The sequence below is a fragment of the Arthrobacter sp. 92 genome, from assembly GCF_050260325.1.
Taxonomy (GTDB): domain Bacteria; phylum Actinomycetota; class Actinomycetes; order Actinomycetales; family Micrococcaceae; genus Arthrobacter.
In genome coordinates this window covers 1,134,321-1,190,822 of record NZ_CP189863.1, presented here as the reverse complement: position 1 = coordinate 1,190,822, position 56,502 = coordinate 1,134,321, and the positions used below count along the sequence as shown (strand labels likewise).

Below are 56,502 nucleotides of genomic sequence, written 5' to 3'. Positions count from 1 at the left end.
TCCCCCCTCAACGGCCAGAGCCTGGCCGACGTCGTGGGTTCCTCAGGCGTGCAGTTCAACGCCGCCCGCGGCCTCACCTACACCTCTTACGGCTATCCGGCCGCCGCTCCCTTCGATGGACAGTCGCTGGTCGGCTGCACCGGCCCGGCCAGCGATGATCCATACAACCCGCAGTTCAACAGCCAGGGCATCCCGTGCGACATGACGGGCGGTTCCTCCGGCGGTCCGTGGTTCATCGGCAGCGGCTCCGCCGGCTACCAGAACTCCATCAACAGCTACGGCTACAGCGGCGCACCCTCCAAGGTGATGTACGGCCCGTACTGGGGCTCCGTCATCGAGCAGGCCTACACCAGTGCAGCATCAGCCAGCTGAACCTGAGTCCGCGGATGCTTCCGTGAGCCACAGCGAAGTCACCCAGGCCCCGGAGGAAGTCATCGCATACTGGACACCTCAGCGGATGGCCGAGGCCCAGCCGCGGGAGATCCGGCTGCCTGCGCCCGGGCCTGAGTCTTCTGAGCCTGAGGTTTCCGTGCCTCCTGGATCAGCAGAGGCCGAGAGTGAAGCGGCCCCGGAGCAGGAGTAACTGAAGCAACGCTCGACGGCGGCCGTCCCCACGCGGGGCGGCCGCCGTCGTCCGCTCCGCCCCGCGGGACATGCCCTCCCCACGCGCCCAGGACTGGACATAACGCCAGCCTGCCCGGCCGCGGGCACAAAAAATGGACATGTCCTCCCCCGCCGGCAGACCACCCCCGCCAAACTCACGGGCCCCCGCGGGACATGCCCTCCCCACGCGTCCAGGACTGGACATAACGCCAGCGTGCCCGGTCGCGGGCACAAAAAATGGACATGTCCTCCCCCGCCGGCAGACCACCCCCGCCAAACTCACGGGCCCCCGCGGGACATGCCCTCCCCACGCGTCCAGGACTGGACATAACGCCAGCGTGCCCGGTCGCGGGCACAAAAAATGGACATGTCCTCCGGGTGAAGGGAGGACATGTCCATTCGTGGTGATGCCAGGGACCCTAGTGGAAGAAGTGGCGCGCACCCGTGAAGTACATGGTGATGCCGGCGGCGTTGGCTGCGGCAATGACTTCCTCGTCGCGGACGGAGCCGCCCGGCTGGACCACGGCGCGGACGCCGGCGTCGATCAGGATCTGAAGTCCATCAGCGAACGGGAAGAACGCGTCCGACGCCGCCACGGCACCTCGTGCGCGCTCCGGGGCGCCGCTCGCGTCCCCGCCAGCAGCCCCGCCAGCAGCGTCAACGTCGGACTCGACGGTGACGCCCAGCGTGTTGGCACGCTCAACCGCGAGCTTGCAGGAGTCGAGCCGGTTGACCTGGCCCATCCCGATGCCCACGGCGGCACCGTCGGCCGCGAGCAGGATCGCGTTGGACTTGGCGGCACGGCAGGCGGTCCAGGCGAAGGCGAGGTCCGTCAGGGTCGCGGGGTCGGCGGCCTCGCCGGCGGCGAGGGTCCAGTTGGCGGGGTTGTCGCCCTCGGCGTCGACCTTGTCCGTTGCCTGGACCAGCATGCCGCCGGACACCTGGCGGAACTCCGTGGGATAACGGCCGTAGCCCTCGGGCAGGGCAAGGAGGCGGATATTCTTCTTCTTGGAGAGGATCTCCACTGCTTCGTCCTCGAAGTCCGGCGCGATGACCACTTCGGTGAAGATGCCCGCCACTGTCCGGGCCATCCCGGCCGTGACGGTGCGGTTGGCCGCGATCACGCCGCCGAATGCAGAAACCGGGTCGCACGCGTGGGCCTTGGCGTGGGCGTCCGCGATGGGATCGGCGGCGTCGGCGGATCCGACAGCCACACCGCACGGGTTGGCGTGCTTGATGATGGCCACAGCCGGACCGGCGAAGTCGAACGCCGCACGCAGGGCCGCATCGGCGTCGACGTAGTTGTTGTAGCTCATGGCCTTGCCGTGCAGCTGGTCCGCCTGGGCGATGCCCGCCGGGGCGGCCCTGTCCACGTAGAGCGCCGCCTGCTGGTGCGGGTTTTCGCCATAGCGGAGGACCTCTGAGCGCTCCAGCGCCAGGCCCGCGTAGGAAGGCCAGTCGATCACGCCGTCGCCGTCTTCGTCCAGGAACTGGCTGGCGGTCCAGGTGGCCACGGCAGTGTCGTAGCTCGCGGTGTGCGCGAAGGCCTTGGCGGCCAGCCGACGCCGGGTCTTCAGGTCAAAGCCTCCTTCGGCCGCGGCGGTCACCACGTCCCCATAGGAATCGGGGTCCACCACAATCGCGACGGCGGCGTGGTTCTTCGCGGCGGAGCGCACCATGGCGGGTCCTCCGATGTCGATCTGCTCCACGACGTCGTCCTGCGCGGCGCCGGACTTGACGGTCTCGACGAAGGGGTACAGATTTACCACAACCAGGTCGAACGGCTCGATCTGCATGTCCGCGAGGGTCTGCATGTGCGCCGGCACGCGGCGGTCGGCCAGGATGCCGCCGTGAACGCGCGGGTGGAGGGTCTTGACACGGCCGTCCAGCATTTCGGGCGAGCCGGTGACTTCCTCGACCTCCTGGACCGGGATGCCGGCGGCGGCGATTTTCTTGGCGGTGGAGCCGGTGGACACAATCTTCACGCCTGCTGCGTGCAGGCCCTTCGCGAGCTCCTCCAGACCGGTCTTGTCGTAGACCGAGATCAGGGCTCGGCGGATGGGAACACGGTCTAGCTGCGTAAAGCTCACAAAGGTCTCCGTCTTATATCGCGTTGATGTGCGCGGGTGGTGGGGATGTGGCCAGTTTATCGCGTCGCGCGGCCGGCGTTCCCAGCGCGCCGGAGTGTGAAGATCCGGCATGCCACCGCACTGCATCGTAAGGTTTTAACAGGAGGCCCAAATGAATACTTACACCACTGTGCCCAGCGGCGAACAAGTGGTCCAGGAATTGCCGTGGCGGTGGAAAGTCCAAGGCCGGATCTTCCTGATCGGCGGCCTTGGTTTTATGTTCGACGCATGGGACGTGACGCTTAACGGCATCCTCATTCCCCTCCTGTCCAAGCACTGGTCACTGAACCCCGGCGACGCCGCGTGGATCGGCACGGCCAATCTGATCGGCATGGCGGTGGGGGCGTTCGTTTGGGGCACCATCGCGGACACCATCGGGCGCAAGAGGGCCTTCACCGCCACCCTGCTGATCTTTTCGATCTTCACGGTGCTTGGGGCCTTCTCCCCGGACATCGTCTGGTTCTGCATCTTCCGCTTTATGGCCGGGTTCGGCCTGGGTGGCTGCATCCCGGTGGACTACGCGCTCGTGGGCGAGTTCACCCCCCGCCGCCAGCGAGGGAGGGTGCTCACAGCCATGGACGGCTGGTGGCCGGTGGGCGCAGCGCTGTGTGGCTTCGTCTCCGCGGGGCTGATTGCGGCCTTTGCGGACTGGCGGCTGACCATGCTGGTGATGGTGCTTCCCGCCCTGCTGGTGTTCTGGATCCGCCGTAGCGTGCCCGAGTCCCCGCTCTTCCTCATCCGGAACGGCCGCCGCGAGGAGGCCGCGAAGGTCATTGACGACCTGGTCACGGCAACCGGCGCCGAATCCCGCGCTTACAGCCTCCCTGGCCCGCAGGAGGTCCCGCGGCTCTCCGCCGGCGGCGCCTGGGAACAGCTTGTCCGCATCTGGCGCTTCGACTGGAAAATCACCACCGCGGCCTGGGCCCTGTTCCTGACCATCCTGCTGGTCTACTACCTGTCACTGACATGGATGCCCAGGATCCTGATCGGCGCAGGCTTCGAGGAGTACAAGGCTTTCCTGACGACGGCGGGCATGGCCGCCGTCGGGCTTCTGGGTGTGGTGGTGGCCGCTGTGCTGGTGGAGCGGGTTGGCCGCAAATGGATCCTGGCCATCACGGGTCCGTTGTCCGCGCTGGCGCTGGTGATCGTGGCGTTCGTGGTGGACATTCCGTCCGCCGCCGTATTCTGGCTCCTGGTGTTCGGCTTCGTGGTGCAGGTGGCCATTCCCGTGCTGTACACCTACGTTTCCGAGCTGTACCCCACGGAACTGCGGGGTTCGGGCTTCGGGTGGGCGTCCACATTCTCCCGGCTCGGCGCGGGCTTCGGGCCGCTCATCTTCGCCTCGGTCCTCTGGCCCCAACTGGGCCTGGCCACCTCCTTCACCCTGGCCGGGGGCCTGGTGCTGCTGGCTGTGCTGTGGATGGCGTTCTTCTCGCCCGAGACCAAACAGCACGCCCTGGACTGACCCGCTCCCCCTAACTCCCCCAGCTAGCCCGCTTCCCCCAACTGACTCGCATTAGATGCCGTCATGGGCGCCCATAACGGCATCTAATGCGAGTCAGTTGGGCTGGAGCTAGTTGGGCTGGAGCCAGCTGGGCGCGAGCTAGTGGAGGGGGCTACTTGGGCCGGACAGGGCTGGCCGCCGCAAGTGCGGCCAGGGTCGAGACCAGGAGCCGGCGCTCCACCACCTTGATGCGTTCGTGCAGTGTTTCCTCGGTGTCGTTGTCCTCGATGCTCACCGCTTCCTGGGCAATGATGGGGCCCGTGTCCACACCCGCGTCGGCCCAGTGCACGGTGCAGCCGGTGACCTTCACCCCGTATGCCATGGCGTCCCGCACCCCGTGCGCGCCGGGGAAAGCCGGCAACAGCGCCGGGTGCGTGTTGAGGTACTTGCCATTGAACGCGTCGATGAATTCAGGGCTGACGATGCGCATAAAACCGGAGGAGACCACCACGTCCGGCGCGTAGGCGGCCACGGCCTGGATCAGGGCGGCATTCCAGTCGGCGCGGTCCGGGTAGGCCTTGAAGTCCACCACGAACGTGTCGATCCCGGCCGCCGCGGAGCGTTCGACGCCGTAGGTTCCCGGGCGGTCCGCGCCCACCGCGGCGATCTCCACGTCCAGCTCCCCCGCTTTGACGGCGTCAATGACAGCCTGGAGGTTGGAGCCGGTACCGGAAACGAGGACAACGATGCGCATGGGTCTAGCTTATGGGGCGCCTCGCGTAGGCTGGAAAACATGAACCCCCCGAACCCCGGCTCTCCCCAGCAGACCCGGCAGCCTCTCAGCGACGCCGCGAAGTCCTCGCTGCTGATGACGCACAACCTGTTCCGCACGTTTATCGTGACCGTGCTGGGCGCCTTCTTCGTTTTCCAGCTGGACATCAATTTGCTGTGGCTGGCCGCTCTCCTCACCGTCATCAGCATTGTCTTAGGCATTGCGCTGCTGGTCCGGGCCGTGAAGCTCAAGGAGTCGCGGCTGGTGCTGTTCGGGACGATTTCCGGGTTGGTGGTTTCGGCGGTGATGGTGCTGCTCATTCTGGCCTCGGCAGTGTTCTTCAACCAGGTCAGGGACTTCCAGCAGTGTTCCCGCTATGCACTCACGGACCAAGCCGCCGCCGAGTGCCGCACCCAGCTTGAACGGTCGCTTCCCACGCAGCTGCGCTGAGCCCGCGGGGGGCCAGGACATCTCCGGTGCCTAGCGGCGACCGGCCGCTTCCAGGTCCGCTTCCTGCAGTTTCTGCCGGCGTTCCAGCCACGGCCCCGCCGCATGACCGATTACGACGCCGATGCCCACTTCCGCGGCCACCCACAGTGCCGTACTGATCGGGTCAGGTCCGATGTCCGTCAGGCGCCCGATGCCCGCCGAACCGCGGGCCATCCAGGCAAGCCCGCCGGAGAGGGTCCCGGCCACGGAGCCGATGATCGCGGCGAGGGCCAGTGTGGACACCGTGGCCGTGAACCAGCGGGCACGGATTTTGATGGACAGCCACTCGTCAAAGTGGTTCTCGCCCTCGCGCAGGAACCACCAGCCAGCCAAAGCACCCGCCAGGGCGGGTACCACCAGCGCCACAAAGCCGTAGTCCAGCGGTCCGGAGGGCACTGCCGCGAAGACCGGGATGGACGGAAGCGGCCCGACGGCGGTCCCCAAGGGACCAGCCTGCGAGCCCACACCCAGGGCGAACCCGGACCCCGACGCCCAAGCGAGCGCAAAGACGGCCAGGTTGGGCAGGAAGCCGAGCTGCGCGATAGTGAGCACAGCCCCTCCCAGCGCACCGGCGGCGAGCCCTTCATACACGGCGATCACGCTGTCCCAGTGGATGAAAAGGTCCACGGCGAGCAACGCGGAGGACAACGTGAGCGCGGCCATGAGGGCCACGGAACCGGCCTTGACCGCGGAGCCGAGATAGGAACCTGCCCAGCGTGAATGCTGGCTGGTGCGGGCGAGCCAGTCCACGGCGTCGACGCCGATGAGGCGGCTCCAGGAACCGGCCTCGCGCCGGGCTCCCACCACCATGCCCAGGCCAAACGGGACGAGCGGCATCAGGCCGGCGAACCAGAGATTGATGGCGACGTCGTTGGTGCGGCAGACGAACCCGGTGGCCGCACCGAAGCTGGCATATGCCAACCATGACCCCAACAGTGCCTGCCAGAGCTGGTCCGTGTAGGAGGCCCGCGCCAGCCGTCGGCCGGCACGCCAGGCCAGCAGGAAGGGAATGAGCGTCAGGCCCAGGGGAATGAGCGAAAGGGTGCCTGATTCGGGGTACGCCGCGGCGCCCTGCGAGGCCGTGTTCAGGTGCAGGGGAACACCATGGATCAGCAGCCATGCCTGCCCTGCGAGCCGGGCCAGCGCGTCTGGCTGGGTGTTCTGGAAACCGGCAGTGGCCCACACCCCCACGAGGGGCGCGATCACCACGAGGGCGGAGATCACCGCCGCTTGCGCCGATTCGAGCGCTCCCTGCAGCCACAACGGCATGGGAAGGCCACGTTCTCCGGTCTGATCAGCGCGCAGTTTCATCGTGTTCCATGGTGCCATGCGGCTGGCTGTGGCCCGTTTCCGACAGGCTTGTTGGCCGGAGATCATGCGCCGTGACGCTGCCCACGGCGGCCGGAGCCGCCGTCGTCGTCCATCCGACAGGGGCCACTTGTGCCCCAGCACCCGGCGCTTTTTCCATTACTCAGCCGTAAAATTGGATTGTCCGCAATCAGTGGTTGGAGGCAGAAAATGACTACCGCATCCCCACATGCACACGGCGTTCATTTTGGGCGCACGGACGTCCAGAACGTCGGCATGGGTGTAGGTATCGTAATGATGCTGGTGGGTGTTTTGGGGTTCATCCCGGGCATCACCCAGCAGTACGGCGAACTGAGGTTCCTTGGACCTGATTCGCACGCCATGTTCCTCAACTTGTTCCAGGTGTCCATGCTGCTGAACATCGTGCAGCTGGTCATTGGTGCCGCAGGCTGGGCGATGTCGCGCAGCGGAACTGGCTCCCGGAACTTCCTTATGGGGTTCGGTGCGCTGTACGCCGTCCTCAGCATCTACGGGCTTAGTGTCGGGGCAAACTCGGCGGCCAATTTCCTGTCGCTGAGCATGCTGGACGGCTGGACCCTGTTGGTGTTGGGCATTGTGATGATTGCCGCCGGCTGGATCCTTTCACGGCATCTGGCTGACGAGCGCAGTTAGCCCGGATCTCGTAAGCCGGGATAGAAGGAGCCGCGAATGAGGAAAGATTCCAGTTAATCTGAAGTAATTCGTATCCAACGGTTGGTGCAGTGGCCCGCGTAGGCGCAGGCGGCTGCACCAACTTTTGCCCTTAAGGCTTGCGTTAACGGACCAAAGCCGAACAGCGGATAGAGGTTAAGCGGACCACACCTGCCGGAACTTTCCGCTGCGGTCAGGCCGGGGAAGCTCCTCGGCGAACTGCACGTCGACGGCGTCGCACCCCTGTGTGGCCAAGAAGCCTGCCAGCCGCTCCCGTACCGATGCCCGCACAGCGTCCGGATCCGCGTCCGGCCACGTTTCAAGCCGCACGGTCAACGACGAGGGGCCGGTGCGGATGGCCTGGAACCGGCGGACGCCCGCCGTCTCCTCGACCACGGTGACCAGCGCCAGCGGCAGGACCGTCGCTTCGCGCCCGTCAGCCGTTTGGAAGGCAAGCGCCTCACCGGCCCGGCCTTCGACCCTCACCACGGGAAAGGGACTGCCGCAGGGGCACGGATCCACCGCCATCTCGATCCGGTCTCCGAGGTCGTACCGGATAAACGGCTGGACCCGGTTGGCAAGGTTGGTGACGAGCACCGTGTGGGAGGTGACACCTGCAGGAACCGGCTGATGGTTCTGGTCGACCGGTTCCACGAGGAACCAGTCCGAGTTGACATGGAACGAGCCTTCCCTGCACCGGCTGGTCAGGGCCGGGACTTCCGAGGAGAGGTAGCGTTCGGTCACGCGGCAGCCGAGGACGGCTTCGATCTCCGCGCGCCCGTGATCTGACAAGCTCTCGCCCGAACTGATGGCGAGGACAGGCCGGATCCTCAGGTGTCCTGTCTTTTGCTCCCCGGCCAGCTGGAGCATGGCGCTCGGATATCCGTAGAGCACGGTGGGTTTGAAGCCGTTGAGTTCCGCGACGAGTTCCGGCAGCGGCCTGAGCACGGAGAACACGCGAAGTCGCCGCGCGATCAAGGGGCTCCGCCGCCGCGCGTATTCCGTCATCACCACCCCGGCGAAATGGCCGCCGCCCGCAACAAGGGCCGCGCCCCTGAGCCCGCGGCGGAGTATGGCCACTATTTCACCAGCACGGATCAGTGTCCGGCGTTCACGGATCCGGACCACTACGCTCACCACCATCCAGGACGTGCGGTCGTGGACCAGGACGGCGGGCTCGCCCGTGGTCCCGGAAGTGGTGGCCACCAGGTACTTCCCACGATAGAGAAGCCCCAGCTTGGACGGGTCGGACAGCAGCTCGGATTTCAGCTTCGCCAGTGTGATGTGCGGGTCGGTCACCCATTCGTCGAAGTGTTCCATCAGTTCCCGCTTGGCTGCCGGAGGAAGCTGCCGTGGATCCGTGATGGTGTCCGGAACCTCCCGATACAGCCGTCGGTAATATGGCGATGCCCGCCGGGCAAATTCCACCAATTCTGCCAACCGGGCCTGCTGCAGGCGTCCTATCGCCGCGCCCCCGCCACGCTCGGCCCGCCAGGTGTCCCAAGCGATCCTTATCGGCCCGGATCCGGCATGCATCGCGAATCCCCTCTCCGGGACGGGCGCGCGGCACACACCGCCCCTGCGGCCACCTTGTCATGGGGCTCGGCGCGGCGACAGGGGCCTTTGGCCCCGGCAACCGCCGGCCGGACTCTACCCAAAAGTCATGCCGATGCACTAGACGACGCGGCAGCGACGGGAGTATTCTGATGCTCCATTGTCACTGGGGGGTGAGCTGGATGGGTCTCGCGCTGCACAGGTTTTGCCGCGCTTATGCGCGCCCGCTAGTCCTATCCGTTCTGCTCGCCCTTGGCTGGCTTGTCTTGGGCTCCCTTGCTTGGGGCGCGGGCACAGCCAATGCGGCAGCGTCTGACCCAAATCCGGTGGACGTGCTCGGAAACGCCGGCACCTCCACCGTTGACCAAGTCCCCTCGCTCGCCCAAGCGGTCAATGATTCAGTAACGCCTGTTCCCTCGCGGGTGACCACCGCTACCACCAGCGTCAGCGGGTTGGCTGACTCATCGGCCCTGCCTTCGGTCCAGGACGCTGCAGCCCCCGTTACAGGCGCCGTGAGTGCCGTGGCGGACACTTCAACCGTGGTCTTTAGCGGGGCGACCGACGCCGTGAGCACGGTGGTCGGCACAACGGTCAATACCGCGGTGGGTGCAGCAGCTCCCCTGGTGACGGGAGCCGCGGAGGTTATCGATCCCGTGGTCGGCACAGTGCTCGATCCCGTGGTCGGCACGGTGCTGCCGGGGGTGCCCGCGCCGCCGACCGCACCGCTTCCGCTGGCAGAACCGGCCGCTGAGGTGTCGGGCGGAGATCCCGCCCATTTGCCCGTGGGCCCAACGGATGCGGCTGCACCTCTGTCTGCCGCGAGCGACGTGCAAGCGGCCGTCCGCGCGCCGGCCGCGGCGCCCGATACCGCGGTCCCTTCCCGGGCGGCCGGCTTCACCATGGAGCAGCTCCTGCGGAACGACTTTGCACTACGCGGTCCGGCGGAAGCGGCTGTTTCTGCATCGCCGTCGCCCGTCGCCCCACGCGCGGACGAGCTTCTCCCCCTTGCCGCAGTGCAGGGTCAGTCCCGGTCCGGGTCCGGGTCTTCGGGCCCGGGCGGCGGGGCACAGAGCTCGGCTGATCTGGCGGATTCCTGGTCACCCTTGCGGCCCGGCGACGGCACACGGATGCCCGCCCCCGCACAAACCGTGGCGGCCGGTCCGTCCTTTGATCCGGGGTCTTCCCCCGACTGAACAGGTCAACCCTGCCCTTTAGCGGCAGACGCGACCCCCTGCGCCACCGGCGTATGGAATCAAAATTCAGTCAGGAGAATAGTCATGTCATTCAACGCCCACGTGCTCCATTCCCGCTCCGCCGTCCACACCGCCGCCGGCCCCATCAGGAGCCACTTCGGCACCACCGCACGGATCGGAAACTGGCCCGACCCCATGCGCGCACGGATCGGAAACTGGCCCGACCCCATGCGCGCACGGATCGGGAACTGGCCCGACCCCATGCGCGCACGGATCGGAAACTGGCCCGACCCCATGCGCCCTGCGGCCGCCGAGGCCCGAGGCTGATCCACAAAGGCCGGTCCGGATGTTGTCCCGCGCTCTTCTGGGGTGGTGCGGGGCAGCGTCCGGACCCTTACGCACGCCACCGGGCGCCGCCGTCGGCCCCTCCGCGCCCCGCACCGCCCCGCGCCGCCGGGCACCGTCGTCCGCGGTGGTGCCGGGCGCCGTCGTCCGCGCGTTCAACGAGAGCCGCGTTGTTAACCCAACCTTTCACTTAGCGTCACGCCCATTCCCCCGGCTCGTCAGCGTGCGCCCGCACCGTGGAGGTGTGAGGATCGCAATCGTTGCCGAATCATTCCTGCCGCTGATGAACGGGGTTACGCACTCCATCCTGCGGGTGCTGGAGCATCTGCAGGAAAGGGGCGATGAGGTGATGGTGATCGCCCCGTCCACGCACGACAGCGATGTCTCCGATGTGGTCCACGGCGCGTTTGTGCACCGCCTGCCGTCCGTCCCGCTCGCCGGGTACATGAACGTGCGGGTGGCGATGGGCGGTGTGAACCGGGTCAAGAGAATCCTTGCCGATTATGCGCCGGACGTTGTCCACCTTGCTTCCCCGTTCGTGCTCGGCTGGCGGGCGGCGCAGGCGGCGCACCAGCTGGGGATCCCCACCGTGGCCATTTACCAGACCGAGGTGCCCAGTTATGCTGCGCGCTACGGGGTGCCGTTTATGGAGAACTGGGCCTGGAACCGGGTGGAGAACATCCATCTGTTGGCGTCCCGGACGCTCGTGCCGTCCACTTTCGCGCTGAACCAGTTGCGCGGCCGCGGGATCCTGCGGGTGGACATGTGGCGGCGCGGTGTGGATACCGCGCGGTTTTCGCCGGAAAAGCGTGACGGCGCCTGGCGGGCATCCGTGGCTCCCGGCGGCGAGCGGATTATCGGCTACGTGGGGCGGCTGGCCATCGAGAAGCAGGTGGAGGACCTGGCGGCCCTGGCGGATGTGCCGGACACCAAGCTGGTGATTGTGGGTGACGGACCGCAGCGCGAATCCCTCCAGGAGGTCCTGCCGGATGCGGTGTTTGTGGGGTTCCTCGGCGGCGAGGAACTGGCCCGCGCGGTGGCATCCTTCGATCTTTTTGTGCATCCCGGAGAGTTCGAGACGTTCTGCCAGACCATCCAGGAGGCCATGGCATCGGGCGTGCCGGTGGTGGCCACGGGCCGCGGCGGCCCGCTGGACCTGGTGGAGAATTCCCGCACCGGCTGGCTGTACAGGCCCGGCGATCTTGCCGGGCTTCGCTCCCACGTAATGGACCTGATGGGCGACGACGCCAAACGCCGCGCGTTCTCGGCGGCGGCCCACGCCTCGGTCCAGGGCCGGACGTGGCCGGCACTGAGCGCGGAGCTTGTGCGGCACTACAAGGCGGTGATCGCCGGGGCCCCGGTGGTTGAACCGGACGAAACCAGACGAGGAGCAACCCTGTGAAGATTTCCGTGATCGGCTGCGGCTACCTTGGCGCGGTCCATGCGGCCACGCTGGCGTCAATGGGTCACACCGTGGTGGGCGTCGACGTCGATGCCGACAAGGTGGACCACTTGGGCCGCGGCTCGGCACCGTTTTTTGAACCCGGCCTCGATGAGCTTCTCCATGACGGCCGTGCCACAGGCAGGCTCAGCTTTTCCACCGACTTCGCCGATGCCGCCGACGCGCAGGTGCACTTCCTGTGCGTGGGCACCCCGCAGTCCAAGACGTCCGACGGCGCCGACCTCACCTTCCTCGTCTCCGCCATGAAGGCGCTGCTCCCGCACCTGAGCCGGCGCTCCGCCGTCGTGGGCAAATCCACAGTGCCCGTGGGCACGGTGGACATGCTCAGCCGGATCCTGTCGCCGCGCCCGGACGTACTGCTCGGCTGGAATCCTGAATTTCTGCGGCAGGGCACAGCGGTCAAGGATTCGCTGGTCCCGGACCGGCTGGTCTATGGGGTGCGCGGCGGGCGGGGGTCGGTTGCCGGCCGTGGCGTAACGGCGGCGCTGGATGCCGTTTACGAGCCATTGCTGTGCGCCGGGGTCCCGCGGCTGGTGTGCAACTACGCCACGGCGGAGCTGATTAAGTCGGCGTCGAACGCTTACCTCGCCACGAAGGTGAGTTTCATCAACGCAATGGCCGAGCTGTGCGATGCGTCCGGCGCGGACGTGACCGAGTTGAGCGAGGCCATGGGCCTGGATCCGCGGATCGGCAGCCGCTACCTGCATGCCGGCCTCGGTTTCGGCGGCGGATGCCTGCCCAAGGACATCAGGAGCTTCCGGGCCCAGGCGTCGGCGTTGAAGATCGGCTCGGTGGAGCAGTGGATGGGCGTGGTGGACTCAATCAACCTGGGCCAGCGCGCGCGGACGGTCGGGATCGCGCAGGAGCTGTGCGGCGGGCATCTGTCCGGGCGTACCGTCACGGTGCTGGGCGCGGCGTTCAAGCCTGACACGGACGACATCCGGGATTCCCCCGCGCTGGACGTCGCCCTGCAGTTGGCAACGGCCGGAGCGCACGTGACGGTGACGGATCCGAAGGCCATCAACAACGCCTGGATGCGCTACCCGCAGCTGCGGTTCGAAAAGTCCGCCAGCCGGGCGCTGGAAGGCGCCGAACTGGTCCTGCTGCTGACCGAGTGGGACGAGTACCGCTCGTTGTCACCGGCCGCCGTCGGCGAACTCGTCCGACGCCGGACGGTGCTGGATGCACGCAACGTACTGGACGCCGGAGCATGGCGGGCGGAAGGCTGGACTGTCAGGGGACTCGGGACGAATGCCCTGGTCCCGGCCGAGTCGGTCCGGACCCCTTAGCCCGCCGATGACCTTCGTCTCTGCCCTCGTCCTGACGGCGGAAGTACGGTGAAGGTGACGTCAAGCTGCTCCAGTTCGAAGGCGCGGGTCATGTCGCCGTCTACGGCCTCGGAGACCTCGTCTCCGGCCTTCTGTACAACGGGTACAGCTTCAGGGACCAGGTGATCAGCGAACTGAGTGCCTTCGGCTCTCCCGTGCGCCCGCTGATGGTCGCGGTCATCCTCATTCACGCGCTCCTGGTGGCCGCCTTCGGGGCAGGGGTCTGGCTGTACGCGATCGCGACGCTGCTGGTTGTCGCGGGGTTCGGGCCCGCATCATCGTCCGCCATCCGGGGCATCGCCCAGAACCTGACGCCGTGGGCTGGTGCCTTCGAACGGATCAACGCTTACGCGTACTTCGCGTGGATCGTGGTGCTCGCGGTCATGACAATGCGACGACGACCCTAGCACCGTGAGTCGTCTTGTCCGCGGGACAAGCGGTTCTCCTGGATCGGCCCTATGATGTCCGGAGGGGAGGACATCTAATGGAACAACTTTGGTCTCAAATTGTTGTGCCTTTGGTGATGAGAGTGCCATGACGGCGCCTCATGCCAACGGAGAACAGGGGCAGGAACGGCCGCCCGCCGCATGCCCCGGCGTTGAAGCGGTGATCGATTCGCTGCCGGACGCCGTGTTTGTGATCGATGAACACGGCACCATCAGTTTTATGAACGCCGCTGCCGAGCGCATGTTCGGGTATGAACGGACCCAGCTGCTCGGCCAGGACCACCGCGTGATCCTCGCCGAGGGCTTCCGGGACGGCTTTCAACGGCTGCACGCCAGCCTCCGCCGGGATAGCACCCGCGAGCGTCCGCCGTTTGAGGCTTATGGCCGCCGGCGTGACGGCACCGAGTTCTACGGAGAGGTCGCCTGCGCGCTGCTGGAGTGGGACGCCGGGGTCTTTATCACGGCCTCCGTTCGCGCCACGCTGCACCGGGAAGCCGACGCCGGCCTGCGCGAAGCGATGTCACTGCTGAGCGCCACCCTGGAATCCACGGCGGACGGCATCCTGGTGGTGGATACCGATGGGCAAATAGAAGGCGTCAACGACCAATTCGTGAAGATGTGGGGTATCCCGCGCGATTTGCTTGCGACCCACGACGACGAGGCCGTGATGGGCTTTGTCCTCGCCCAACTCTCGGATCCGGTTCAGTTTGCGGACAAGGTCCACGAGCTCTACGCACACCCGCTCGCCGAAAGTAACGACGTCCTCAAATTCACGGACGGACGCACCTTTGAGCGGTATTCCCGGCCGCAGAAGGTCGCGGACAAGGTTGTGGGCCGCGTCTGGAGCTTCCGCGATGTCACGCCACGGCTGGCGGCGCAGGAGCAGGCCAAACGGGCCATGGCCGATCTCGCCGAGCAGGCCGAGCAGCTCAAGGCTCTCGCGTTTCAGGATCCTCTGACCGGCCTCGCCAACCGCAAGCTCTTCAACGACCAGCTGGCGGAGGCACTCCGCAGCGATTTAGGCCACCCGGTGGACGTTTTGCTGCTGGACCTGGACGATTTCAAGGAAGTCAACGACATCCTGGGGCACCATGCCGGCGACGAAATGCTGACCGAGGTGGCGCGCCGGCTAAGGTCCTGCGTAAGGCCCAACGACACGGTGGCCCGTCTGGGCGGGGACGAGTTCGTTGTCCTGCTCACGGCGGCGGAAAATCCGGAGAGTGTTGCCGCCCGGATTGTGGAATCGCTGAATGTTCCCATGTGGATCGACGGCTCCATGCTGCGGCCCAGCCTCAGCCTGGGCCTGGCGTCGCGCAGCGCCGAGGCTCCGGCGGCCTCGGAACTACTGCGGCGGGCGGATGTGGCCATGTATGCGGCCAAGGCCGCCGGTAAAAACCGGTACATGCGGTTCGCGCCGGACATGATGACGGCACTGGTGCAGCGCACCGATCTGGAGGCAGGCCTGCGGACGGCGGTGGAGAGCGGTCAGATCACCGTTGACTTCCAGCCGGTCATCTCTCCCCGGCTGGGCGAAGTGGTCCAGTTCGAGGCCCTGGCCCGCTGGAAGAAGGACGGCCACCTTGTTTCGCCGGGGCAGTTCATTCCCCTCGCGGAACGCAGCGGTCTGATCTCAGTCATCGGGGAGCAGGTCATGCGGAACAGCTTTATCCAGCTGAAGCCCTGGCTCACCGCCGATGCCACCCGCTCCGTGGCGGTGAACGTCTCCGGGGTCCAGCTGCTGGGATGCACGTTCGCCGCGGATGTGCTCCGCCTGGCGTCCAGCAGCTGCATGGATCTGCGGCAGCTGGTGCTCGAGGTAACGGAGAGCGTCTTCTTCGACCCGGACGTGCACGTGATCAGACAACTCGACCGCCTTCGCGATGCCGGCGTGCGGGTTGCGCTCGATGACTTCGGCACCGGCTATTCATCCCTGGGCCGCCTTCAGGATCTGCCGGTGGACGCCGTCAAGATCGACAGGTCGTTTGTGTCCATGGTCCGGACAGGGGCGGAGAAGCTTCCCATCCTGAACTCCATGATCAACATGGCCCACAGCCTGGGCCTCACCGTCACGGCTGAAGGCATCGAAACCACAGCCCAGGCAGCCTATTTGACCGGCCTGAACTGTGATTCCCTGCAGGGTTATCTGTTCTCCTATCCGGAACCGGAGAGCGGCTTGGAACTGGCGCTGCTCCGGTCCGCTGACGCCATTGACGAACTGAAAGGTGTTCGGCTCACGCCATGACGGGTGGCGCCCCCGGCCATTGGCCGGGGGTGCTGCGGGGCATTGGCCGGGCGCTGCTGCCCGGGGCTACTGTCCGGGGGCGCGGTAGGCCGGCGTCTTCTTGACCGCCTCGTCGATGTCCTCTGGAGTCATAAGCGGCTTCAGCATCAGGTTCACGGCGCCCGTTGAGTTGATCATGAGGGACAATGCAGCGGCGCTGGCCTGGTCCGGGATGTCGAAGACCCCCAGGACATCTGTGTCTCCGAAGGCGTAATAGAAACACTCGAGTGAGCCGCCTACCGATTTGAGCGCCTCGACCACGGCGTCACGGCGCTTGGTGCCGCCTTCCCGCATGAGGCCCTTGATGCCCTCGTCCACGTAGTTCGCCTCGAAAAGGTATTTGGTCATGGCCAGTCCTGTTCTGTGCTGTCCGGACACGGGCCTCCCAGATCGTGCGGTTCCGGAGATGGTCCCCGGCGTGGGGCTGTGCCCACATGCTAGGCCCAGCCCCTGCGCACTTTCAACGGTGCGCAGTGAGTAAGTGCAGGGAACCAGCACGCTCACGCACTGCGTTCAGGCAGCGCACCAGGGCCGCCTGGTTAGGACCTGCGGTCCAGCCTGTCGATTCCAGCCACCATCTCGGCGCTCCGCTCCCACAACTGCCGGGCCAAGCTGGCGTCGTAAGCCTGTTTGTTGGCCTTCGCCAGTGCGCGTTTCGCGTAGTAGGCGCCGGAGATCCAGTCCTCCCCCGGGGTGGTGGTGGCCAGCCACACGAGGGTGTCCGCGCCCTGCTCGGGCGTGAGCATCAGCCGCTTGAGGAATGACTTGTAGACGAAGCGGAACGGGCTTGTGGATTCGGCAGCGAAATTCGTTGCCACCCCGCCCGGGTGGAACGCCGCCGTCGAGATTCCCGCTGCGTGGAAGCGGTGGTGCAATTCCGTGGTGAAAAGGATGTTGGCAAGTTTGGCGGTGCCGTAGGCACGGCTCGTGGAGTACTTGCGGGCAGCGTCGAGGTCGTCGATCTCCAGGTTTCCGAAGCCGTTCGCGGCGCTGGAGGTGTTAATGACGCTGGCCTTGCTCGCAGCAAGCACGTCCATCAACTCGGTGGTCAGCAGGAAGGGGGCCAGGTGATTCACCTGGAAGGTCTTCTCGTGGCCGTCCACGGTGAGTTCGCGGTTGCCCATGATCCCGCCGGCATTGTTGACGAGGACATCGATACGGGGGTACTTCGCCTTTAGCTCCGCGGCCAGGGTGCGCACCTGGGACAGATCAGCGAAGTCGCTGACGAAGAAGTCCGCGTTGATCTCCTCCGCCACCGATTGTGTCTTCGCATCAGACCGTCCGACGACGACGATCCGCTCCCCTGCCTTCGCCAGCGTCCGCGCGGCGGACGCGCCGATGCCGTCGCTGGCTCCCGTAATGACGATAGTGCGTGCGGTCATGGCATGTCCCCTGAACTAAGTCGGTGGCGGATCCGGTGTCGGATCCGGCGGATGAAACCCGGTGATACAACGACGCGGGGCTGGTTTGCGTTCCGCGTCCTGTCTGCCCTGGCCGCGGGCCCTGATACCTACAAGGCGGACCGAAGACGGAAAGGGCCGTTAAATGCGGGAGAGCCTCCAACACGGGTTGGAGGCTCTCGACCTAATTTATGTCCGGCGGTGACCTACTCTCCCACACCCTCCCGGGTGCAGTACCATCGGCGCTGTGGGTCTTAGCTTCCGGGTTCGGAATGGGACCGGGCGTTTCCCCCACGCTATGACCGCCGTAACCCTTGCTCCGCACCCCGTTCTAGGGGGTGGGAAATCTTGTGGTTACAACATGTGTTCCTGCCCGGTGCGGGCAGGTGTGGTGTTGTTATTCAGTTGTTGGTTCGCCAGGCAACGTGCCGCGGGTGCGGGTTTGTTGGTTGGGAACCACATAGTGGACGCAAGCAGTCTTGTTTCTTTGTACCACCCCATGGGTGCAAACGCTTTTGAAGTTCGTTTGCGGGGTGGTGTGTGGTGTAAGTTATCGGCCTATTAGTACCGGTCAGCTTCACGAGTCGTTAGTCCTCGCTTCCACATCCGGCCTATCAACCCAGTGGTCTGGCTGGGGGCCTCTCACACACAAGGTGTATGGAAATCTCATCTCGAAGCGAGCTTCCCGCTTAGATGCTTTCAGCGGTTATCCCATCCGAACGTAGCTAATCAGCGGTGCACTTGGCAGTACAACTGACACACCAGAGGTTCGTCCGTCCCGGTCCTCTCGTACTAAGGACAGCCCTTCTCAAATTTCCTGCGCGCGCAGCGGATAGGGACCGAACTGTCTCACGACGTTCTAAACCCAGCTCGCGTACCGCTTTAATGGGCGAACAGCCCAACCCTTGGGACCTACTCCAGCCCCAGGATGCGACGAGCCGACATCGAGGTGCCAAACCATGCCGTCGATATGGACTCTTGGGCAAGATCAGCCTGTTATCCCCGAGGTACCTTTTATCCGTTGAGCGACGGCCATTCCACAATGTACCGCCGGATCACTAGTCCCGACTTTCGTCCCTGCTCGAGATGTCTCTCTCACAGTCAAGCTCCCTTGTGCACTTACACTCGACACCTGATTGCCAACCAGGCTGAGGGAACCTTTGGGCGCCTCCGTTACTTTTTAGGAGGCAACCGCCCCAGTTAAACTACCCATCAGGCACTGTCCCTGACCCGGATTACGGGCCGAAGTTAGATGTCCAAAGTGACCAGAGTGGTATTTCAACGATGACTCCACCCGAACTGGCGTCCGGGCTTCAACGTCTCCCACCTATCCTACACAAGCCACTCCGAACACCAATACCAAACTATAGTAAAGGTCTCGGGGTCTTTCCGTCCTGCTGCGCGTAACGAGCATCTTTACTCGTACTGCAATTTCGCCGAGTTTATGGTTGAGACAGCGGGGAAGTCGTTACTCCATTCGTGCAGGTCGGAACTTACCCGACAAGGAATTTCGCTACCTTAGGATGGTTATAGTTACCACCGCCGTTTACTGGGGCTTAAATTCTCAGCTTCGCCTTGCGGCTAACCGGTCCTCTTAACCTTCCAGCACCGGGCAGGAGTCAGTCCGTATACATCGTCTTGCGACTTCGCACGGACCTGTGTTTTTAGTAAACAGTCGCTTCCCCCTGGTCTCTGCGGCCCCGCCACGCTCCGGACAGTGAATGTCCATCACGATAGGGGCCCCCCTTCTCCCGAAGTTACGGGGGCATTTTGCCGAGTTCCTTAACCATAATTCTCTCGATCGCCTTAGTATTCTCTACCTGATCACCTGTGTCGGTTTGGGGTACGGGCGGCTAAAACCTCGCGTCGATGCTTTTCTAGGCAGCATAGGATCACCGAATCCCCCCGTGAGGGAGTCCCATCAGATCTCAGGCATCATGAACGGCGGATTTGCCTACCGTTCGCCCTACATCCTTGGACCGGGGCAACCATCGCCCGGCCCGGCTACCTTCCTGCGTCACACCTGTTAATACGCTTACCTCCCAGGATCAGGTCCCGCGCTCGGCCAAAACCCACACACCCCAAAGGGTGATAGGGCAGGCTCCGGGCGGTTAGTATCCCCTGTTCAGCATGGGCGGTTTTTCGCCGGTACGGGAATATCAACCCGTTGTCCATCGACTACGCCTGTCGGCCTCGCCTTAGGTCCCGACTTACCCAGGGCAGATTAGCTTGACCCTGGAACCCTTGATCATTCGGCGGACGGGTTTCTCACCCGTCTTTCGCTACTCATGCCTGCATTCTCACTCGTGTAGGCTCCACCGCTGGTTTACACCGCGACTTCACTGCCCACACGACGCTCCCCTACCCATCCAGACGCCTGAACCACAAGGGCTTAGCAAAAATCTGAATGCCACAACTTCGGCGGTGTACTTGAGCCCCGCTACATTGTCGGCGCGGAATCACTTGACCAGTGAGCTATTACGCACTCTTTTAAGGATGGCTGCTTCTAAGCCAACCTCCTGGTTGTCTTCGCAACTCCACATCCTTTCCCACTTAGCACACGCTTAGGGGCCTTAGTTGGTGGTCTGGGCTGTTTCCCTCTCGACTATGAAGCTTATCCCCCACAGTCTCACTGCTGCGCTCTCACTTACCGGCATTCGGAGTTTGGCTGACGTCAGTAACCTTGTAGGGCCCATTAGCCATCCAGTAGCTCTACCTCCGGTAAGAAACACGCAACGCTGCACCTAAATGCATTTCGGGGAGAACCAGCTATCACGAAGTTTGATTGGCCTTTCACCCCTACCCACAGCTCATCCCCTCCATTTTCAACTGAAGTGGGTTCGGTCCTCCACGACGTCTTACCGTCGCTTCAACCTGGCCATGGGTAGATCACTTCGCTTCGGGTCTAGATCACGCCACTGCAACGCCCTGTTCAGACTCGCTTTCGCTACGGCTTCCCCACACGGGTTAACCTCGCGACGTAACACTAACTCGCAGGCTCATTCTTCAAAAGGCACGCCGTCACCAGAATCAGACTGGCTCCGACGGATTGTAAGCACACGGTTTCAGGTACTGTTTCACTCCCCTCCCGGGGTACTTTTCACCTTTCCCTCACGGTACTGGTCCGCTATCGGTCATTAGGGAGTATTTAGGCTTATCAGGTGGTCCTGACAGATTCACACGGGATTTCTCGGGCCCCGTGCTACTTGGGATACTCTCCAGGCGGTGCCAAACATTTCGGTTACGGGGCTCACACCCTCTCTGGCCGGCCTTTCAAGACCGTTCACCTATGCCCGCACATCACACCTCACCAGCCCGGCAGAGCTGGTATGGAAAGTCCCACAACCCCGACCATGCAACGCCCGCCGGCTATCACACATGGAACGGTTTAGCCTGATCCGCGTTCGCTCGCCACTACTGACGGAATCACTATTGTTTTCTCTTCCTGCGGGTACTGAGATGTTTCACTTCCCCGCGTTCCCTCCACGCACCCTATGTGTTCAGATGCGGGTCACCAGGCAGCTCGCGCCCCTGGCGGGGTTTCCCCATTCGGAGACCCTGGGATCACAGTCCGGTTATCGACTCCCCCAGGCTTATCGCAGATTCCTACGTCCTTCTTCGGCTCCTAATGCCAAGGCATCCACCGTGTGCTCTTAAAAACTTGACCACAAAAGATCAATAAAACGCTATTCTTTCGAGAGAACCACAGAAACCATCACCCCACCCCGAAGGATGACGCAACAGATCCAGGTTCATATATCTTGGAAATTGCTTCTTATAAAAGATGCTCGCGTCCACTATGTAGTTCTCAAACAACAACCCCGTACCACACACCCCACACACACAAACGCGCATGATCGGTGCAGCCAGGAAACCAGAAACACACAAGTCCCGGAGCCAAAACCCCGGCCCTGTTGCCTCAGGACCCAACAGTGTGCCAAACACTAAACCACCCGCAACCCCCCGCACCGTTCCAGGACCACCGCCCCAAAGGGCGTGTATCCGTACTGGGTGCCGGGAAAAAACCGGCGGCCGCTATTCGTTGATATTCCACCCGTGAGCACCCGCCGCAGAACTAGCGTCTGCGCAACGGGCCTACTCCTGACAACCCCTCCACACCCGCATACACGGGGCAAGGTGACTGTAGGCGCTCCTTAGAAAGGAGGTGATCCAGCCGCACCTTCCGGTACGGCTACCTTGTTACGACTTAGTCCCAATCGCCAGTCCCACCTTCGACAGCTCCCTCCCACAAGGGGTTAGGCCACCGGCTTCGGGTGTTACCAACTTTCGTGACTTGACGGGCGGTGTGTACAAGGCCCGGGAACGTATTCACCGCAGCGTTGCTGATCTGCGATTACTAGCGACTCCGACTTCATGGGGTCGAGTTGCAGACCCCAATCCGAACTGAGACCGGCTTTTTGGGATTAGCTCCACCTCACAGTATCGCAACCCTTTGTACCGGCCATTGTAGCATGCGTGAAGCCCAAGACATAAGGGGCATGATGATTTGACGTCGTCCCCACCTTCCTCCGAGTTGACCCCGGCAGTCTCCTATGAGTCCCCGCCATCACGCGCTGGCAACATAGAACGAGGGTTGCGCTCGTTGCGGGACTTAACCCAACATCTCACGACACGAGCTGACGACAACCATGCACCACCTGTGAACCGGCCCCAAAGGGGAAGGACTGTTTCCAGCCCGGTCCGGCCCATGTCAAGCCTTGGTAAGGTTCTTCGCGTTGCATCGAATTAATCCGCATGCTCCGCCGCTTGTGCGGGCCCCCGTCAATTCCTTTGAGTTTTAGCCTTGCGGCCGTACTCCCCAGGCGGGGCACTTAATGCGTTAGCTACGGCGCGGAAAACGTGGAATGTCCCCCACACCTAGTGCCCAACGTTTACGGCATGGACTACCAGGGTATCTAATCCTGTTCGCTCCCCATGCTTTCGCTCCTCAGCGTCAGTTAATGCCCAGAGACCTGCCTTCGCCATCGGTGTTCCTCCTGATATCTGCGCATTTCACCGCTACACCAGGAATTCCAGTCTCCCCTACATCACTCTAGTCTGCCCGTACCCACCGCAGATCCGGAGTTGAGCCCCGGACTTTCACGGCAGACGCGACAAACCGCCTACGAGCTCTTTACGCCCAATAATTCCGGATAACGCTTGCGCCCTACGTATTACCGCGGCTGCTGGCACGTAGTTAGCCGGCGCTTCTTCTGCAGGTACCGTCACTTTCGCTTCTTCCCTACTGAAAGAGGTTTACAACCCGAAGGCCGTCATCCCTCACGCGGCGTCGCTGCATCAGGCTTTCGCCCATTGTGCAATATTCCCCACTGCTGCCTCCCGTAGGAGTCTGGGCCGTGTCTCAGTCCCAGTGTGGCCGGTCACCCTCTCAGGCCGGCTACCCGTCGTCGCCTTGGTGAGCCATTACCTCACCAACAAGCTGATAGGCCGCGAGTCCATCCAAAACCACAAAAAGCTTTCCACCCCCCACCATGCGATGAGGAGTCATATCCGGTATTAGACCCAGTTTCCCAGGCTTATCCCAGAGTTAAGGGCAGGTTACTCACGTGTTACTCACCCGTTCGCCACTAATCCCCCCACAAGTGAGGTTCATCGTTCGACTTGCATGTGTTAAGCACGCCGCCAGCGTTCATCCTGAGCCAGGATCAAACTCTCCGTTGAAGTAAAACAAAAACGAACACAACCACCAACCCCCGGGAAAACGGGAGAAAACGGCTGCAAAATTTGAAACCAGCTGTAAAAACCAGACCACACCACGGGGTGGCGGATCCAGTCAATTCAACCAATCCATATAAATAAATTGGTATCAACAAACTTGGCACACTATTGAGTTCTCAAACAACAGACACACCCGGCACCACCACAACCACACGGTCGCGGATCGCTCCGGAGCAACTTCCCAAACTTACCCGACTCATCCAGCCTTTGCAAACCGGCGTTTCCGTCGATTCCCAACTCAACAAGAGGGCCCCCACCCGGTTTCGGCACACACAAAGTGCGCCGTTTTTCAGGCTGTTCAGCAAGGGGGTCGGTCGCTATCTTTCCGCTTCAGCGGCGGCGACTCGAATTACTTTACACACTCCCAGCACCCCGCGCAAATCGAACCGAACACCCCTCCCCGCAGCCCGCCGTCCCCCTGCCGCAGCCCGCACCCCGCCCTCTCCCCCTCTCTCCCCTCCCCTTCCCATGTAGCTCGCAATAGATGTCGTCATGGCGCCCCATAACGACATCTATTGCGAGCTAGTTGGGGTGGGAGGGGGGCGGGAGGCGGGGTTGGGTTGGAGGCGTCGTCCATTGCGGCCCTCCTGCCATGCTCGCTAGGCTGGATGGTAAGCATGCTTAGCATGCCGTGGAAGCACCAAGTGTTGAGTTCAGAGCAAACCTTCGGAGGAGCAGCATGACCGACCAGTACACGTTCAAAAATCCCGTGACCGCGTATGAGCACATCGAGCCGCCCAAGCAGCATCAGCCCGAGCCCGGTCTGGATGCGAAGCTGACGCCCAAGGCCGACCTCGGCGAGGACACGTACCGCGGCACCGGCCGGCTCGAGGGCCGCAAAGCCATCGTCACCGGCGCGGACTCCGGCATTGGGGCTGCCACGGCCATTGCCTTCGCACGTGAGGGGGCCGACGTCGTCCTTTCCTACCTGCCCGAGGAGGAAGAGGACGCAGCGCGGATTGCCAACCTGATCGAGAAGGCCGGCCGCAAAGCGGTCAAGGCGCCGGGCGACCTTAAGGACGCGGCAATGTGCCGGGATCTGGTGGATACTGCGGTTCGTGAACTTGGCGGCCTGGACATCCTGGTGAACAACGCGGGCAAGCAGGTGGCGCAGGAGGACATCGGGCAGATCACCGACGAGCAGTTCGACCACACGCTGAAGACCAACGTCTACGCCATGTTCTGGCTGACCAAGGCGGCGGTACCGCATCTGCCGGCGGGGTCCACCATCATCAACACCACGTCCATCCAGGCGTACAACCCGTCGCCCACGTTGCTGGACTACGCCACCACCAAGGCGAGCATCAACAACTTCACCAAGGGCCTCGCACAGCAGTTGGCGCCCAAGGGAATCCGCGTCAACGCCGTGGCTCCCGGGCCCATCTGGACTCCGCTGCAGGTCAGCAGCGGCCAGCCGAAGGAAGCATTGCCCAAGTTCGGCAAGAGCACTCCCCTGGGCAGGGCCGGACAGCCGGCGGAACTTGCGCCCGCGTATGTGTTCTTAGCATCGGCCGAGTCCAGCTACGTGGTGGGCGAAACGCTGAACGTCAACGGCGGCAGCCCCACCCCTTAAAAGGCAGCACGACGCCGGGTGGCTGGCTAACGCTGCCACCCGGCGTCGCTGGCGTCACTTCCCCGGCGGAACGGGCGCCGGAATCAGTTCAGGGCGTCAGTCGCCCATGCCGGGATGGACGGGCACGAAGTCGATCTTGTTCCCAGGGCTCGTCTTCTTCGTGGGAGACCGCGAGAAGCCTTTAGCGTCCAGGCGGTTCTGGGCGCGGTATTCGGCCAGGGCCTCGTCGTACGCGCGGTTGAGGCGGCGGCCGGACAGTTCCTCCGTTGTGCCATCGGCAAACGTGAGCGAGATCAGGACGCCGTCCGGGAAGTGCCGGTTCATCCGGATGTAGCCGTCGGCATCCTGCTGGAGATTAATCAAGGTGTTCCGCTTTCTTGTGGGGGCTTCCAGTGTCCCGCACATTTGTCCGCCCGGGGGCCGAAACCAGCAGCCAAGACCTCCCAGATCTCCGAACTTTGTTCTACATAAGGACAAGCTAACCGCCCGGGAACGCCCGACAGGGACGAAGGAGATCTTGTGAAACTTGGACTCGTTGGATTCGGCTTCGGCGGCCGGATCTTTCACGCTCCGTTCATCATGGCCGCGGATGGGGTGGAACTCGCGGGCATCGTGACCCGCTCCCCCGTCCGTCGCGCTCAGGCCGCGGAGGAGTACCCGGAGGTGCCGCTCTACGATTCCCTCACGGAGCTGCTTGCCGCCGGCGTGGATGCGGTGGTGATCACCACGCCGCCGCGGACGCCGGGGTCATTCTCAATGTCTTCCACAACCGCCGCTGGGACACGGACATCCGCACGCTCCGGGCGGTGCTGGCCTCCGCGCAGTGGGGCAGGTTGCACGCTTTGAGTCCCGCTTCGATCTCGACCAGCCGGATACCCTCGAAGCCGCGCCGGCAGGCGGGCTCCTTCGGGACCTCGGCAGCCACCTGGTGGACCAGGCACTATGGCTCTTCGGCCCGGCGGCCAGCGTCCACGCCTCACACGACTGGGTGGACCTGGACGCCGGCCGCACCGACTCCGGCCTCTTCGTGACCATCGCCCACCGGAGCGGAGTGAAGTCCCACGTGTCGGCCACCAAGGGAAACCGTCTCGTCGAGCGGGAGCTGCGGCTGCTCGGCACCAACGGCAGCTACGTCTCGCACATGACTACGTGCAGGCTGTTGCGGCCATCGCCGGCCGGCGCCCTTCGGACGATCCCGCCGGATAGGGGTACGAGGAAGAGAGCCGCTGGGGAACGCTTACGACGGCGGCGGGCCAGGTCCGCGTCCCGTCTGAACAGGGCCCCTATCACGCCTATTACGAGCAGTTCGCCTCGGCCGTTGCCGGCAACGGACCCCAGCCGGTCCCCGGTGCCGAGGCTGTCCACACCCTCGAAGTTTTGGACGCCGCCCGGCTCAGCGACGCCGGGCGGCGCTCCGTGGACATCGCGGACTGACCGCTGTTGCGCCTCACCGCGCCGGCTGCAGCGCCTTGCTCCAGACCACGGTGCCGTTGGCGTCGCGGAGGCTGACGGTGAAGACGTCGTCCTGGTCCAGGTCCACGTGGCCGAAGAACTGGCTCTCTCCCGTGCGCGGGGACTGGTTGGCGTAGGCGCCGGCCTTGAAGAACGCCACTTCCGGGCCGAACGTGCCGTCGAGCTTGTTTGGCCCGAAGCTGCCGGCGTTGATGGGGCCGGCCACGAATTCCCAGAAGGGGTCGAAGTCCTGGAAGGCGGCGCGTTCAGGAGAGTAGTGGTGGGCGGCGCAGTAGTGGACGTCCGCCGTCAGCCAGACCACGTTTTTAACCCGGTTGCGCTTGAACGCGGAGAGGACCCCTGCGAGTTCGAGTTCCTTGCCCAAGGGGGCGCCGTCGTCGCGGTTGGACAGGGATTCCTCGTTCACGGGACCGTCCGGCACCACCAGCCCGAGCGGGAGATCGTTGGCGATCACCTTCCACGTGGCCTTGGACTGGCTCACTTCCTTGATGAGCCAGTCCGCCTGTTCCTGGCCGAGGATGTGGGTGAGGTGCGTTTCCTTGCCGTCCGTGTTGGGGTCCTTGAAGCTGCGCATGTCCAGGCAGAAGATATCCAGCTGCGGGCCGCGGGAGATCTTGCGGTAGATGCGGGCGGGCTCGAAGCCGGTGCTGCCGTCGCCGATCCGGGTGCCCAGGTCGGAGATGGGCTGGTATTCCTGCCAGGCCTGGCGGCCGCGGGCGGCGAGGATATCCACGCGGCGCTCGGTGTAGCGTGCGTCTGTGAGGATCTGCCCGGGATACCAGTTGTTGTGTGTTTCGTGGTCGTCCCACTGCGCGATCACCGGGACCTCGGCGTAGAGGGCACGGATGTTCTTATCCATCATGTTGTAGCGGTGCCGCCCGCGGAACTCGTTGAGGGTCTCGGCCACCTTGGACACCTCCTCGGTGACCAGGTTGCGCCAGATCTGCCCGTCCGGCTCGGTAACCTGGGCGGTGATAGGGCCGTCGGCATAGATGGTGTCGCCGGAATGGATAAAGAAATCCGGACGGGTGGCGTGCATGGCTCCGTAGCCGCGCATCCCGCCGATCTCCTCGTTGATGCCCCAGCCCTGGCCGGCGGTGTCGCCGGTCCAGACGAAGCTCTGTTTCCGGGGCTCGCGGCCGCTGCTGAGCAGACCGGTACCAGGCGCGGTGCTGAAGGAGCCCTGGGCGGTTTCGCCGGCGTTGCCGTCCGCGTCCTCGAAGTGCATGGTGAGCGCGAACCGGGTCCCAGCCGGAAGGTGCTCGGCGTTGATCCTGGAGGTGAAGTCCGTTGACTCGGTGGCGACACTTCCCCGCAGCACCCGCTGGAAGGCGCGGCCGCTCCGGAGCGGGGACCCGTCGTCGTCGACCGCCAGCAGGCTGGCCACCAACCGGCCCGGGCCCGACGCGCGGGACCACAGGACGCCGGAATCGGCGGTGACATCGCCGGTGGCGATGCCGGACGGGAGGGTCAGGCGGTTGCGGACCAGCGCGACGCCGGCCGGGCTGGTTGAGCGCGCAGCAGCGTGGGCGGTTGCGGGCACGACGGCGGCGGCACCGGCGGCGGCCAGGGCACCTTTGAGGACGTTTCGGCGAGTGAAAGCAGTCATGTCATTCATCGTTGACTGCGCGGGTGAACCGATGGTGGCGGGGGCGTGAACGCCGCGGTGGCAGGCCCTGTCGAATCGGCCGCGCCCGCAGTATCGTCTTTCCATAAGCCCAGGAGGCAATTCCGTCAGGCGCCGTGCCCGCCATGGAGGCGCGGAGCTGACGGGTCGGCGGCCTCCTGTCCGGTACGATCTGCAGACTGAGTACCTTGCGTGGACCGCTTCACTGGAGTCCGGCGTCGACATTGGGGGAAACAATGCTGGAACTGAAGCGCATCTATTGGACGCGCCAGGCGGTCAGGGTCGCGGGCTTCTGCGCCATGATCTGGCTGCTGGCCGCGGCCTTCTTTGCGCTCATGCCCAACGTTTCGAAACCGGCCGCCGGACGGCACGCCACGTCAGTCATCGCTGTGTTGGAGCAGGTCTTTGGCGGTGTGCTCGCAGCCATCGCCGCCCCGGGCGCAGTACTGGTCGTCCTGATGATTATCGCGGGCATCATGCGCGGCAGGGAGCTGCGACGCCGGGACCCCGTCCGCCGCTTCACCCGCCAGCAGCGCCTGGAAGGCATGGCGCGTGCCCAAGGGCAATGCGAAATGGAAGTTCCGTTCCGGCGTCGGTGTTCGCGCCCCGCGGAGCATGGCGACCATTTCTACCCCTGGTCCCGGGGAGGCTCCACCTCACTCCAGAATTTCGTCGCCGCCTGCGCCACGTGCAACCGGGCAAAGGGTGCCAGCCTCCCGACGCCAGGCCAGCAACGGAGACTGGAGGGACGTCGCCGCGGGTACGTCGGGCTCGAAGAGGCAGTCCTCGTGGGTGAACGGCGCACACTGGGCTAGCCAGGCTCGGGGACCGAGTCGAAGCACACCTGTGCCACCAACCCGGCCGCCGGGAACCAGTCCCTGGCCCAGGCCTGAACGGCGGAAGTTCCGAGTTGCCCCGCAACAAGCTCAGGAGGTCCCTCGAAGACGGAGCCCACAAACTCGCCGGCACCGCCGCCGGCGAGGACCCGAAAAAGGGCCGGCTGGTCCATGAAGGGCAGCGCGCCGCCGTCGCCGTCGGTCAGTACGCCCCAGCGCGATTCGTACAGCGACAAAGCCACGGGACGCTCACCGTTGGCCAATACGAGAGGGCAGGCGCCGCCGTCGAGCTGGATCCGCCGGTAGTTGGGCTCCGTTTCGTCCAGTGCCATCAGTTGGCGCTCGTCCAGCCACGACACCCACACTGTGGTGCACTCCCCCTTCTCGGGGTAAGGAGTGGCCGCAATGTAGCCGCCCTGGCTGACGTGCGCCGAGTGGCCGACGGCAACATGGTGCAGCTCGCCGCGGATCAGCGGCAGGACTCCGCTGACCGGCTGGGGGTACTGCGCGAACTTCCTCCTCAGAACGTTGGGACTGGAATTCGAACCGATGGAGACGACGGCGGATCGGGAGTCCAGCGGCGCCACGTTGGCTTCCGCGAGGGCCTCATCCAGGCAGCGAAAGGAGGACATGTCCACGCTTGCGAGCAGGGGCGACTCGCCCAGCTCCCGGCCGGCCGTCAACTGCAGTGGCAGGAAGTCACTGCCCACCATGACCCCGGACGTTTGGGGCGGATCCCAGGGGTAGAGCAGCGGATCGGGCGGGGTGGACACGGTTTCCGCGCCTTCACCCCCGGCACCGCCCGGACGGCACATGGACATATTCCGACCCTACTCCCGGCAGCTGCCCGCCGGGAACAGCCGGCGGAACCCCGACAGCGGATCCCGGACTGGCGCCGGACCAGGCCTGCCTTCGGCCCCGCCCGGGAACCCCGGTTTAGAGCGACGAATACGGCGAGCTGGGAAGGTCGCCCGCGTTCCACGGAGCGTGGGAATGCACGTGCGGCGTGTGGCCCCGGCCGTCGCTCAGGACCGAGCGGACGGTGGCGGCGAGAACCCAGAGTCCCGGCAGGATGATGAGCAGTTCCATGGTGTTGCACCTCGGGTGAGTGTGTGCGGATTGGGTGATTTCAGTGTCTCCGGCAGGCGTGTGAGCCAGCGTGTGAAGGGGCACAGACGCCGCCAACCCCCGGGCGTAACATGACTCGTATGGCCGAGACGTGGATCCGGCTCCTCGGTCCGCCCCGGATCGAATCCCCTGGTGCCGCTCCCCAGCAGCCCAGGGGCCGCAAAGCGTGGGCCGTGCTGGCCTACCTCGCGCTGCAGGCGGACGGCACGGGCCGCTCCCGCACGGCGTCGCTGCTGTTTCCGGATGCGGTGGACCCCCTCGGCGCCCTGCGCTGGAACCTCTCGGAACTGCGGCGGACGCTCGACGGCGTGACGATCGCCGGCGATCCGCTGCAGCTGAGCTTCCACCCGTCGTGGCACTGCGACGCCGTGGAACTGGCGGGCCCGGACGGAGGCAGGCCCGGCTTTGACCCCCTTGGCCTCAACGGCCAGCTGCTGGAAGGGCTGGTCTTCGCCGATTGCCCGGTATTTGATTCCTGGCTGGCGGACCAGCGCTACCGGCTGGAGAACCTCGTTCAGTCCCTGCTCTATGAGGCCGCACTGGCTGCCCTGGCCTCGGGCGCTCCCGGCCAGGCGGCGGAGCTGGCGGCCTTGGCGCTGAAGCGGGACCCCTTCCATGCGGACTGCAACGCCGTCCTGGTCAAGGCGCTGGTGGCTCTCGGTGAGCACCGCCGGGCCCGGGAGCACGTCACCAAATGCGGAGACCTCTACCGGCAGGAGCTCGGCCTGCCGCTGCCCGCGGAGGTCCGCCAGGCCCTGTCCGCCGCCGCTCCGGAGTCGGGTCCCGAAGTGCCGGCCACCGTGGCGACGGTGCGGTCCTATCTCGACGCCGGGGCCGCCTCACTGTCGGCAGGCGCCGTGGACCGGGGGCTCGATCAGCTGCGGCTCGCCGTCGTACTGGCACAGCGCACCGGTGACGATCATCTGCTCGCCGAGTCCCTCGTGACGCTGTCTGGGGCGCTGATCCATCAGGCGGGCGGCCGGGGCGCCGAGGTGGCGGACTTCCTGCACCGTGCGCTGCAGGCGGAGGGGCCCGACGGCGCCTCCCGGACGGCCGCGGCGGCGTACCGGGAGTTGGGCTACCTTTCCGTCCAGCGCGGTGTCCCCGACCGCGCGGCCGGCTGGCTTGACCGGGCGATGCTGGCGGCTCAGGGATTCCCCGACGAACAATCCCGGATTCTGGGCATCCAGGGAATGCTGGCCTCTGACACCGCGCGGTACGGGGATGCGGTGACTGCGCTGACCGAGTCCGGGCGGCTCGCCAAGGCAGTCCGGAACCGCCGGCAACAGGCGTTCTGCGAGGCCCTGCTCGGCCGGGTGCATCTGCTCCGCGGGGAGCTGGAGCAGGCGGCCGCCTGCCTGGACCGTGCGCTGGGCTGGATCGCCGCGGAACACTGGACGGCGTTCGAGCCGTTTGTGGCCGGGCTCCGGGGCGAGACCTATCTGGCCGCCGGAAAGCTGGAGGAAGCAGCGGAACTGATTGACCGATCCTGGGTGATGGCCGAACTCGCCGGCGACCACTGCTACATGGCCCTGGCTGCGGGCGCGGAGGCCCGGCTGTTCCTGGCGCACGGGGATCTGGCTGCCGCGGAGCACTGGATCAAGCGAGGGCTGGAACCCAGGCCGTGGTACCTCTGGTATTCGGCCCGGCTGCTGGACACGGCCGCGGAGGTGGCCATCGCCATGGAGTCGCCGCGGGCGTCCGAATTCGTGGAACGGCTGGGTGAGCTGGCCAGCCGCAGCGGAATGCGGGAGTTCGTGGTGCGTGCACAGTCCCATCGGGCGGTCCTGGGCGACGAGGCCGCGGCGCAGGCTGTGCCGTGGCTGGCGAAGGAGATCGACAACCCCGCGCTGGCGGCATTCCTGGCCCGGCGCCACAGCGGATGAGGGCTGGCTTGGGCCGGTGCCGGGACCACACCACACTGCGCAATCCGCCCCTCGACGCGCGAATGACCTGTCGCGGGCGAAATTCCGGGCGCGGCAGGTCATTTGCGCGTCGCCAGGTGCCAGCCAGCGCGTCGCCGGGTCCGGGCCGTTTCCGGAAGCCCTGTCCCGCCGCCGTCCGCGGGACTAGCATGCTCCTGTACCGATGGGATTACCACCGTGCCCACTGCTGCGTGGAAGGAAATCTGTCATGGAATGCATCACCTGGTTTGCGCCGATCCTGCCCGGAAAACTGGACGAGTGGAAGGCGCTCGACGCGGAGATGAACGGCCCGCGCCGGGAGGAACATGCACGCTCGAGGAAGCGCATGGGCGTCACCCGCGAGGTCGCCAGCCTCGTGCAGACCCCGGAGGGGGATTTCGTCTCCCTGTTCCATGAGGCCGAGGATCTGGCAAAGGCCTTCCAAACGCTCGCGACGTCGGAGGACCCCTACGACGTCTGGTTCCGGGAGCATCTGGTAAACGTGCACGGGCTGACGGCCGAGATGTTGCAGGGGCCTATTCCGGCCACGCTGTTTTTCGACTACCGCGACGCCGGCTGAGAGCGGCTTGAATCAGCACATCCGGGTTAAACAAAAGCAGGGCCCGCCAAAGACGGACCCTGCTCGAAACCTGTAAGGTTCCGGACTCAGAAGAGTTAGCTGAAAGCTAAGTCTTAGAGAGCCTGGATGTTTACGGCCTGGGGACCCTTGGGGCCCTGCTCGGTTTCGAAGGAGACCTTCTGGTTCTCTTCGAGTGAGCGGAAACCGGAGGAAGCGATCGCAGAGTAGTGTGCGAAAACGTCCTGTGAGGAGTCATCGGGGGAAATGAAGCCGAAGCCCTTTTCAGCGTTAAACCATTTGACGGTACCAGTAGCCATTATTTTTGTCCTTCGTGAAGGTGGAGGAAAAGTCCCGACTTTCGGGTCCTCCGGTGTGGGGTGTTCAAAACCGCTACTTCAGAAGAACGCGGACTTTCGACCGCGCGTACTGCCTGAACTACCAAATACAAACACAACAACGATCTCTACTGTACACGGGTTTTGGGACCGGGTTGACCACGGGCCTGGCCACCCACGTAAAAGGCTTCCCTCCGTCACCACGGAACCAGGCCGCGTGCCTGTGACCATGCACGGGCACCTGCATGCCCGCATGTCCTGTGGCGGGGGCTTTCGGCACTTCTCGGGCCGCGGGATCGGGTGGAGGGTGTCGGTATGGCGACTGGCTTCACTGCAGGCAGGTGAGCGGAATGGTAAACCGCACGAGGTTGTTGGTTTTGGGAGTATCCCTGGTGGCCGGGATTGCGGCCTACCCCAACCGGCACCTTGTGGCGGGAGAGGCGTTCGTGCTGCGTCCCCTCCCGGGGAACCGCAGCCGCCTCATCATCCGATACCGGGGGATGGGATACATCAGTGCCGCGGCCCAGGGCGCCGCAGCAAATGCTCCGGCGCTGACCAAGGCCATCGCGTTCGCCCTTCACCATGTGCCCGGGGCAATGCTGCTGGCCCGCGGCATCGACCTTCTCATCGCCGACCCATTGCACCACTACATGGAAGTCGGCGTCCTTCGCGGCGTTAAGCAACGCGCGGAAGGGCTTCACGACGGCGTCCGTGACGCCGTCGTGAAGCCCTTGACGGCCGCAACCTAAGGTCCGCCACCTACCGGACGGCTTTGTCAGCGTTCACCCGGCCGTACGCCCAGTAGGTGCCGGTGCCGGCAATTTTGTCCGCGGTCGATTCAACATTCGCGCGGACTGTTGTTTGCGTGGCGCCAGGATGCGAGCTCCAGGCCAGCGCGGCGGCGGCCGCGACGATGGGTGAGGCCATTGAGGTCCCGTTGCCGACGTCATAGCCCTGAGAGCGGCCGTTCTCGGTCGCGAGGTAGAACGGGTGGTTCGGGAAGGTCGAGTAGACGTTGACCCCGGGCGCGGCGACATCCACCCACCTGGCTCCGTAGGTCGAAAAGGATGCTTTGGCATCGGTGTTGTCGGTTGCGGCGACCGCAATAACGTTGGGATATGCGGCCGGGTAGATCTGGGACTGGCTGCCTGTGTTGCCCGCTGCGGCAACTATCACTGCGCCTTGGTTCCATGCGTTGTTGACGGCGGTCTCCAGGGTGCGTGACGAGGTGCGCTGTCCGAGGCTCATGTTGATCACCTTGGCACCATTGTTGACGGCCCAGTTGATGCCGTTGGCTATGGCTGAGGTAGACCCGGACCCGGTGTCGTTGAGAACTTTGCCGGCCAGGATGGTGCACCCCGGGCACACACCGGCGACACCTATCGTGTTGTTGGCGGTGGCCGCAACAATACCGGCGACGTGCGTGCCGTGGCCGTAGTTGTCCTCATTGGTTGCCGCATCACTGAAGTTCGCGCGTGCAACAACCTTTGGAGCGATGTCGGGGTTGTCGGTTGCCACCCCTGAATCGAGAACGGCAACTTTGGTGCCGCCACCGGTTGTGACGGTCCACGCTTCGACGGCGTCCACATCAGCGTCTGCTGTGCCCCCGGCCACGGCTAAGGTGCCGGCGGTGTTGGTGAATGATTGGCCGGTGTTTTGCAGAGCGTACTGGCGGGGGAAGAACTCGTCATCGGTATTGGCAGTAACGAGCTCGTCCGGCTCGGCGTACTCAACTGCCGGGTTCCGGCCCAAGGCTTCGATGAGTTGAAGTTCTTTGCCGGACGGGACTTTGATGAGTTGAGCCTCAGTGCTGCCGATACTGGGGCCTTCGCTGAGGCCATGCTGGCGGAGTACGCCGGCTGCTGCGCCCGGGTCTCGGAATTTGACGATGATTTGCCCCAGGATGGGTGACGACTGGGCCGCCGCCTTGCTGGGGAGCGCGAAAGTAATGGCGCCAGAGGCCATCATTAGCGCCGCGAAACTAGCCATGACGATTTTTTTCATGTGGTTATCTTGCTTCAACCTCCACCGGCTAGATAGGGGCAGTCGGCACGGACCCGCTCTTCGCAGCGCCCGTCGGAGGCGCAGCGCCGCCAGGACGCGTAGCGCCGTCAGGACAGTCAGTTAAGGGCGTAGTCCACGATTGAGGCGTCGATGCTCTCCGGGGCGAAGACCTTCCGGACCACCAGGCGGGTGAGCCCGTCAATGGCGGCGTGATCGCCCTCCGCGCCGGCAAGGACCTCGAGGCCATCGGCGATGCGGTCCACCACGTCCCGGAGAACCCTGGCCCGCACCTGTTCCGCGAACACCGGAATCGTGCCGATCACTCCCCCAAGAACCAGCCTGTTCGGATTCACCGTTGTGACGGTCGCGGCGAGGGCACCGCCCAGGACGTCGGCCGCGGACCGAAGCGCGGCCTCAACCGTCGGGTCCCCTTGCCGGGCGGCAAGGACGACGTCGTCCATGGTCATGGCTCCCTGGCCATCGAGCTGGCCGATGATGGCAGATCCGGAACTGAAGGTGGCCAGGCACCCGCGGCGTCCGCACCGGCAGACCGGGCCCTCGGAGGCGACCAGGATGTGGCCGATGTCTCCGGCCGCGCCGTGGGCGCCGTGGAGGATTGATCCGTCCACCACCACGCCGCAGCCCACGCCGGTGGCGACCTTCACGTAGACGATCGTCTCGTCGTCGGCGGTGCATTCGCCGAGGGCGCCGGCGCGGGCATCGTTTTCCACAATCAGCGGCACCTGCCAGGCCCGTGAAATGGCGGCCACCACAGCGTCCGGCTCCCATTCGGGAATCGTGGTCGGGTGGACCACGTGGCCCGTTCCGGCCTCCACCGGGGCTGGCAGGCTGAGCCCGACGCCCACCAGGCTTTCCTCCGCGGTATCCGCGCCCCCCGCGCCCCCCGCGGCCCCCGCTGCATCCGCGCCCTCCGCGAGAAGCTCCGCCCCGAGCCGGATCAACGGCTCGAGGACGGCGGCGGAGGGTGCGTCGATGCGGGACTGCAGCGTCCGCGAGCGCAGTTCCCGCCCGGCGATGTCCGTGACGGCCACCGTGGCGTGCGTCTGGCCCAGGGCGAAGGCCAGAACAACACGGCCGCGGTCGTCGAAACGGATCTTGCGTGAACGCCGTCCGCCGGTGGCTTCCAGGGATTCGGCCTCGTAGATGAGCTTGCGCCGCATCAGCGTCTCCAGCCGCTCGTACAGGGTGGCGCGGGACATGCCCGTGCTGGCCAGGAGCTGCTGGCGGGACATTCCGCCGGTTGACCGGATCAGGTCCAGGAGGTGGCCGTGGGAGGCGGCCCCGCTGAGCTTAGCCGGTACTCGTTCGGCTGACATTGACCCCCCTGTTTCGGATTGTCATCCTACCGGAGGCCGCCGTCGGCCCCGCCGCCGATCCATTCCAGGGCGGCCGCGGCGGTCCAGGCCTGGTTCAGGCTTCCCAGCGGCTCGCCCGTGAAGGGTTCGTAGTATTCGCCGAACTGCAGGTCCGCGAGCTGACGGAGCGAGGCGGACCTGAGCGTTTCGTACAGCTCGTTCTGTCCGTCCCGGTGGCTGGCCCAGCCGAGCAGGAGGTTCAGGAAGGGCCACACCGGCCCGCGCCAGTAGGTCCGGGGGCGGAACGCCGGGCTGGACGGGGACGTCGACGGCGGCAGGGGGAACCGCAGCCCGGGGTACCCCATCCAGTCCGGGCCCACCAGGATGTTCCGCTGGGCCCGCAGCACCTTGTCATCGCCGCCGGCCACCAGCGGGGCAAAGCCGGAGACCGTGTCGGTGGAAATCCATTCCTGTGCCAGGACGTCGTAGTCCCGGGCCAGCCCAGTGCCGGGGTCGATGGTGGCGGCCACGCCGTCGCGGAAGCGGCGGGCGTAAGCGCGCAGTTCCTCGGCGTCGGCGCTGCGTCCGATTTCCTCGGCCAGCCCGGCCAGGACATCGCTGGACGCGGCCATAATCGCCGAGAAGAACACGTCCCGTACGCGGAAGTCCACAATCTCCTGGATGGCTTTGTCGTCGTAGCCCACGGAGGCCATCTGCTGGACCAGCCACAGGTACTTGGTGTACTCGGCGTCGTCGGGCCGCTCGCTGGCATCGGCCACGTGCAGGGTGTCCCGGCGGGTGAAGGCGGGCACGGCTCCGGGCTGGACCCGGGCGTAGGGGCCGTCCCACCGCGGGGAGTTATCGAAGCCGGACTCCCAGCCGTGGTGGATCTCGATCAGTCCAACGTTGTCCGGGTCCCGGACAGAGGCCAGCCACCGGTGCCAGGCCAGCCAGCCGTCGAACGAACCGGCCAGGAAGGACTCGGCCGCTTCCTGGTCGGCCCCGCCGTTCTCGCGCGCACGGTCCACGATGTGGCGCAGCGCAATGGCGTGGACCGGGGGCTGGCAGATTCCGCTGCTCTTGACCCCGGCCGGGCGGGCGGGCGCGGCTTCCGTGCCCCAGCGGTCGAAGCCGGGAAAGTAGTCGGTGCTGTTCTCGCTGAAGACAATGTGCGGGATCATTCCGGTGGACCACTGGGCGGCCAGCAGGGTGCGGAGCTCCGTGATGGCCCGCGGAACACTCACCCGCGCCAGTCCGATGGCCACGAACGCCGCGTCCCAGCTCCACATGTGCGGGTAAAGGTTGGGCGCCGCGGTGGTCATGGTGCCCAGGTCGTTGAGCCTCAGGACGTCCTCGGCCGCCTTCTGGAGGTCTTCGATGCTGACGTGGGGAGCGGTGTTCATTTGGCCTCCAGTGCCATTGACGTTGCGCCGTCGTAGAAGCGCATGGTGTGCGGTGAAAAGGTGAGCCAGATCGTTTCGTGCGGCTCGGTCCGGAACGTCGGCGGGGCCTGCACCTTGATGCTCTGGCCGTCGACGTCCACGGTGAGCAGCACGGTGGAGCCCATGGGTTCCACCACCAGGACCGTGGCAGGAATGTCGCCCGAGGACCGGGTGGTGTCCACGGAAACGTTCTCCGCCCGGACGCCCAGCACAACGTCGTTGTTGGCGAAGGACCTCAGGATCGAGGGCGCGCGGAGCCGCTGTTCCCCCAAAACGAGGGTGTCGCCGTCGCCCGATACAGCGGCGTTGATGAAGTTCATGGGCGGCGAGCCGATAAAGCCGCCCACAAACCGGTCCGCCGGGGCGTCATACACGTCCAGGGGGTTCCCCAGCTGGGCGATGCTGCCCTTGCGCATCACTGCCACCTGGTCGCCCAGGGACAGTGCCTCGCTTTGGTCGTGCGTGACGTACACGGTGGTGGTCCCGAGGTCCTGGACGATCTTCTTCAGTTCAGAGCGGAAGGTCAGGCGCAGCAGCGCGTCCAGGTTGGAGAGGGGCTCATCCATCAGGAGCACGTCGGCGTCCATCACGATGGCGCGCGCCACTGCCACGCGCTGGCGCTGACCGCCGGAGAGTTGGGCGGGGAGCCGGTCCAGGTACGGGGTGAGCTGGAGCAGGTCCGCGGCCCACGCGACCTTCCGCGCGATCTCCTCGGGCGCCTTTTTCGCCATCAGGAGCCCGAATCCGATGTTGTACCGGACGTTCCGGTGCGGGAACACGGCGTAGGACTGGAAGACCATAGACATGTTGCGTTTGTTCGGCGGCAGGTAGGTGACGTCGCGGCCGCCCACCGAGATGGAGCCGGAGTCCGGGAATTCCAACCCGGCCAGCATCCTCAGCAGGGTGGTCTTGCCGCAGCCGGACGGCCCCAGCAGGACGGTGAAGTCGCCGTCGCTGATGTTCAGGGACACGTCGTCGGTGGCGCGCTCCTTGCCTCCGGGATAGGTCTTTACAAGGTGTGAGATGGCGATGTCGGCCATGGTCGGTTCCTTCTTGCAGATGGTTCGGGGAAGTTTGGGGGGCAGGGCTCAGCGAATGGTTGAGCCCCACATGTTGGTCAGATATCTCCGCATCAGGGCAATGAAGACGATCGACGGGATGACCATGGCGAAGCCGCCCGCGAAGCGGTAGGCCAGCGGGGAGTCCGACAGCGAGGTCAGCACCTGTGCCGGGAGGGTGCGGTGGTCCAGGGTCAGGATGGAGGCGCCCAGGACCTCGTTCCAGGACATCACGAACGTGAAGATGGACGCCGCTGCCAGGCCGGGAAGCGCCATGGGCATGACCACCCGGATGAACGCTCCGAACGGGGTGCAGCCGAAGATCCGGGCCGCCTCCTCCAGATCCACGGGGACGTTGAGGAACACGCTGGCCGAGATGAGGATGGTGGTGGGCAGCGCCAGTGAGGTGTGCAGCAGGATCACGCCGTACGTTGTGTCATAGATGCCGGCGGTGAGGAAGAGCCGGGCCAACGGAACCGAGAGCACCACGATGGGCAGGGCCCGGGTGAACAGCAGGAACAGCTGGTAGGGATCCTTGCCGGGGAAGGCGAACCGGGCGAGGGCGTAGCCGCCCGGGACGCCGATCAGGGCGGAAAGCAGCAGCGTCCCGACGCCGACGATCAGCGAGTTGCCCAGGGCACCGAAGATGCCGGTTGAGGAAAGGAACCCGCCGAGCGTCTCAAAGGAGATGTTGGTGGGCAGCAGGCTGAGCGGGAACTGGTTCAGGGATTCCCTCGTGGAGAGGGCCGCCAGCGAGATCAGGTAGATCGGTGCCAGCATGAACAACGAGATGGCGACGCAGACGATCTGGAGATAGATCCTGTTGCGCTTCTGCCGTTGGAGGGGTGCGGTGTCTACTGTGGCGGTGCTCATCGTGTGCTTCCCTGCCCTTTCTCGCGGAGTGCGCGCAGGTAGAAAATCGAGGTCAGCATGGACGCCACCAGGATGACGAGTGCCAGGGCTGCGGCCACATTGGGGTTCTGCAGGCCGGTGTACCAGCGGTAGGTTTCGCCGACGACGAGGGGGAAATTCTGCCCGGTCAGCGCCTGGGCCACGGCGAAGGTCTGGAAGGCCAGAATCGTTCGGAGGATCAGCGCCACCTGGAGGCTGGGTTTCAGCAGCGGGAGGGTGACGTGGCGCAGCCGCTGCCAGAATCCGGCGCCGAACACCTGCGCCGCCTCGTCGTAGTCCTTGGGGACGCCCTGAAGGCCGGCGACGACGATGACCAGTACCAGCGACGTCGACCTCCAGACTTCGGCGACCAGGACGCAGATGAACATGGTGGTCTGGTTGTCATAGGCCAGCCAGGAGATGCCGTGGATGCCCAGGCCGCTGAGGAACGAGTTGAGGTAGCCGCGGTCGTTGAAGATGGACAGCCATACAAGGCCCGCGGCGAGGTCGCTCAGGGCCAGGGGTATGGCCCAGACAAAGAAGTGGACTTTATGCAGCCGCGGGCTGGAGCGCAGAAGCAGGGCCATGCCGATGGCGAAGCCGAACTGCAGCGGGATCATCACGAGGATCAGCAGGCCGGTGTTGCGCACGGCCGGCCAGAAGTAGGGGTCCTGGACCATGCGGTTGACGAACTCCAGGGTGAATCCCCCGCCGTCCTGGAACGCCTGCAGGACGCCCTGGATGACGGGCCATCCGAGCAGGAGGGCCATAAACACGATGGACGGCGCGATCAGCCAGAGGGCCGGGGACATCCGGCGCCGCCGGGGAACCACCCGGACCGCCTGCGTGACCGGCGGAGAATCGATCGTCATTACGCTACCTCGCATTTCGAGCCGGTTGATACGGGATCAGGAGCCCAGCACGGCACGTTCAGGGCCTTCATGATGGTGTTCAGCTGGGTTGCCTGGCGGTCCAGGACGGGCTGCACGGCCGAGCCGTCCAGGCAGATTTCCTGGAAGCAGTTCTTGAAGATCTGCGAGACCTCGCCTTCCTTGGCTCCGAGGCCCACGGGCGGCAGGGCCAGGAGCGCCCCGGCGGAGCGCTGCTGGCGCTTGACCGCGGCGGCCTCGAGCGCGATGGCGCCGGACAGGTCTGTGGGGAGCTCTGTTTGCACTACGGGGAAAAACGCGTTGCTCCGCAGGGTTTCCACCTGGACCTGCGGTTCGGTGAGGGCCCGGATGGCCTGCTCGGCCCGGACACGTTCCTTCCCGCCCTTCGGGAGCGCCAGGCCGGCGACGATCAGCATGTAGCCGCGGCCCTTGGGTCCGCGCGGCGCGGGGACCATCAGCCAGTCCTCGGGTTTGGTGGCCGGTGCGGCCACGAGCCGGGCCACGTGGTCCCAAGCCACCAGCACCTCGCCGCTGGCCAGCGGTTCCTGCATGGCGTTGTAGTTGGTGGACGCCGGGGCCATGTTGTCCCAGAGGTCCTTCATGTAGTTCCAGGCGGTGACGGCGTCGGCATTGCGGAACGTGGTGATCTGTCCCCCGGTGAAGCTGGGAAGCAGGAAGCCCTGGTAGAAGCGGTGGTGCAGGCCCTTGGGCCCGGCGGGCATTCCGAAGACGGCACGCCCGGCGCCCTTCTTGGCGGCTTTGGCCCACGCGAGGTAGCCCTCGTAGGTGAGGTCATTGACATCCACCCCGCTGGGCAGCCATTCCAGGGCTTTTTTGTTGATGGCGACGATGTACGTGGCCTGCATCCAGGGGACGTATTTGGTGGCGCCGCCGCCGGCTTTGGCGAGGTCCAGGATGTCTTTGGTGAAGCCGCGGTCGGCCAGGTCGGTGACAAGGTGGTCCACGTCCTCGAGGGAACCGGCAAGGGGCGCGAGTTCGCCGTGGAGTCCGCCGAGCAGGGCGGTGCGCACGTTTCCGGCGTCGGCCTGGGACTTGACTGTGGAGGCAAACACCCCGGGGTCCACAGAGTTGTACGCCACCGGGACCTTCACGAATTTCTTCAGGACGGCCTCGTAGCGCTGCTTCTCCTCAACCGGGGTGAACTGGGTGGACAGGAAGCCCACGGTGCCTTCGCCGGCGGTGGCGCCGCTGGTGTCAAAGCCTGCACACGCGGAGAGGAAAGGGAGGGAAAGTGCTGTTCCCAGGCCCGCCATCAGCACGCTGCGCCGTGACGGGCGGCTGCGGAGGGGAGGTGAAAAGTTGTCGATCATTGACTACTCCAATCAGGCGCGCGCCTCTGCGACACCTTTCGTCTAATAGTGAGACAAAAGATGGAGTGTGTCAAGGAACACACCTGCCTTCCGGGCAGCGTCCATCACGGTGTGTGTTTACTCTTCGCGTCCGCCGGGTCCCCGGACGTGGACTACTTGAGGCTGAGCACGTCGTCGATCGGGCGGCCGTTGACGAACACTTGGGCGCTCGTTGCCCCGGCAGCAGCCATGGCCGTGTACTCCAGCTGCGCCTTGACGCGTGGGATGTCACACACGCCGCCCAGCATGAAATTCCCGGTGAGCCAGATCGTGATGGTGCCGCCGTCCAGCTCGCCGCCGGCGTAGGTGAGGTTGGACTGGTACAGGGCGTTCACCAGCCCGGACATGCCGACGTCGCGGCTCTTGTTCGCGAGCAAGGTCCCGATGCTTGGGCCCACCTGGTCCGTGAAGCGGACCGGGGCTGTGGTGGTAGCGACGAGGCTGTCGCCGCAGCCGATTTTAGGCCCGGATATGCCGTTGTCGCCGATGGCCACGTAGTAGATGGTCAGCGGTGCGACCTGCTCCGGCAGGCCGGGGGCCGTAGGTTGCTGCGTCGCTGGCGGGCTCGCGGGGGCGGACGACGGCGGGGCAGTCGCCGTGGGAGTCGCGGAGACCGACGGGCTGGCTGGCGCGGACGGGCTCGCTGTAGGGGTCGGCACGGCGGTGCTACTCGTCGGTGACGACGTCGCGGTCGCCGTCGTCGTCGGGGCCGTCGTCGTCGGGGCTGCGGAACTGCTCGAGGGTGCAGGGGCAGGAGGGCCGAAACAGCCTGAGAGCGCGAACAGGGCGCTGAACGCGAGAACGCTGAATGCCGAAAGCCTGGGCCTGGTCATGATGCCCCCTTGGGTGCTGTCCCGGCATGTTTGGGACCTGCCTTCAAAGTACGCCGGAGCCGCCCGCCGGAAACAGGGACTTAAGTCCGACGCCGGCCCCGCCGTCGCCTGCGGCTGGACGCGCCCCGCCGATGTCGCCGGCTGCGCCGTGCGCGCCGTGGAGAATTAATCCGTCCACCACCACGCCGGTGGCGACCTCCGCTATTTCCTAATCCAGCCGCACTGGCTTCACCGATAGGACTTCCATGAGCACTCGACTGCCTGCCGTCACCGTCGTCGGCCGCATCAACCTCGACATCATCGCCACGACGGACCGGCTCCCCGCCGCCGGGGAGACGGTTGGTGGTGGCGCCCTGACGCAGCAGCCAGGCGGCAAGGGAGCCAACTAGGCGGTGGCTGCCGCGCGCCTGGGCGCCAGTTCGAGGATGATCGGAGCAGTGGGCGATGACGCCTCCGGTCGCCTGATCCTCGGCGCGCTGGCAGGCGCCGGGGTGGATACTTCCGCCGTCGCCGTGCTCGACGGTGACGCGACAGGCACGGCACTAATCGTGGTGGACCGGGACGGTGAAAACCAGATCGTGGTCTGCCCCGGAGCCAACTCCAGGTTCTCGTTGGAGAGCCTGGAGTTCGGGCCTGACGAGAAGGTGCTGTGCCAACTCGAAGTGGGCCTGCCCGTGGTGCTGGAAGCGGCCCGTCGTTCCACCGGTTTCTTCGTCCTGAACGCGGCCCCGGCCATGGACCTGCCGGAGGAGCTGCTGGAGCGCTGCGACCTGGTGATCGTCAACGAGACCGAGTACCAGCTGATACCTGCGCTGGCGGAGGCCAAGCTGGTGGCCGTGACGTACGGGAAGGACGGGTCGGCGATGTTCGAACACGGGCGGCGGGTGGCAGAGGTGCCGGCGTCGTCAGTGACCGTGGCGAACACCATCGGTGCGGGAGACGCTTTTTGCGCGGCACTGGTGCTGGCACTCGGGGCGGGCCTGGATTACACGCAGGCTCTGGCCGTGGCCAATGCGGTGGGAGCGGACGCCGTGGGTGATCCGTCGTCGCAGCCGGCCCTGGCTCCGCTGAACCACTACGTCAAGCGGGCTGCACAGGCCGGGAACGGCGCACGGTGAGCGTCGAGTTAAGACGAAGTGGTCCGCAAAGTGATGGACCACGAACGGACTCAGAGCGACGCCCCTCCGCAGATGACGTAATTCTGCCCGGTGATTGACTTCCCGTGGGGCCCCAGCAGGAACGCAGCCAGCGCGGCCACATCCTCCGGGTCCACCAGGGCGCCCAGGGCCGGCATCCGCACCGGGGTGGCCGCCCGGCCGGGGTCGTTCAGCATCGGAGTATCCGTCGGGCCCGGGGACAGCACATTGACCGTGATCCCTCGCGGCGCGAGCTCCTGCGCCCACGTCCGGCCCAGCCCCATCAACGCAGCCTTAGTGGCCGCGTACTGGCTCTTGCCCGGGGACCCCGTGGAGGTGCGGCTGCCCAGCAGCAGCACCCTCCCGCCGTCGGGCATGGACGGCACCAAAGCGTTGGCCAGCACGCTGGCCGCCGCCACGTGCACGGTGAACATCCCAGCCAACGCAGACGGGTCAAGAGAACCCAAGGGAGCGGTCCGCTGGAACCCGGCGGCGTGCACCAGCGCATCAGCCGGCCGCAGCCCGGAAACGGCCTCCACCAAAGACTCGGGCTGGGACAGGTCAGCGCGCAGCCACTCGAACGTCCCGTCCAGCGAGGTTTCACTCCGGCTCAGCCCGGTCACGGCCCATCCGTCGGCCAGCAGCCGGCGGGTGATGGCCAAACCGATGCCGGAGCTGCAGCCCGTTACTACCGCATGCTGCTCAGCCGGCATTGATCGAGCCGTCCTCGAGGCCGCCCGGGGTTTCGGTGCCTTCGTAGGCCCACTGCGGGTCCACCCGGACGAACTTGATGGCCTGCCGGAAGTACGTGTAGGCGATGTTCAGGGCACCGTCCGGGCCCTGGTGGATGGACGGGTAGGAGTATTCGCGGTTCAGTCCGTCGCGGGAGTTGTTGGACAGGCAGTACCCGTCCCCCACGTCCAGGTTCCGGCGGATGGGCCACGAACGGCCCGAATCCTCTGAGATGGCCAGCGTCATGGGCGAACGCGGCGTCCCCCAGAAGGCCCGGCGAGCGCCGTCGTCGAACGAAGAAGCAGCGCCAGGCACCGGCTCGGCGAGCTGTCCCTGTTCCTCGGCCAGGCCGTCGTCGTCAATCTCGTCGTAGAGCGAAAGGCGCCGTTCAGTGGAAGCCTCCGCCCGGCTGTGGTTGTACACCAGGGCCAGGCGGCCGTCCGCGAGCGCCGTGAACTGGATGGATGAGTTGTTGTTGGGCAGCTCGGTGGGAACCGGCTCGCTCCACGTGATGCCGTCGTCGGTGGACCGGGATTCGTAGATCGAGTCCGCCCAGCGGCTGCGGAACAGCGCCAGCAGGGACCCGTCGGCCACGGGCTGGATGTTCATGTGGACGCAGCCCAGGCTTCCCGGCAGCACGTGCTCGGTCCAGGTGGCGCCGGCGTCGTCGGAGATCATCACGGCACTGTCGTCGCTGTTGCCCACCCACTTCTCCCCCGGCGTGGTGATGCACCGGAAGATCGGGACGATCAGGCGGCCGGACGGCAGCACCACCGGGAGCTGGCGGACAAACACGCCGCCGGTTTCGTTCGCGGGGAACAGCGTTTCCACCTCGCCCCAGGTGCGGCCGCTGTCCGTTGACGTACGACGGCGGACCTCGGCGGTGTCCTGGTTCCCCGCCTTCTGCGCGGTGTACAGCAGCCACAAGGCGCCATCCGGCGCGGTAAAGAGGATGGGGTTCTGCTCCGAGCGGGTGGAGTCGTCCGAGAGCTGCTGGGGTGCGGACCACTGGCTGCTGCCGAGCTCCAGCGTGGAGAACCAGATGGAGATGTCCGGCACGCCTTCCTGGGTGCCGCCGAACCAGACGCAGCCCAGCCGCCCGTCCGGCAGGGTCAGGAGGTTGGCGGCGTGGCTTTGCACGGTGGGCGCCGGGAGGTAGGCGAAGTCCGCGCCGTCCGCCCGCTTCACGGTCCCGTCCGGGGTGATGGTGCTGTACGCGTCGGTGGTGGTATTCGTCATGGGGTCAGCTCTCCTTGGTTCCGGCGTCGGAGCGGGCGGCGCTGGTGGCGGCGTCGAGGTGGGCCTTGGCGATCTGTTCCAGGTGCGTGAGGTCCGAGGCGATGGTGGTGAACGTGTAGCCCTGGCTCAGCCGGAGTGCGGCCACCTCCCCCGCCGCGGTGTGGATGCCGGCGGCGATCCCCGCGGAGGCGGCGGCCTCGGCAATGGTCTCCAGCGCGGCGTTGAATTCGGTTTCGATGGCCGGATCCCCCGGGAAGGCCCCGCCCACGGCGATGGCCAGGTCCGACGGGCCCACGTAGATGCCGTCCAGCCCCGGGGTGGCGCAGATTTCCTTCACGTTGGCCAGGCCGTCCGGCGTCTCGATCATGGCGAACACCAGGGTGGCCGCGTTGGCCTCGGCGGGCACCGGCCCGATCCGCAGCGCCGAGCGCATGGGCCCGTACGAGCGGCCGCCCATGGGCGGGTACTTGGCGGCGGCGACGGCGGCGGCTGCGTCCGCGGCCGTGTTGACCAGCGGAACGATGACGCCGACGGCGCCGGCGTCCAGCGCCTTGCCGATGGCGGTCAGGTTGTTGTCCTCCACCCGGACCATCCCGACGGCGGTGTGCCCGGCGTCGATGGCCATCAGCCCGTTCAGAACGCCCGAGTAGCCGAGCAGTCCGTGCTGCGCGTCCAGCGCCACGTAGTCATAGCCGAGCCGGCTGATGCGTTCGGTGGCCACGGGGGCGTCCAGCACGGCCCAGTAGCCCACCGCCTGCTCCCGGGCGCGGATCTTGCGGGCGAATTCGAGGGCCAGTTCGGATGTCATGGGGATCTTCTACCTTCAGTTCTGGTGTGCGGAGGGGCGGCGTGAGCCGGGTGTTTGGAGGAGTGTCAGCGGTTGTAGGCGGGCATGGGACCGCGCAGGGAGGATCCCACGGCGTCGCAGGCTTCCACGACGTCCGCCGGCAGCGGCCCGTTGGCCACGGCGGCGATGTTGGCGCGGAGCTGTTCCACCTTGGAACCGCCCAGCAGCATGGAGCCCACGCCGTCACGGTAGGCCAGCCAGCGCAGGGACAGCTCGGCCAGCGTGATGCCGGCACCGTCGGCGATGCGGGAGAGTTCCTCGATGGCGTCGAACAGCTGCCGGTCCCAGTAGCGCTGCGTGTACATGGCGGCTAGCTTGGAGTCGCCGTAGCGGCCCTCGGCGGGCTTGGCATCGAAGCTGTGCTTGCCGGTGAGCAGGCCGCCGCCCAGCGGGTTGTAGACCATGGTGTGGACGTTGTGGGTGGCCGCGAATTCGAGGTATTCCTCCTCCACCCGGCGTGCCACCAGGTTGTACAGCTGCTGCGCGACGACGGGCCGCGGTGCCCCCACTTCGCGTGCCGTGTGGATGACGTCGGCGATCTGCCAGGCGGCGAAGTTGGAGACGCCCAAGGCGCCGATCTTCCCCTCGGCAAACAGCTCGGCGACGGTGGTCAGTGTGTCGCTCAGGGGCGTGGCGCGGTCCGGCTGGTGCAGGTAGAACAGGTCGATGCTGTCCACGCCCAGCCGGCGCAGGCTGCCTTCCACGCTGTTGCGGAGCCCTGCCGGGGACAGCGGCGAGTGCTGGCCGTGGTCCGGGTGCGGCATGCCGGCCTTGGAGGCGAGGATGATGTCGCCGCGCCGGCCCTTCAGGAGCCGGGAGAGCATTTCCTCGGTGGTTCCCCCCACGTAGGCGTTGGCGGTGTCGATAGTGGTGATGCCGGCGTCGAGCGCTTCCTCCACCATCCGCCCGGCGGTGGCCTCATCAACAGTGTCGCCGAACGTCATGGTCCCCAGGACCAGCCGGGAGATGGGAAGTTTCAGGCCGTCCACCTGGGCGCCTTCGGGCTGCTTGCTCATGCGTTGATTCCTTGCGGTTGCGTTGGTCAGAAAGTACAGAAGGGCTAGCTTGCCTGGTTGGCGAGCGCCAGGGAGCGCACCAGGTGCCGCGGCTTCAGGCCCGTCATGGTGGAGGGGTCCAGCGCCGCGCGGCGAAGTTTCCGGGTGTAGTCCTCCTTGGGGGCGGTCAGGACGGACGCGGTGGAGCCGTATTCAACCACCTTGCCGCGCTGCATCACCATGACGCTATCGCTGATTTCCTGCACCACGCCCAGGTTGTGCGAGATAAACACGTACGTGATTCCGGTTTCATCCTGGATGGATTTCAGCAGCCGCAGCACCTGCGCCTGCACGGACACGTCCAGCGCGCTGGTGGCTTCGTCGCAGACCAGCAGTTCGGGCTTGGACGCGAGGGCCCGGGCGATCCCGATCCGCTGGCGCTGGCCGCCGGAGAATTCGGATGGGTGCTTGTCCAGGGACGCAACGGGCAGGCCCACCTGGTCGATGAGTTTGGCGGCCGCCTTGTGCCGCTCCGCCTTGGACCGGACGCCCTGCAGCTTCAGCGGCTCGGCCACGATTTCCTGCGCCGTCATGTGCGGGTCCAGGGAACCGTACGGGTCCTGGAACACCATCTGGAACCTGGACCGCATGGGCCGCAGCTTCGCCTCGCTCATCGAGGCGATGTCCGTTCCGTCCAGCACGATGCGCCCGCTGGTGGGGGTAACCAGCCGCATCAGCGCCTTGGCGATGGTGGACTTCCCGCAGCCGGATTCACCCACGACGGCGATCGTCTTGCCTTTGTCCACGGAGAAGGACACATCGTCAACGGCCCGGAAGGTGCCGCCCGGCACGTGGTAGTCCACCACGAGGTTTTCGACGGCGAGGAACGGCTTAGTCATGGCTTGCTCCAGTTGTGGTCAGGGTGGTGGGAGCGGGAGTTTCATCCCACGGCCCCAGGACGGGCACGGCGGCCAACAGGGCCCGGGTGTATTCGGTGGCGGGATGGTCCACAATCTGCTGGACATCGCCGGACTCCACGAACCGGCCGTCCTTCATCACGTGGATGCGGTCCGAGATCAGCCGGGCCACGCCGAGGTCGTGCGTGATCATCAGGATGCCGATGCCGCGCTGCTCCTGCAGTTCCAGGAGCAGGTCAAGGATGCCGCCCTGCACGGTGACGTCCAGGGCCGACGTCGGCTCGTCCGCCACCAGCAGCTGCGGCTCACTGGCCAGGGCGATGGCGATCAGCACGCGCTGCAGCATGCCACCGGAGAGCTGGTGCGGGTACTTCTTCAGCTGCTTCTCCGGGGTGGGGATGTGCACCTGCTCCAGCAGCCGGACGGCCCGTGCTTGCAGGGCTCCCTTGTCCTTGGCGGAGGCGGCGCCGGCGATCCGGATGGCTTCGAAGAGCTGGCTGCCGATCGAGTGCACGGGGCTCAGCGCCGTCATGGGGTCCTGCGGGATCAGCGCCAGGGTCTTGCCGCGCACCTTGTCGATCGCCTTGGGATCGGCGGTGACGTCGACGCCGTCGATCAGCACGGTGCCGGAAAGCACCGCCAGGTCCTCGGGCAGCAGGCGGAGGATGCCCATCGCCGTCGTCGATTTACCGGAACCTGACTCACCGATGATGGTGACCGTCTCGCCCCGGTGGATGCTGAAGGTGACGGAGTCAACGGCGCGGATGATGCCGGCGTCGGTGATCAGTTCCACCTGGAAGTTGCGGACCTCCAGGAGCGGCTGCTCGGTGAACTTCGGCTGCTCGGTGAACTTCGGCTGCTCTTGGAACTTCGGCTGCTCCTGGAACTTCGGCTCCTCGCGGCGGCTGGAAGCGGGAATTTGTGCAGTCATGTCAGGCACCCTTCTTCTTGCGGCGGGGACGGTCGCGGAGGCCGTCGCCCAGCAGGTTCACGCCCACCACCATGAGCACGATGACCAGGCCGGGCAGGGTGACCATCCACCAGGAGGTGGTGATGTAGGCCTGGCCGTCGGAGATGATGCGGCCCCAGGTGGCGAAGGGGCGCTGCGGGCCGGCGCCCAGGAAGCTGAGCGCGGACTCCAGCAGCACGGCCTGGGCCAGCAGGAGCAGCACCACCAGGGTGGCCTGCTTGATCACGTTGGGGATGATGTGCTGGATCAGGATCTGGATGCGGTGCAGGCCCAGGATCCGGGCGGCGGAGACGTAGGGCTTTTCGCGTTCCACCAGCACCATGGAGCGGGTGAGGCGGGCCACTTCGGGCCATTGGGCGATGGCGATCACGAAGGTGATCACCGGGATGGAGGGTCCGAACAGGGCCACCACCAGCAGCAGCATCATGAGCAGCGGCAGGGACATCTGGGCTTCAAGAACGCGGGAGACGATGGTGTCCACCCAGCCGCCGAAGTAGCCGGCGGCCGAGCCGAGGATGATGCCGATGGCGCCGGAGACCAGCACTGCCAGCAGGCCGATGGTCAGCGAGACCTGGCCGCCGTGCAGCACGCGGGAGAGCAGGTCGCGGCCCAGCTGGTCGGTGCCGAAAAGGTGGCCGTCCGTGAACGGCGGCAGGCGCCGGGCGGCAAGGTCCTGGAAGTTGGCGTCCGGCAGCGGCAGCACCTGGGCCAGGATGATCGGGATGATCACCAGCAGGGTGCAGACGGTGCCCGCGATGAGCTTCCACTTGGCGGCATTCCGACGGCGGGTGGCGCCTGCCTTGGCGATGTCCGCCTTGGTGACGGCGCTGGGGCTGGGCTGCCGGGTAGGCGTTACGGTGTCGCTGATGCTCATGCTGTTGCCGCCTTTCCAAGACGAACGCGGGGATCAAGGAGCGGGTAGGCGAGGTCGATGACCAGCTGGACACCCACCGCCAGGAGCGCGGTGAGGAGGACCGTTGCCTGGATGAGGGGGTAGTCGCGGGTTTCGAGGGCCCGCACAATCAGGGAGCCGACGCCGGGCCATGCGAACACCACTTCCACCACCACCACGCCGTTGAGCATGGCAGCGAACCGGGTGCCGAGGGCCGTGAACACCGGAATGGCGGAGTTGGCCATGGCGTAGCGCCAGGTGAGCACCGAGTTCCGGACGCCGCGGGAGCGGGCCACCGTGAGGTAGGGGGCTGCGAAGTTGGCGGTCATTTCCCGCCGGACCATCCGGGAGATCAGGGCGATCTGCAGGATGGCGATGGTGATGGTGGGCAGCACCAGCCCGCCCCAGGTGGCGAACCCTGAGGCCGGGAAGATGGGAATGAGGACGGCGAAGCCGGTAAGGAGCATGATGCCGGTCCAGAAGTCAGGCATGGACTGCCCGGCGATGGTCAGCACGTTCACGCCGAGTTCCTTGCCGGTGTCCGGGCGCCGGGACATCCACACGCCCAGCGGGATGGCCACCACGGCGGTGAGCAGGATGGAGGCGGTGGCGAGGGTGAGCGTATAGGGCATCCGCTCGGCCACCACCTGCATGGCGGGGGCCTGGAACGAGTAGGACGTTCCCAGGTTGCCGCCGAACAGCTGCTGCAGGAAGATCCAGTACTGCTCCAGCAACGGCTTGTCCAGGCCGAACTGCTCGCGCACCTTGGCGAGCTGTTCGGTGGTGGCCAGCGGGCCGGCGTAGGAGACGGCAGGGTCCCCCGGGGCCAGCCGGATGAGGATGAACACGGTGGAGACCGTGAGGAACACGGTCAGCAGGCCCTGTCCCAGGCGCTTCAGGATGTAGTTCGTCATGGCTTAGGCCTCCAGCCGGACATCAACGAGGGGGTAGGAGTTGGTGGGTGCCAGGTTGATCCCGGACACCCGGTTCCGGTGGGCGAGGACGGATTTCGGGACGAACGCCCAGGCGCAGGGCCAGGTGTCCCAGACAGCCTGCTGCGCATCTTCCAGCAGCTTCTGCCGACGGGCCGGGTCCGCTTCGGCGGAAGCGGCCTGGACCTTGGCGCTGACCTCGGGGATCACGTAGCCCTGGTAGGTATCACGCGTCTTTTCCTTCTCCGGGGTGCCGGAGTACATGCCCTGCAGCATGGTGATGGCCAGGCCGGTGGGGCTGGGGTAGCCGTTGGCCAGCAGGTCCCAGTCCCCCTGTTTGCCCTGGCGCCAGGCCATGATGTTGCCGCCGGGTTCGAACTGCTGCAGTTCGGCCTTGACGCCGATCTTGCCGAACATTTCCACCAGGGCTTCCATCACGGAGGTGTCGGAGGCGAACTCGCCGGTTTCCCAGATGATCTTCAGGGTGAGGTCCTTGACGCCGCGTTCGGCGAGGATGGCCTTGGCCTTTTCGGGGTCGTAAACGTACTCGCCGGTCTTGTGGTAGCCGGTGAGGCTGGAGGGGGTGACGCCTTCGGCCTGGGTGACGGAGTCCACCAGCACGTCCTTGACCAGGGACTTGCCGTCGATGGCCATGCTGAGGGCCTGACGCACGCGGGGGTCGGCCAACGGGTGGCCGGCGGGCTTGCGGAAGTTGAAGAAGATCTGGTTGAGGCGGAGGCTGGACGCTTCCTGAAGGGTGACGCCGGGAAGTCCGGCGAGCTGCGAGCGGGAGTCGGGGGTGATGGAGTCGATGACGTCCACCTCGCCGCTGCGCAGGGCGATGACGCGGCTGGATTCCTCGGGGAGGAACCGGACTTCAACGTTGTCCACCTTGGGAGCCGGTCCCCAGTAGTTCTTGTTCCGCGCCAGGCTGTAGGTGCCGGCGCCGCGGTTGTACTTGGTGACCACGTAGGGGCCGGTGCCCAGGCCTTCCTGCAGTTCCTCCGGCTTGTTCTGCGCAGCCGGGGTAATCAGGATCATGCTCATCAGCGAGTCCAGGATGGGAACGGGCTTCTTGGTGACCATCTTGAAGGTGCGCTCGTCCACGGGCACCACCTCGGGGAACTCGGGGAAGAAGCCCGCCACGAAGGAGCCCTGCACCTGCTTGTACATCTTCAGGGCCGTGGCCACGTCCTCGATCTTGACGGGGCTGCCGTCCGAATAGCGGATGCCTTCGCGGAACCGGACGGTCCATTCGGTTGGGCCGGTCATCTCGAAGCGTTCGGCCAGGACCAGGATGGGCTTGGTTTCGGGACCGATGGCGGTGAGGCCCTGGCGGACCGAGCGCTGCACGGTGACGGCTGCGTCAAACTGGTTGAGCTTGTTGTCCAAGCTGACCAGGGACCGGTTGAGGGCAAGGGTCAGGGTGCTGGGTCCCGGCAGTCCGGTGGGGCCGGCGCAGCCGGCGAGGCTTCCTGTGCCCAGCAGAAACCCGGCCGCGGCGCCGAACTGCAGCAGCCGGCGGCGGGAAATCTCACTTCCTTGAGGAAGAACGGTCATCGTTGACCTCTCGGTAGAACGGGGACGGCGGCCTGCCGGTTGGCTGCGCCGAATGTTGTCTCCATCACTTTGCCACTCCTGCGCGAATTGCGCAACCCATCTAGCGTGATTCGCGCAATCGTGCCATGATGAATGCAATCCCGCGTTTGGCGGGTCCACCGACTACAAGCGCGAGAGGAGCAATGTGGCTTCCGTATATGTGCAGGCCGACGATTTCTCCGGCGCCGCCGAGGTTGGCTACTGCTTTGTGCAGCATGGGCTGTCCGCGCAGGTTTCGCTTGGAACGGCCGTTCTTCCGGGAACGCACGACGGCGGCGCCTCCACACCGGGGGACGTCACCGACGTGGTGGTCACCGATACCCACTCGCGCGGACTTCCCGAATCCGCCGCCGGGGCGCTGGTGGCCGAGGCTTTCTCGAGTCCTGCAGCTGCGGGCGCGCAGGTGGCGTTCAAGAAGATCGACTCGCTGTGGCGCGGGAACGTACGCGCCGAAATCGCCGCGCTGACCGGGCTGGGCCACCACGTTGTTGTTGCCGGGGCACTCCCCCAGCTGCAGCGTTCGGTGCTTGCCGGAAAGCCGTTTGTTGCCGGGAGTCCCCTGGCACAGACGGATCTCTGGCACGCGGAACTGTCCGCCCCGCCCGCCGATATTCCTTCCCTCCTCCGCCCGGAGGATCCCGGCTCCGTGCAGACCCTGGATCTGGCCTCGGTCCGGTCCGGCTCGCTTCCCCCGACACTGGGCGGGCTGTTCGAATCCGAGCAGCCGGCCCTCGTGGTGGCGGACGGCGAGACCGTGCAGGACCTCGAAAACGTGGTGGACGCCCTGCTGGAGCTTGGCTTCAGCGCCGGCGCCCGCCGCGTGGTGCTCGTGGGGACCGGCGGAACGGCTGATGTTCTCGCGCAGCGGCTTGGCGCACAACTTGCGCGAAACGCGCAATCCGGGGCCCAGGCTGAATCAGCCCACACGGAGCCGCAGCAGGCCACCAGGCCGGTGCTCGCCGTCGTCGGCTCCGCTTCCGGAACCGCGCAGGCGCAACTGGCCAAGCTGGAGGCCCGCGGTTTCACCATGGTCCGGCTGCACCCGCTGTACGCGGGTGCCACCGGCGCCGACCAACCTGAGCTTGAAAAAACGCGGCAGTCGCTCGCAGCCGGCAGCAACGTGGCCGTCACCCTGGCCGGCGGCAAAGTGAACCCGGCAAAAGCCGCCCGCATCGTCCAGGCACTGTCCGCCTTCGCCGCCGAGGCAGCCAAGGGAACGAAAACAGACCTGATCCTCACCGGCGGCGAGACGGCCCGGGAAGTCCTGGACGCCGTCGGCCTCCACCGGCTGGTGCCGCTCGCGGCCGTGCAGCACGGGGCGGTGCTCAGCCGCACCGAGGACGGAACGCTGGTGGGCACCAAGCCCGGCAGCTTTGGCGATGACCTGGCACTCCTACAGCTTTATGACGAAATCCGGGAGCGCCGCGGCCAGCCCGCGCAGGCTCCCGCCAACACCCTTCCCAGCAAGACTTCCGAACGATCTGGAGCAGACATGACCACCGAAGCAGCAAGCAAGACCGAGCAGGACGCCCTCCCCTACGTGGCCGTCACCATGGGCGACGGCGCCGGGGTGGGGCCGGAGGTGGTGGTGGCCGCCGTGCTGGATCCGCAGAGCAACGCCGAGTGCCGGCCCGTGGTGATCGGCGACGCGCTGCGCCTGCGCCAGGCCGCGGACATCTTAGGTCTCGAGGCGGACATCCACACGATCGAGAAGGTGGAGGACGCGGTGTTCACGCCGGGCCGGGTGAATGTGATCGACCTGGCGCTGCTGCCGGAGGACCTGCCGTGGGGGCAGCTCTCCCCTGTGGCCGGCCATGCCGCGTACGAGTACATCCGGGTGGCGAGCGAGCTGGCGATGGCCGGGACGGTGCAGGCCATCTGCACCGCGCCGCTGAACAAGGAGGCGCTGCACGCGGCCGGGCATATCTTCCCCGGGCACACCGAGCTGCTGGCGCAGCTGACGGGCACGGAGGAAGTGTCCATGATGCTCTCCACGCCCAAGATCCGGGTGATCCACGTGACCACGCACATCGGCCTGATGGACGCCATCCGCAAGATCAACCCGGACCTGGTGGAGCGCACCATCCGCCGCGGGCATGAGGCGCTGGTCCGGGCGGGCATCCCGAACCCGAAGATCGGCGTCTGCGCCATCAACCCGCACGCCGGCGAGAACGGGCTGTTCGGCCAGGGCGAGGAAGCGGAGAAGATCGAGCCGGGCGTGAAGGCCGCGCAGGCTGCCGGGATCGACGTCACGGGCCCGCTGCCGGCGGACACGCTGTTCTTCCTGGCCGGCCGGGGCGATTACGACCTGGTGGTGGCCATGTACCACGACCAGGGCCACGGGCCGGTGAAGGTGCTGGGCATCGAGGCCGGCGTGAACATCACGGTGGGCCTGCCGGTGATCCGCACGTCCGTGGACCACGGCACAGCCTTTGACATTGCCGGCAAGGCGATCGCGGATCCGCGCAGCATGGTGGAGGCGCTGCACCAGGCGGCGGAAATGGCCACGCGGCCCAGCGTGGCCGTGTAGCAACAGGGTTTTGCAGGGGGCCGGAACTAGCATGGTAAGCACGCCCACGCGAAGGAGACCGGGAATGCTGAGCGCAAATGCGCGGCGCGAGGAGATCTACCACCTTGCCGTGACCACCGGCCTGGCGTCCGTGGAGGAACTGTCGGCCCGGTTCGAGGTGACCGCCTCCACCATCCGCCGCGACCTGGCGCTCCTGAACGGGCAGGGCCGGCTGGCCCGCACCTACGGCGGGGCGATGGCGCTGGGTGCGCGTCCGGAGGCGTCGCTGCGGCAGCGCACCGGCGAGGCGTTTGAGCAGAAGCATGCGATCGCCCGCTGGGCGGCATCCGTGATCCGGCCCGGGGAGAACATCCTGCTGGACGCCGGCTCCACCGTGGGCGCCCTGGCGCATGAGCTGCGGGGTTTTGAGAAGCTGTCCGTGACGACGCCGGGGATCAACACGATGCAGGAGCTGGCCGATTCGGAGGGCATCGAGGTGGACTGCCTGGGCGGCCGGCTGCGGAGCCTGAGCCAGAGCTTTGTGGGGCCGCTAGCCGAAGCGGCGCTGGAGCGAATGAGCTTTGACCGCGTGTTCCTGGGCGCCGACGCCGTCACCGCCGAGGACGGCATCTGCGAGGCGGACCACTCCCAGACCCGGCTCAAGGAACTGATGGCAAGGCGTGGCCGTGAGGTGTACGTGCTGGCGGACTCGTCGAAGCTCGGCCTGCGGCCGTTTCACGCGTGGGCGCGGCTCGCGCTCCCCTGGACGCTGGTGACGGACGACGGCGCGGACCCGGGGCAGGTGCAGAAGTTCCGGGATGCCGGGGTTGAGGTTGAGGTGGCCGCGGTCACGGGTTGAATCCTGGTGTGTACGCTACTTCTAGCAACGAGCGAAACCCCTAGACGAAATGGACGGCCACATGCACGCTGTGCTCGAATACCTCTACGACGACAACTACCTTCAAACCCGTGAAAAATACCGCTCAGATCACCTCAGGGCGGCTTGGGAAGCAGTCGAACGGGGCGATCTTCTGCTGGGCGGAGCCGTTGGTGACGGACCCTTCAGTGGGTTGCTGATCTTCACGGGCGAAAACGCACTCGAAGCCGCACGAGCTTTTGCAGCCGCCGATCCTTACGTCACCGGTGGCGTCGTGACGTCGTGGACCGCTCGCCCATGGACAACGGTGGTGGGAAAAGAGGCGGCGACACCCGTTCGCCCCTAAGCCCATCAGCCCCATGTCACCGCAAGGCAGGACGTGCTGCTGCGGGTGTTTACGCTGGAGCTTTGATC

At 65.8% G+C, this 56,502-nt stretch carries 49 protein-coding genes, 3 rRNA genes and 3 pseudogenes (1 of these 55 cut by a window edge); 24 read left to right on the top strand and 31 right to left on the bottom strand.

Annotation, left to right across the window (positions count from 1 at the left end; genetic code table 11):
* A protein-coding gene (locus ACP4XC_RS05490; protein ID WP_427173850.1) for a trypsin-like serine peptidase crosses the window boundary here: on the top strand, positions 1-372 show its 3' portion. 609 nt of this gene lie to the left of the window's left edge; the window shows 372 of its 981 coding nt (coding positions 610-981); the start codon falls outside the window, past its left edge; it ends in the stop codon at positions 370-372.
* Positions 373-394: 22 nt separating this feature from the next.
* The gene (locus tag ACP4XC_RS05485; protein WP_427173849.1) at positions 395-583 is read left to right on the top strand and encodes a hypothetical protein; all 189 of its coding nucleotides are present in this window, start codon (positions 395-397) and stop codon (positions 581-583) included.
* A gap of 439 nt (positions 584-1,022) precedes the next feature.
* Here the strand turns inward: ACP4XC_RS05485 and purH are convergent, their stop codons facing one another.
* Positions 1,023-2,693, bottom strand: a complete 1,671-nt coding sequence (purH, locus tag ACP4XC_RS05480; RefSeq protein WP_427173848.1) for a bifunctional phosphoribosylaminoimidazolecarboxamide formyltransferase/IMP cyclohydrolase — start codon at positions 2,691-2,693, stop codon at positions 1,023-1,025.
* A gap of 151 nt (positions 2,694-2,844) precedes the next feature.
* Here purH and ACP4XC_RS05475 point away from each other — a divergent pair, with 151 nt between their 5' ends.
* Positions 2,845-4,197, top strand: a complete 1,353-nt coding sequence (locus ACP4XC_RS05475) for an MFS transporter (protein ID WP_427173847.1) — start codon at positions 2,845-2,847, stop codon at positions 4,195-4,197.
* Positions 4,198-4,348: 151 nt separating this feature from the next.
* Here ACP4XC_RS05475 and purN read toward each other — a convergent pair whose 3' ends face one another.
* Positions 4,349-4,930: a phosphoribosylglycinamide formyltransferase gene (purN, locus tag ACP4XC_RS05470; protein ID WP_427173846.1), complete on the bottom strand. Its 582-nt coding sequence runs from the start codon at positions 4,928-4,930 to the stop codon at positions 4,349-4,351.
* A 39-nt stretch (positions 4,931-4,969) separates the two neighbouring features.
* Here purN and ACP4XC_RS05465 point away from each other — a divergent pair, with 39 nt between their 5' ends.
* Positions 4,970-5,398 carry a hypothetical protein gene (locus ACP4XC_RS05465; RefSeq protein ID WP_427173845.1) on the top strand — a complete coding sequence of 143 codons (429 nt, stop codon included), beginning with the start codon at positions 4,970-4,972 and terminating at the stop codon, positions 5,396-5,398.
* 30 nt (positions 5,399-5,428) lie between these two features.
* Here ACP4XC_RS05465 and ACP4XC_RS05460 read toward each other — a convergent pair whose 3' ends face one another.
* A complete protein-coding gene (locus ACP4XC_RS05460) occupies positions 5,429-6,748 on the bottom strand; it encodes a DUF6350 family protein (RefSeq protein WP_427173844.1) in 1,320 nt (439 codons plus the stop codon).
* Between the two features lie 207 nt (positions 6,749-6,955).
* Between ACP4XC_RS05460 and ACP4XC_RS05455 the strand changes: the two genes are divergently transcribed.
* The gene (locus ACP4XC_RS05455) at positions 6,956-7,417 is read left to right on the top strand and encodes a DUF4383 domain-containing protein (protein WP_427173843.1); all 462 of its coding nucleotides are present in this window, start codon (positions 6,956-6,958) and stop codon (positions 7,415-7,417) included.
* 174 nt (positions 7,418-7,591) lie between these two features.
* Here the strand turns inward: ACP4XC_RS05455 and ACP4XC_RS05450 are convergent, their stop codons facing one another.
* Entirely contained in the window at positions 7,592-8,971 is a 1,380-nt protein-coding gene (locus tag ACP4XC_RS05450; RefSeq protein ID WP_427173842.1) for a phenylacetate--CoA ligase family protein, read from the bottom strand.
* Positions 8,972-9,315: 344 nt separating this feature from the next.
* Between ACP4XC_RS05450 and ACP4XC_RS05445 the strand changes: the two genes are divergently transcribed.
* The 6 genes from ACP4XC_RS05445 (at position 9,316) to ACP4XC_RS05420 (ending at position 16,005) form a co-directional block, all read left to right on the top strand.
* Entirely contained in the window at positions 9,316-10,182 is an 867-nt protein-coding gene (locus ACP4XC_RS05445; RefSeq protein ID WP_427173841.1) for a hypothetical protein, read from the top strand.
* 84 nt (positions 10,183-10,266) lie between these two features.
* Positions 10,267-10,509 carry a hypothetical protein gene (locus tag ACP4XC_RS05440; protein ID WP_427173840.1) on the top strand — a complete coding sequence of 81 codons (243 nt, stop codon included), beginning with the start codon at positions 10,267-10,269 and terminating at the stop codon, positions 10,507-10,509.
* Between the two features lie 262 nt (positions 10,510-10,771).
* Positions 10,772-11,929 (top strand): glycosyltransferase family 4 protein, encoded by a 1,158-nt coding sequence (locus ACP4XC_RS05435; protein WP_427173839.1) that lies wholly within the window; start codon positions 10,772-10,774, stop codon positions 11,927-11,929.
* Complete coding sequence (locus tag ACP4XC_RS05430; RefSeq protein WP_427173838.1) at positions 11,926-13,278, top strand: UDP-glucose dehydrogenase family protein; 1,353 nt, start codon at positions 11,926-11,928, stop codon at positions 13,276-13,278. Before ACP4XC_RS05435 ends, ACP4XC_RS05430 begins: the two co-directional genes overlap by 4 nt.
* A gap of 161 nt (positions 13,279-13,439) precedes the next feature.
* Positions 13,440-13,724 (top strand): hypothetical protein, encoded by a 285-nt coding sequence (locus ACP4XC_RS05425; protein WP_427173837.1) that lies wholly within the window; start codon positions 13,440-13,442, stop codon positions 13,722-13,724.
* Positions 13,725-13,851: 127 nt separating this feature from the next.
* Positions 13,852-16,005, top strand: coding sequence for a putative bifunctional diguanylate cyclase/phosphodiesterase (locus ACP4XC_RS05420; RefSeq protein WP_427173836.1), 2,154 nt, complete (start codon positions 13,852-13,854; stop codon positions 16,003-16,005).
* A gap of 66 nt (positions 16,006-16,071) precedes the next feature.
* Here ACP4XC_RS05420 and ACP4XC_RS05415 read toward each other — a convergent pair whose 3' ends face one another.
* The 5 genes from ACP4XC_RS05415 to ACP4XC_RS05395 form a co-directional block, all read right to left on the bottom strand.
* Positions 16,072-16,392, bottom strand: a complete 321-nt coding sequence (locus tag ACP4XC_RS05415; protein WP_427173835.1) for a GYD domain-containing protein — start codon at positions 16,390-16,392, stop codon at positions 16,072-16,074.
* A gap of 191 nt (positions 16,393-16,583) precedes the next feature.
* A complete protein-coding gene (locus tag ACP4XC_RS05410) occupies positions 16,584-17,426 on the bottom strand; it encodes an SDR family NAD(P)-dependent oxidoreductase (protein ID WP_427173834.1) in 843 nt (280 codons plus the stop codon).
* Positions 17,427-17,637: 211 nt separating this feature from the next.
* Positions 17,638-17,754: ribosomal RNA gene (gene rrf, locus ACP4XC_RS05405) — 5S ribosomal RNA — on the bottom strand.
* A 230-nt stretch (positions 17,755-17,984) separates the two neighbouring features.
* A 23S ribosomal RNA gene (locus tag ACP4XC_RS05400) occupies positions 17,985-21,111 on the bottom strand.
* A 491-nt stretch (positions 21,112-21,602) separates the two neighbouring features.
* Positions 21,603-23,126: ribosomal RNA gene (locus ACP4XC_RS05395) — 16S ribosomal RNA — on the bottom strand.
* The 16S, 23S and 5S rRNA genes sit together here, the layout of an rRNA operon.
* A gap of 736 nt (positions 23,127-23,862) precedes the next feature.
* Between ACP4XC_RS05395 and ACP4XC_RS05390 the strand changes: the two genes are divergently transcribed.
* Positions 23,863-24,756, top strand: a complete 894-nt coding sequence (locus ACP4XC_RS05390) for an SDR family oxidoreductase (RefSeq protein ID WP_427173833.1) — start codon at positions 23,863-23,865, stop codon at positions 24,754-24,756.
* Positions 24,757-24,852: 96 nt separating this feature from the next.
* Here the strand turns inward: ACP4XC_RS05390 and ACP4XC_RS05385 are convergent, their stop codons facing one another.
* On the bottom strand, positions 24,853-25,119 hold the full coding sequence (locus ACP4XC_RS05385; protein ID WP_427173832.1) for a hypothetical protein: 267 nt from the start codon (positions 25,117-25,119) through the stop codon (positions 24,853-24,855).
* A gap of 156 nt (positions 25,120-25,275) precedes the next feature.
* On the opposite strand from ACP4XC_RS05385, the gene ACP4XC_RS05380 reads away from it, so the two are divergent.
* The 3 genes and pseudogenes from ACP4XC_RS05380 to ACP4XC_RS05370 all read left to right on the top strand — a co-directional run.
* Positions 25,276-25,602, top strand: a complete 327-nt coding sequence (locus ACP4XC_RS05380) for a Gfo/Idh/MocA family oxidoreductase (RefSeq protein WP_427173831.1) — start codon at positions 25,276-25,278, stop codon at positions 25,600-25,602.
* Positions 25,580-25,831: pseudogene (locus ACP4XC_RS05375) on the top strand (Gfo/Idh/MocA family protein); the annotation flags it as partial. The gene ACP4XC_RS05380 and the pseudogene ACP4XC_RS05375, both read left to right, overlap by 23 nt.
* Positions 25,832-26,037: 206 nt before the next feature.
* A pseudogene (locus ACP4XC_RS05370) lies at positions 26,038-26,190 on the top strand (Gfo/Idh/MocA family oxidoreductase); the annotation flags it as partial.
* A 13-nt stretch (positions 26,191-26,203) separates the two neighbouring features.
* On the opposite strand, the gene ACP4XC_RS05365 reads toward ACP4XC_RS05370, so the two are convergent.
* On the bottom strand, positions 26,204-27,847 hold the full coding sequence (locus ACP4XC_RS05365) for an alkaline phosphatase D family protein (protein WP_427173830.1): 1,644 nt from the start codon (positions 27,845-27,847) through the stop codon (positions 26,204-26,206).
* A gap of 245 nt (positions 27,848-28,092) precedes the next feature.
* On the opposite strand from ACP4XC_RS05365, the gene ACP4XC_RS05360 reads away from it, so the two are divergent.
* A complete protein-coding gene (locus tag ACP4XC_RS05360) occupies positions 28,093-28,671 on the top strand; it encodes an HNH endonuclease (RefSeq protein WP_427173829.1) in 579 nt (192 codons plus the stop codon).
* Here ACP4XC_RS05360 and ACP4XC_RS05355 read toward each other — a convergent pair.
* Together ACP4XC_RS05355 and ACP4XC_RS05350 are read right to left on the bottom strand one after the other, a co-directional pair.
* On the bottom strand, positions 28,668-29,465 hold the full coding sequence (locus ACP4XC_RS05355; RefSeq protein ID WP_427173828.1) for a hypothetical protein: 798 nt from the start codon (positions 29,463-29,465) through the stop codon (positions 28,668-28,670). The two genes, ACP4XC_RS05360 and ACP4XC_RS05355, sit on opposite strands and share 4 nt — an antisense overlap.
* Before the next feature lie 163 nt (positions 29,466-29,628).
* Complete coding sequence (locus ACP4XC_RS05350; RefSeq protein ID WP_427173827.1) at positions 29,629-29,781, bottom strand: hypothetical protein; 153 nt, start codon at positions 29,779-29,781, stop codon at positions 29,629-29,631.
* 119 nt (positions 29,782-29,900) lie between these two features.
* Here ACP4XC_RS05350 and ACP4XC_RS05345 point away from each other — a divergent pair, with 119 nt between their 5' ends.
* Positions 29,901-31,706 (top strand): SARP family transcriptional regulator, encoded by a 1,806-nt coding sequence (locus ACP4XC_RS05345; protein ID WP_427173826.1) that lies wholly within the window; start codon positions 29,901-29,903, stop codon positions 31,704-31,706.
* 247 nt (positions 31,707-31,953) lie between these two features.
* Positions 31,954-32,304 (top strand): DUF6176 family protein, encoded by a 351-nt coding sequence (locus ACP4XC_RS05340; protein WP_427173825.1) that lies wholly within the window; start codon positions 31,954-31,956, stop codon positions 32,302-32,304.
* A 113-nt stretch (positions 32,305-32,417) separates the two neighbouring features.
* Here ACP4XC_RS05340 and ACP4XC_RS05335 read toward each other — a convergent pair whose 3' ends face one another.
* Positions 32,418-32,621, bottom strand: coding sequence for a cold-shock protein (locus tag ACP4XC_RS05335; RefSeq protein ID WP_024365339.1), 204 nt, complete (start codon positions 32,619-32,621; stop codon positions 32,418-32,420).
* 368 nt (positions 32,622-32,989) lie between these two features.
* On the opposite strand from ACP4XC_RS05335, the gene ACP4XC_RS05330 reads away from it, so the two are divergent.
* Positions 32,990-33,388, top strand: coding sequence for a hypothetical protein (locus tag ACP4XC_RS05330; protein ID WP_427173824.1), 399 nt, complete (start codon positions 32,990-32,992; stop codon positions 33,386-33,388).
* A 10-nt stretch (positions 33,389-33,398) separates the two neighbouring features.
* On the opposite strand, the gene ACP4XC_RS05325 is transcribed toward ACP4XC_RS05330, so the two are convergent.
* The 8 genes from ACP4XC_RS05325 to ACP4XC_RS05290 all read right to left on the bottom strand — a co-directional run bounded on the left by ACP4XC_RS05325 (position 33,399) and on the right by ACP4XC_RS05290 (position 42,104).
* The gene (locus ACP4XC_RS05325) at positions 33,399-34,628 is read right to left on the bottom strand and encodes a S8 family serine peptidase (RefSeq protein WP_427173823.1); all 1,230 of its coding nucleotides are present in this window, start codon (positions 34,626-34,628) and stop codon (positions 33,399-33,401) included.
* Positions 34,629-34,759: 131 nt separating this feature from the next.
* Positions 34,760-35,980 (bottom strand): ROK family protein, encoded by a 1,221-nt coding sequence (locus ACP4XC_RS05320; protein ID WP_427173822.1) that lies wholly within the window; start codon positions 35,978-35,980, stop codon positions 34,760-34,762.
* 26 nt (positions 35,981-36,006) lie between these two features.
* Positions 36,007-37,362: a glucosylglycerate hydrolase gene (gene ggh, locus ACP4XC_RS05315; protein ID WP_427173821.1), complete on the bottom strand. Its 1,356-nt coding sequence runs from the start codon at positions 37,360-37,362 to the stop codon at positions 36,007-36,009.
* Positions 37,359-38,441, bottom strand: coding sequence for an ABC transporter ATP-binding protein (locus ACP4XC_RS05310; protein WP_427173820.1), 1,083 nt, complete (start codon positions 38,439-38,441; stop codon positions 37,359-37,361). The genes ggh and ACP4XC_RS05310 overlap by 4 nt, the downstream gene beginning before the upstream one ends.
* 48 nt (positions 38,442-38,489) lie before the next feature.
* Complete coding sequence (locus ACP4XC_RS05305) at positions 38,490-39,332, bottom strand: carbohydrate ABC transporter permease (protein WP_427173819.1); 843 nt, start codon at positions 39,330-39,332, stop codon at positions 38,490-38,492.
* On the bottom strand, positions 39,329-40,222 hold the full coding sequence (locus ACP4XC_RS05300; RefSeq protein ID WP_427173818.1) for a carbohydrate ABC transporter permease: 894 nt from the start codon (positions 40,220-40,222) through the stop codon (positions 39,329-39,331). The genes ACP4XC_RS05305 and ACP4XC_RS05300 overlap by 4 nt, the downstream gene beginning before the upstream one ends.
* Positions 40,222-41,571, bottom strand: a complete 1,350-nt coding sequence (locus ACP4XC_RS05295) for an ABC transporter substrate-binding protein (protein WP_427173817.1) — start codon at positions 41,569-41,571, stop codon at positions 40,222-40,224. The genes ACP4XC_RS05300 and ACP4XC_RS05295 overlap by 1 nt, the downstream gene beginning before the upstream one ends.
* Positions 41,572-41,723: 152 nt before the next feature.
* Positions 41,724-42,104, bottom strand: coding sequence for a hypothetical protein (locus ACP4XC_RS05290; protein WP_427173816.1), 381 nt, complete (start codon positions 42,102-42,104; stop codon positions 41,724-41,726).
* 7 nt (positions 42,105-42,111) lie between these two features.
* Between ACP4XC_RS05290 and ACP4XC_RS05285 the strand changes: the two genes are divergently transcribed.
* A complete protein-coding gene (locus ACP4XC_RS05285) occupies positions 42,112-42,612 on the top strand; it encodes a hypothetical protein (protein ID WP_427173815.1) in 501 nt (166 codons plus the stop codon).
* Positions 42,613-42,688: 76 nt separating this feature from the next.
* A pseudogene (locus ACP4XC_RS05280) lies at positions 42,689-43,561 on the top strand (ribokinase).
* 50 nt (positions 43,562-43,611) lie between these two features.
* Here ACP4XC_RS05280 and ACP4XC_RS05275 read toward each other — a convergent pair.
* The 9 genes from ACP4XC_RS05275 to ACP4XC_RS05235 all read right to left on the bottom strand — a co-directional run bounded on the left by ACP4XC_RS05275 (position 43,612) and on the right by ACP4XC_RS05235 (position 52,663).
* A complete protein-coding gene (locus ACP4XC_RS05275; RefSeq protein WP_427173814.1) occupies positions 43,612-44,292 on the bottom strand; it encodes an SDR family NAD(P)-dependent oxidoreductase in 681 nt (226 codons plus the stop codon).
* The gene (locus ACP4XC_RS05270; protein WP_427173813.1) at positions 44,282-45,550 is read right to left on the bottom strand and encodes a sialidase family protein; all 1,269 of its coding nucleotides are present in this window, start codon (positions 45,548-45,550) and stop codon (positions 44,282-44,284) included. Before ACP4XC_RS05270 ends, ACP4XC_RS05275 begins: the two co-directional genes overlap by 11 nt.
* Positions 45,551-45,554: 4 nt before the next feature.
* Positions 45,555-46,358 carry an HpcH/HpaI aldolase family protein gene (locus ACP4XC_RS05265; protein WP_427173812.1) on the bottom strand — a complete coding sequence of 268 codons (804 nt, stop codon included), beginning with the start codon at positions 46,356-46,358 and terminating at the stop codon, positions 45,555-45,557.
* A 65-nt stretch (positions 46,359-46,423) separates the two neighbouring features.
* Positions 46,424-47,413, bottom strand: coding sequence for an aldo/keto reductase (locus ACP4XC_RS05260; protein WP_427173811.1), 990 nt, complete (start codon positions 47,411-47,413; stop codon positions 46,424-46,426).
* Between the two features lie 44 nt (positions 47,414-47,457).
* Positions 47,458-48,291, bottom strand: coding sequence for an ATP-binding cassette domain-containing protein (locus ACP4XC_RS05255; protein ID WP_427173810.1), 834 nt, complete (start codon positions 48,289-48,291; stop codon positions 47,458-47,460).
* Complete coding sequence (locus ACP4XC_RS05250) at positions 48,284-49,240, bottom strand: ABC transporter ATP-binding protein (RefSeq protein WP_427173809.1); 957 nt, start codon at positions 49,238-49,240, stop codon at positions 48,284-48,286. The genes ACP4XC_RS05255 and ACP4XC_RS05250 overlap by 8 nt, the downstream gene beginning before the upstream one ends.
* Position 49,241: 1 nt before the next feature.
* Complete coding sequence (locus ACP4XC_RS05245; protein ID WP_427173808.1) at positions 49,242-50,153, bottom strand: ABC transporter permease; 912 nt, start codon at positions 50,151-50,153, stop codon at positions 49,242-49,244.
* Positions 50,150-51,085 (bottom strand): ABC transporter permease, encoded by a 936-nt coding sequence (locus ACP4XC_RS05240; RefSeq protein ID WP_427173807.1) that lies wholly within the window; start codon positions 51,083-51,085, stop codon positions 50,150-50,152. Before ACP4XC_RS05240 ends, ACP4XC_RS05245 begins: the two co-directional genes overlap by 4 nt.
* 3 nt (positions 51,086-51,088) lie before the next feature.
* Positions 51,089-52,663, bottom strand: coding sequence for an ABC transporter substrate-binding protein (locus ACP4XC_RS05235; RefSeq protein ID WP_427173806.1), 1,575 nt, complete (start codon positions 52,661-52,663; stop codon positions 51,089-51,091).
* Between the two features lie 184 nt (positions 52,664-52,847).
* Between ACP4XC_RS05235 and pdxA the strand changes: the two genes are divergently transcribed.
* The 3 genes from pdxA (at position 52,848) to ACP4XC_RS05220 (ending at position 56,434) form a co-directional block, all read left to right on the top strand.
* Complete coding sequence (gene pdxA / locus ACP4XC_RS05230; RefSeq protein ID WP_427173805.1) at positions 52,848-55,232, top strand: 4-hydroxythreonine-4-phosphate dehydrogenase PdxA; 2,385 nt, start codon at positions 52,848-52,850, stop codon at positions 55,230-55,232.
* Positions 55,233-55,296: 64 nt separating this feature from the next.
* The gene (locus tag ACP4XC_RS05225; protein WP_427173804.1) at positions 55,297-56,070 is read left to right on the top strand and encodes a DeoR/GlpR family DNA-binding transcription regulator; all 774 of its coding nucleotides are present in this window, start codon (positions 55,297-55,299) and stop codon (positions 56,068-56,070) included.
* 61 nt (positions 56,071-56,131) lie between these two features.
* Entirely contained in the window at positions 56,132-56,434 is a 303-nt protein-coding gene (locus ACP4XC_RS05220; protein WP_427173803.1) for a YciI-like protein, read from the top strand.
* Positions 56,435-56,502 lie beyond the last annotated feature (68 nt).

Excerpts from the sequence above, each read along its gene's own strand:
- ACP4XC_RS05475 (WP_427173847.1), top strand. The coding sequence starts at position 2,845 with ATGAATACTTACACCACTGTGCCCAGCGGCGAACAAGTGGTCCAGGAA.
- purN (WP_427173846.1), bottom strand. The coding sequence starts at position 4,930 with ATGCGCATCGTTGTCCTCGTTTCCGGTACCGGCTCCAACCTCCAGGCT.
- ACP4XC_RS05465 (WP_427173845.1), top strand. The coding sequence starts at position 4,970 with ATGAACCCCCCGAACCCCGGCTCTCCCCAGCAGACCCGGCAGCCTCTC.
- ACP4XC_RS05460 (WP_427173844.1), bottom strand. The coding sequence starts at position 6,748 with ATGAAACTGCGCGCTGATCAGACCGGAGAACGTGGCCTTCCCATGCCG.
- ACP4XC_RS05455 (WP_427173843.1), top strand. The coding sequence starts at position 6,956 with ATGACTACCGCATCCCCACATGCACACGGCGTTCATTTTGGGCGCACG.
- ACP4XC_RS05450 (WP_427173842.1), bottom strand. The coding sequence starts at position 8,971 with ATGCATGCCGGATCCGGGCCGATAAGGATCGCTTGGGACACCTGGCGG.
- ACP4XC_RS05440 (WP_427173840.1), top strand. The coding sequence starts at position 10,267 with ATGTCATTCAACGCCCACGTGCTCCATTCCCGCTCCGCCGTCCACACC.
- ACP4XC_RS05420 (WP_427173836.1), top strand. The coding sequence starts at position 13,852 with ATGACGGCGCCTCATGCCAACGGAGAACAGGGGCAGGAACGGCCGCCC.
- ACP4XC_RS05415 (WP_427173835.1), bottom strand. The coding sequence starts at position 16,392 with ATGACCAAATACCTTTTCGAGGCGAACTACGTGGACGAGGGCATCAAG.
- ACP4XC_RS05410 (WP_427173834.1), bottom strand. The coding sequence starts at position 17,426 with ATGACCGCACGCACTATCGTCATTACGGGAGCCAGCGACGGCATCGGC.
- ACP4XC_RS05390 (WP_427173833.1), top strand. The coding sequence starts at position 23,863 with ATGACCGACCAGTACACGTTCAAAAATCCCGTGACCGCGTATGAGCAC.
- ACP4XC_RS05365 (WP_427173830.1), bottom strand. The coding sequence starts at position 27,847 with ATGAATGACATGACTGCTTTCACTCGCCGAAACGTCCTCAAAGGTGCC.
- ACP4XC_RS05360 (WP_427173829.1), top strand. The coding sequence starts at position 28,093 with ATGCTGGAACTGAAGCGCATCTATTGGACGCGCCAGGCGGTCAGGGTC.
- ACP4XC_RS05350 (WP_427173827.1), bottom strand. The coding sequence starts at position 29,781 with ATGGAACTGCTCATCATCCTGCCGGGACTCTGGGTTCTCGCCGCCACC.
- ACP4XC_RS05345 (WP_427173826.1), top strand. The coding sequence starts at position 29,901 with ATGGCCGAGACGTGGATCCGGCTCCTCGGTCCGCCCCGGATCGAATCC.
- ACP4XC_RS05340 (WP_427173825.1), top strand. The coding sequence starts at position 31,954 with ATGGAATGCATCACCTGGTTTGCGCCGATCCTGCCCGGAAAACTGGAC.
- ACP4XC_RS05335 (WP_024365339.1), bottom strand. The coding sequence starts at position 32,621 with ATGGCTACTGGTACCGTCAAATGGTTTAACGCTGAAAAGGGCTTCGGC.
- ACP4XC_RS05330 (WP_427173824.1), top strand. The coding sequence starts at position 32,990 with ATGGTAAACCGCACGAGGTTGTTGGTTTTGGGAGTATCCCTGGTGGCC.
- ACP4XC_RS05325 (WP_427173823.1), bottom strand. The coding sequence starts at position 34,628 with ATGGCTAGTTTCGCGGCGCTAATGATGGCCTCTGGCGCCATTACTTTC.
- ACP4XC_RS05320 (WP_427173822.1), bottom strand. The coding sequence starts at position 35,980 with ATGTCAGCCGAACGAGTACCGGCTAAGCTCAGCGGGGCCGCCTCCCAC.
- ggh (WP_427173821.1), bottom strand. The coding sequence starts at position 37,362 with ATGAACACCGCTCCCCACGTCAGCATCGAAGACCTCCAGAAGGCGGCC.
- ACP4XC_RS05310 (WP_427173820.1), bottom strand. The coding sequence starts at position 38,441 with ATGGCCGACATCGCCATCTCACACCTTGTAAAGACCTATCCCGGAGGC.
- ACP4XC_RS05305 (WP_427173819.1), bottom strand. The coding sequence starts at position 39,332 with ATGAGCACCGCCACAGTAGACACCGCACCCCTCCAACGGCAGAAGCGC.
- ACP4XC_RS05300 (WP_427173818.1), bottom strand. The coding sequence starts at position 40,222 with ATGACGATCGATTCTCCGCCGGTCACGCAGGCGGTCCGGGTGGTTCCC.
- ACP4XC_RS05295 (WP_427173817.1), bottom strand. The coding sequence starts at position 41,571 with ATGATCGACAACTTTTCACCTCCCCTCCGCAGCCGCCCGTCACGGCGC.
- ACP4XC_RS05285 (WP_427173815.1), top strand. The coding sequence starts at position 42,112 with ATGGTCAGCGGTGCGACCTGCTCCGGCAGGCCGGGGGCCGTAGGTTGC.
- ACP4XC_RS05275 (WP_427173814.1), bottom strand. The coding sequence starts at position 44,292 with ATGCCGGCTGAGCAGCATGCGGTAGTAACGGGCTGCAGCTCCGGCATC.
- ACP4XC_RS05270 (WP_427173813.1), bottom strand. The coding sequence starts at position 45,550 with ATGACGAATACCACCACCGACGCGTACAGCACCATCACCCCGGACGGG.
- ACP4XC_RS05265 (WP_427173812.1), bottom strand. The coding sequence starts at position 46,358 with ATGACATCCGAACTGGCCCTCGAATTCGCCCGCAAGATCCGCGCCCGG.
- ACP4XC_RS05260 (WP_427173811.1), bottom strand. The coding sequence starts at position 47,413 with ATGAGCAAGCAGCCCGAAGGCGCCCAGGTGGACGGCCTGAAACTTCCC.
- ACP4XC_RS05255 (WP_427173810.1), bottom strand. The coding sequence starts at position 48,291 with ATGACTAAGCCGTTCCTCGCCGTCGAAAACCTCGTGGTGGACTACCAC.
- ACP4XC_RS05250 (WP_427173809.1), bottom strand. The coding sequence starts at position 49,240 with ATGACTGCACAAATTCCCGCTTCCAGCCGCCGCGAGGAGCCGAAGTTC.
- ACP4XC_RS05245 (WP_427173808.1), bottom strand. The coding sequence starts at position 50,153 with ATGAGCATCAGCGACACCGTAACGCCTACCCGGCAGCCCAGCCCCAGC.
- ACP4XC_RS05240 (WP_427173807.1), bottom strand. The coding sequence starts at position 51,085 with ATGACGAACTACATCCTGAAGCGCCTGGGACAGGGCCTGCTGACCGTG.
- ACP4XC_RS05235 (WP_427173806.1), bottom strand. The coding sequence starts at position 52,663 with ATGACCGTTCTTCCTCAAGGAAGTGAGATTTCCCGCCGCCGGCTGCTG.
- ACP4XC_RS05225 (WP_427173804.1), top strand. The coding sequence starts at position 55,297 with ATGCTGAGCGCAAATGCGCGGCGCGAGGAGATCTACCACCTTGCCGTG.
- ACP4XC_RS05220 (WP_427173803.1), top strand. The coding sequence starts at position 56,132 with ATGCACGCTGTGCTCGAATACCTCTACGACGACAACTACCTTCAAACC.